45 protein-coding genes (1 of these 45 running past the window's edge) are annotated in these 57671 nt (G+C 60.6%); 17 read left to right on the top strand and 28 right to left on the bottom strand.

Annotation, left to right across the window (positions count from 1 at the left end; all coding sequences use genetic code 11):
- The 4 genes from RN01_RS34970 to RN01_RS31570 form a co-directional block, all read left to right on the top strand.
- The coding region (locus tag RN01_RS34970) for a YadA-like family protein (RefSeq protein ID WP_039016853.1) at positions 1 to 2946 on the top strand (2946 nt) is incomplete at its 5' end.
- 100 nt (positions 2947 to 3046) lie between these two features.
- On the top strand, positions 3047 to 3373 hold the full coding sequence (locus RN01_RS31560; RefSeq protein ID WP_017511287.1) for a hypothetical protein: 327 nt from the start codon (positions 3047 to 3049) through the stop codon (positions 3371 to 3373).
- 539 nt (positions 3374 to 3912) lie between these two features.
- Positions 3913 to 7215 (top strand): transporter substrate-binding domain-containing protein, encoded by a 3303-nt coding sequence (locus RN01_RS31565; RefSeq protein ID WP_231582335.1) that lies wholly within the window; start codon positions 3913 to 3915, stop codon positions 7213 to 7215.
- Between the two features lie 218 nt (positions 7216 to 7433).
- Positions 7434 to 9122, top strand: a complete 1689-nt coding sequence (locus RN01_RS31570) for a tetratricopeptide repeat protein (protein WP_017511289.1) — start codon at positions 7434 to 7436, stop codon at positions 9120 to 9122.
- Between the two features lie 34 nt (positions 9123 to 9156).
- Here RN01_RS31570 and RN01_RS31575 read toward each other — a convergent pair whose 3' ends face one another.
- Both RN01_RS31575 and RN01_RS31580 read right to left on the bottom strand, forming a co-directional pair.
- The gene (locus RN01_RS31575; protein ID WP_080672860.1) at positions 9157 to 9831 is read right to left on the bottom strand and encodes an Hpt domain-containing protein; all 675 of its coding nucleotides are present in this window, start codon (positions 9829 to 9831) and stop codon (positions 9157 to 9159) included.
- 14 nt (positions 9832 to 9845) lie between these two features.
- Positions 9846 to 10478, bottom strand: a complete 633-nt coding sequence (locus tag RN01_RS31580; RefSeq protein ID WP_017511291.1) for a response regulator transcription factor — start codon at positions 10476 to 10478, stop codon at positions 9846 to 9848.
- Between the two features lie 739 nt (positions 10479 to 11217).
- Here RN01_RS31580 and RN01_RS31585 point away from each other — a divergent pair.
- Entirely contained in the window at positions 11218 to 12009 is a 792-nt protein-coding gene (locus RN01_RS31585; RefSeq protein WP_080672859.1) for a hypothetical protein, read from the top strand.
- 55 nt (positions 12010 to 12064) lie between these two features.
- On the opposite strand, the gene mprA (RN01_RS31590) is transcribed toward RN01_RS31585, so the two are convergent.
- Together mprA (RN01_RS31590) and RN01_RS31595 are read right to left on the bottom strand one after the other, a co-directional pair.
- Entirely contained in the window at positions 12065 to 14047 is a 1983-nt protein-coding gene (mprA, locus tag RN01_RS31590) for an MprA protease, GlyGly-CTERM protein-sorting domain-containing form (RefSeq protein ID WP_160171258.1), read from the bottom strand.
- Between the two features lie 272 nt (positions 14048 to 14319).
- Positions 14320 to 15378 (bottom strand): porin, encoded by a 1059-nt coding sequence (locus tag RN01_RS31595; RefSeq protein ID WP_017511293.1) that lies wholly within the window; start codon positions 15376 to 15378, stop codon positions 14320 to 14322.
- 579 nt (positions 15379 to 15957) lie between these two features.
- Between RN01_RS31595 and RN01_RS31600 the strand changes: the two genes are divergently transcribed.
- The 3 genes from RN01_RS31600 to RN01_RS31610 all read left to right on the top strand — a co-directional run bounded on the left by RN01_RS31600 (position 15958) and on the right by RN01_RS31610 (position 19337).
- Positions 15958 to 16371 (top strand): helix-turn-helix domain-containing protein, encoded by a 414-nt coding sequence (locus tag RN01_RS31600; RefSeq protein WP_231582336.1) that lies wholly within the window; start codon positions 15958 to 15960, stop codon positions 16369 to 16371.
- Positions 16322 to 16798: a hypothetical protein gene (locus tag RN01_RS31605; RefSeq protein ID WP_223277402.1), complete on the top strand. Its 477-nt coding sequence runs from the start codon at positions 16322 to 16324 to the stop codon at positions 16796 to 16798. Before RN01_RS31600 ends, RN01_RS31605 begins: the two co-directional genes overlap by 50 nt.
- A gap of 184 nt (positions 16799 to 16982) precedes the next feature.
- Positions 16983 to 19337 carry an ATP-binding protein gene (locus tag RN01_RS31610; protein WP_024570321.1) on the top strand — a complete coding sequence of 785 codons (2355 nt, stop codon included), beginning with the start codon at positions 16983 to 16985 and terminating at the stop codon, positions 19335 to 19337.
- Here RN01_RS31610 and RN01_RS31615 read toward each other — a convergent pair.
- From RN01_RS31615 to RN01_RS32690, 10 genes are all read right to left on the bottom strand, one after another.
- Positions 19302 to 20408 carry a capsular biosynthesis protein gene (locus tag RN01_RS31615; RefSeq protein WP_223277401.1) on the bottom strand — a complete coding sequence of 369 codons (1107 nt, stop codon included), beginning with the start codon at positions 20406 to 20408 and terminating at the stop codon, positions 19302 to 19304. The two genes, RN01_RS31610 and RN01_RS31615, sit on opposite strands and share 36 nt — an antisense overlap.
- Before the next feature lie 218 nt (positions 20409 to 20626).
- Complete coding sequence (locus RN01_RS31620) at positions 20627 to 21706, bottom strand: beta-3-deoxy-D-manno-oct-2-ulosonic acid transferase (protein ID WP_024570320.1); 1080 nt, start codon at positions 21704 to 21706, stop codon at positions 20627 to 20629.
- The gene (locus RN01_RS31625; protein WP_029700369.1) at positions 21699 to 22889 is read right to left on the bottom strand and encodes a glycosyltransferase family 1 protein; all 1191 of its coding nucleotides are present in this window, start codon (positions 22887 to 22889) and stop codon (positions 21699 to 21701) included. The genes RN01_RS31620 and RN01_RS31625 overlap by 8 nt, the downstream gene beginning before the upstream one ends.
- 30 nt (positions 22890 to 22919) lie before the next feature.
- Positions 22920 to 24110: a polysaccharide biosynthesis/export family protein gene (locus RN01_RS31630; RefSeq protein WP_189443393.1), complete on the bottom strand. Its 1191-nt coding sequence runs from the start codon at positions 24108 to 24110 to the stop codon at positions 22920 to 22922.
- Between the two features lie 118 nt (positions 24111 to 24228).
- Entirely contained in the window at positions 24229 to 25860 is a 1632-nt protein-coding gene (locus RN01_RS31635; protein ID WP_017511575.1) for a glycosyltransferase family 1 protein, read from the bottom strand.
- A gap of 12 nt (positions 25861 to 25872) precedes the next feature.
- Positions 25873 to 26526 (bottom strand): ABC transporter ATP-binding protein, encoded by a 654-nt coding sequence (locus tag RN01_RS31640; protein ID WP_017511574.1) that lies wholly within the window; start codon positions 26524 to 26526, stop codon positions 25873 to 25875.
- A complete protein-coding gene (locus RN01_RS31645) occupies positions 26523 to 27320 on the bottom strand; it encodes an ABC transporter permease (protein WP_017511573.1) in 798 nt (265 codons plus the stop codon). Before RN01_RS31645 ends, RN01_RS31640 begins: the two co-directional genes overlap by 4 nt.
- 4 nt (positions 27321 to 27324) lie before the next feature.
- Positions 27325 to 28473 (bottom strand): capsule polysaccharide export protein, encoded by a 1149-nt coding sequence (locus RN01_RS31650; RefSeq protein WP_029700367.1) that lies wholly within the window; start codon positions 28471 to 28473, stop codon positions 27325 to 27327.
- Between the two features lie 8 nt (positions 28474 to 28481).
- Entirely contained in the window at positions 28482 to 29903 is a 1422-nt protein-coding gene (locus RN01_RS31655; RefSeq protein ID WP_017511571.1) for a mannose-1-phosphate guanylyltransferase/mannose-6-phosphate isomerase, read from the bottom strand.
- 323 nt (positions 29904 to 30226) lie between these two features.
- Positions 30227 to 32530, bottom strand: coding sequence for a hypothetical protein (locus tag RN01_RS32690; RefSeq protein ID WP_128646539.1), 2304 nt, complete (start codon positions 32528 to 32530; stop codon positions 30227 to 30229).
- Positions 32531 to 33252: 722 nt separating this feature from the next.
- Here RN01_RS32690 and RN01_RS31665 point away from each other — a divergent pair.
- Both RN01_RS31665 and RN01_RS31670 read left to right on the top strand, forming a co-directional pair.
- Positions 33253 to 35451, top strand: a complete 2199-nt coding sequence (locus RN01_RS31665) for a CDP-glycerol glycerophosphotransferase family protein (protein WP_017511569.1) — start codon at positions 33253 to 33255, stop codon at positions 35449 to 35451.
- Positions 35452 to 35475: 24 nt separating this feature from the next.
- A complete protein-coding gene (locus RN01_RS31670; RefSeq protein WP_017511568.1) occupies positions 35476 to 35883 on the top strand; it encodes an adenylyltransferase/cytidyltransferase family protein in 408 nt (135 codons plus the stop codon).
- 209 nt (positions 35884 to 36092) lie between these two features.
- Here RN01_RS31670 and RN01_RS32695 read toward each other — a convergent pair whose 3' ends face one another.
- Positions 36093 to 37025 (bottom strand): DUF1796 family putative cysteine peptidase, encoded by a 933-nt coding sequence (locus RN01_RS32695; protein ID WP_017511567.1) that lies wholly within the window; start codon positions 37023 to 37025, stop codon positions 36093 to 36095.
- A gap of 332 nt (positions 37026 to 37357) precedes the next feature.
- On the opposite strand from RN01_RS32695, the gene RN01_RS31680 reads away from it, so the two are divergent.
- The 3 genes from RN01_RS31680 (at position 37358) to RN01_RS31690 (ending at position 39546) form a co-directional block, all read left to right on the top strand.
- Positions 37358 to 37702: a hypothetical protein gene (locus RN01_RS31680; RefSeq protein ID WP_133428605.1), complete on the top strand. Its 345-nt coding sequence runs from the start codon at positions 37358 to 37360 to the stop codon at positions 37700 to 37702.
- Between the two features lie 829 nt (positions 37703 to 38531).
- Complete coding sequence (locus RN01_RS31685) at positions 38532 to 39101, top strand: hypothetical protein (protein ID WP_017511565.1); 570 nt, start codon at positions 38532 to 38534, stop codon at positions 39099 to 39101.
- 157 nt (positions 39102 to 39258) lie between these two features.
- The gene (locus tag RN01_RS31690) at positions 39259 to 39546 is read left to right on the top strand and encodes a hypothetical protein (protein ID WP_024570316.1); all 288 of its coding nucleotides are present in this window, start codon (positions 39259 to 39261) and stop codon (positions 39544 to 39546) included.
- A 278-nt stretch (positions 39547 to 39824) separates the two neighbouring features.
- Here the strand turns inward: RN01_RS31690 and RN01_RS31695 are convergent, their stop codons facing one another.
- The 9 genes from RN01_RS31695 to RN01_RS31735 form a co-directional block, all read right to left on the bottom strand.
- A complete protein-coding gene (locus RN01_RS31695) occupies positions 39825 to 40304 on the bottom strand; it encodes a hypothetical protein (protein ID WP_017515026.1) in 480 nt (159 codons plus the stop codon).
- A 41-nt stretch (positions 40305 to 40345) separates the two neighbouring features.
- On the bottom strand, positions 40346 to 42025 hold the full coding sequence (gene mprA / locus RN01_RS31700; protein ID WP_017515027.1) for an MprA protease, GlyGly-CTERM protein-sorting domain-containing form: 1680 nt from the start codon (positions 42023 to 42025) through the stop codon (positions 40346 to 40348).
- Positions 42026 to 42358: 333 nt separating this feature from the next.
- Positions 42359 to 43396, bottom strand: coding sequence for a tripartite tricarboxylate transporter substrate binding protein (locus tag RN01_RS31705; RefSeq protein ID WP_051385308.1), 1038 nt, complete (start codon positions 43394 to 43396; stop codon positions 42359 to 42361).
- A 119-nt stretch (positions 43397 to 43515) separates the two neighbouring features.
- Positions 43516 to 44427 (bottom strand): CoA ester lyase, encoded by a 912-nt coding sequence (locus RN01_RS31710; protein WP_017515341.1) that lies wholly within the window; start codon positions 44425 to 44427, stop codon positions 43516 to 43518.
- 43 nt (positions 44428 to 44470) lie between these two features.
- A complete protein-coding gene (locus tag RN01_RS31715) occupies positions 44471 to 45712 on the bottom strand; it encodes a CaiB/BaiF CoA-transferase family protein (protein ID WP_017515342.1) in 1242 nt (413 codons plus the stop codon).
- Positions 45709 to 46194, bottom strand: coding sequence for a MaoC family dehydratase (locus tag RN01_RS31720; RefSeq protein WP_024570314.1), 486 nt, complete (start codon positions 46192 to 46194; stop codon positions 45709 to 45711). Before RN01_RS31720 ends, RN01_RS31715 begins: the two co-directional genes overlap by 4 nt.
- Positions 46191 to 47429 carry an acyl-CoA dehydrogenase family protein gene (locus RN01_RS31725; protein WP_051385307.1) on the bottom strand — a complete coding sequence of 413 codons (1239 nt, stop codon included), beginning with the start codon at positions 47427 to 47429 and terminating at the stop codon, positions 46191 to 46193. The genes RN01_RS31720 and RN01_RS31725 overlap by 4 nt, the downstream gene beginning before the upstream one ends.
- A gap of 2 nt (positions 47430 to 47431) precedes the next feature.
- Positions 47432 to 47968 carry a MaoC family dehydratase gene (locus RN01_RS31730; RefSeq protein ID WP_017514587.1) on the bottom strand — a complete coding sequence of 179 codons (537 nt, stop codon included), beginning with the start codon at positions 47966 to 47968 and terminating at the stop codon, positions 47432 to 47434.
- Positions 47965 to 49341, bottom strand: coding sequence for an MmgE/PrpD family protein (locus RN01_RS31735; protein WP_223277400.1), 1377 nt, complete (start codon positions 49339 to 49341; stop codon positions 47965 to 47967). Before RN01_RS31735 ends, RN01_RS31730 begins: the two co-directional genes overlap by 4 nt.
- 243 nt (positions 49342 to 49584) lie before the next feature.
- Here RN01_RS31735 and RN01_RS31740 point away from each other — a divergent pair, with 243 nt between their 5' ends.
- Positions 49585 to 50487: a CoA ester lyase gene (locus tag RN01_RS31740; protein WP_197067592.1), complete on the top strand. Its 903-nt coding sequence runs from the start codon at positions 49585 to 49587 to the stop codon at positions 50485 to 50487.
- Between the two features lie 28 nt (positions 50488 to 50515).
- On the opposite strand, the gene RN01_RS31745 is transcribed toward RN01_RS31740, so the two are convergent.
- Entirely contained in the window at positions 50516 to 51253 is a 738-nt protein-coding gene (locus tag RN01_RS31745) for an IclR family transcriptional regulator (RefSeq protein ID WP_024570310.1), read from the bottom strand.
- Between the two features lie 188 nt (positions 51254 to 51441).
- On the bottom strand, positions 51442 to 53145 hold the full coding sequence (locus RN01_RS31750) for an AMP-binding protein (protein WP_017514897.1): 1704 nt from the start codon (positions 53143 to 53145) through the stop codon (positions 51442 to 51444).
- Positions 53146 to 54353: 1208 nt separating this feature from the next.
- Between RN01_RS31750 and fur the strand changes: the two genes are divergently transcribed.
- Entirely contained in the window at positions 54354 to 54827 is a 474-nt protein-coding gene (gene fur / locus RN01_RS31755; protein WP_017514899.1) for a ferric iron uptake transcriptional regulator, read from the top strand.
- A gap of 120 nt (positions 54828 to 54947) precedes the next feature.
- A complete protein-coding gene (locus RN01_RS31760) occupies positions 54948 to 55304 on the top strand; it encodes a hypothetical protein (RefSeq protein ID WP_017510604.1) in 357 nt (118 codons plus the stop codon).
- Between the two features lie 13 nt (positions 55305 to 55317).
- Here the strand turns inward: RN01_RS31760 and RN01_RS31765 are convergent, their stop codons facing one another.
- A complete protein-coding gene (locus RN01_RS31765; protein ID WP_024570309.1) occupies positions 55318 to 56229 on the bottom strand; it encodes a DMT family transporter in 912 nt (303 codons plus the stop codon).
- A 536-nt stretch (positions 56230 to 56765) separates the two neighbouring features.
- Between RN01_RS31765 and RN01_RS31770 the strand changes: the two genes are divergently transcribed.
- Complete coding sequence (locus RN01_RS31770; protein ID WP_008643977.1) at positions 56766 to 57101, top strand: PadR family transcriptional regulator; 336 nt, start codon at positions 56766 to 56768, stop codon at positions 57099 to 57101.
- Positions 57102 to 57281: 180 nt separating this feature from the next.
- Here RN01_RS31770 and RN01_RS31775 read toward each other — a convergent pair whose 3' ends face one another.
- On the bottom strand, positions 57282 to 57671 hold the end of the coding sequence (locus RN01_RS31775; RefSeq protein ID WP_029700357.1) for an EAL domain-containing protein. 1356 nt of this gene lie beyond the right edge of the window; only the last 390 of its 1746 coding nucleotides appear in the window; its start codon lies beyond the right edge, outside the window; its stop codon occupies positions 57282 to 57284.

A 57671-nucleotide genomic window follows, 5' to 3' on the forward strand; every position in this document is an offset into this window, starting at 1 on the left:
GCCGCCGCACTGGGATACGGATCGTCAGCCGCCGCGGGCTATAGCACTGCGCTGGGCCCGTATGCAACGACAACCGGCAACGATTCGGTTGCCGTCGGTGTGCAATCGAAGGCCTCGAACTTGGAAGCAACGGCCATTGGTCCCTATGCGACGACTTCCGGTGAGCAAGGTATTGCCGCCGGTTACAACGCCAAAGCCAGCGCTTTCAAATCCGCTGCGTTCGGCGCCGGTGCTTCCGCAACGGCTACCAACAGCGTCGCGCTCGGTGCGAGCAGCACCACGACGGCCGATCTGACCAAGCCTGCATACAATCCAAACGCCGCCACCGTCGCTGGTATGGCCCCGGTGGGCGAAGTGTCGGTCGGTTCGGCAGGCGCCGAACGTCGCGTGACCAACGTGGCCGCTGGCTCGGGTGATACCGATGCGGTCAACGTGTCGCAACTGAAGGCAGTGGATGGCAAGGTGAACAACCTTGACGACCGCGCCGTGAAGTACGACGTGGATCCGACGACGGGTGCGGTGAACTACAACAGCGCGACGCTGGGCGGTGACACGTACAACACGACGACCAAGCAGGGCGGCACGGTGATCCACAACGTAGCAGCCGGCACAAGCGGCGGCGACGCGGTGAACGTGGACCAGCTGAACCAGCAAGGTAGCGAACTGACTGCGAAGGGTCTGAACTTCGCGGGCAACAGTGGCGCGGCGGTTCACACGAACCTGGGCGACACGCTGATGATCGCTGGCGCAGCCACGACTGCCGGTACCTACTCGGGCAACAACCTGAAGACGGTGACCGATCCGGCTACGGGCGCGGTTCAGCTGCAGATGGCGGATGCACCGAAGTTCGGCACCGTGACGATCAACGAAGGTGGCTCGGGCAAGATCACGGGCGTGACGGCTGGCACGGATGCCACCGACGCGGTGAACGTGAGCCAGCTGACGCAGGTTGCGGATTCGTCAGTGAAGTACGACGTGGATCCGACGACGGGTACGGTGAACTACAACAGCGTGACGCTGGGTGGGGATACCTATAACTCGACGACGAAGACGGGTGGCACGGTGATCCACAACGTGGCAGCCGGCACCAGCGGCGGCGACGCGGTGAACGTCGATCAGCTCAACGCCTCGAAGACGCACTACTACAGCGTGAACGACAACGGCGTGCAGGGTGGCAACTACGCCAACGACGGCGCAACGGGTGTGAACGCGCTGGCCGCTGGTGTGGGCGCCAAGGCGACGGCCGATGGCGGCGTGGCGCTGGGCTCCGGCTCGGTGGCAAGCACGGCAGCAGGTGTGGCCGGGTTCGTGCCGCAGAGCGCAAGCACGGCGCAGGGCGCGGCGATCGCTGCGACGACCAGCACGCTAGGCGCGGTGTCGGTGGGCGATGCGGCCAACGGCCAGTTCCGCCAGATCACGGGTGTGGCAGCCGGTACGGCCGACAGCGACGCGGTGAACGTGGCACAGCTCAAGGGCGTGGACCAGAAGGTCGACAACCTGGACAACAACGCCGTGAAGTACGACGACAGCACCCACAACAGCGTGACGCTGGGTGGTGACACGTACAACACGACGACGAGGCAGGGCGGCACGGTGATCCACAACGTGGCAGCCGGCACCAGCGGCGGCGACGCGGTGAACGTCGATCAGTTGAACACGACGGTGGATGCATCGAAGACGCACTACTACAGCGTGAACGACGGTGGTGTGCAAGGTGCCAACTACGCCAACGACGGCGCAACGGGACTGAACTCGCTTGCCGCGGGCATAGGCGCATCCGCGTCGGTTGCCGGTGGCGTGGCGCTGGGCTCTGGCTCGCTGGCAAGCACCGCAGGCGGTATCGCGGGCTGGGTGCCGGTCGGTGCGGATACCACGCTGGCTAACGCGGTGATGAACACGATGGGTACGACGGGTGTCTTCGCGGTCGGTAACCCGGCAGCCGGCGTCTATCGCCAGATCACGGGTGTAGCAGCCGGTACTACGGCCAGCGACGCGGTCAACGTGGCGCAGTTGCAGGCGGCCATCAGCTCGGTCAATACGTCGACAACGCCGACCACCGATGACCGTGCCGTGAAGTACGACGGCGCGTCCGGCTCGCCGAAGGATCACGTGACACTGGAAGGCACCACGTCGACCGACGGCGGCCAGACCGGTGGCACCACGATCAGCAACGTGCACCAGGGCGATGTGTCGGCCAACAGCACGGATGCGGTCAACGGCGCGCAGTTGTACCAGACCAATACCCGTGTCGATAACCTCGAGACCACGGTCAACAACTGGGGCGACACAATCAGCAAGACGGAGGCCAACACGCGCTACTTCCAGGCCGATGGCACCAACACGGATGCTGACAAGGCGTACGTGAAGGCAGGCACGACGGGTGTGGCATCGGGCGCCAACGCGAGCGTCACCGGCAATAACGGTGTGGCGATGGGTAACACGGCGTCGGCATCGGGCAACAACTCGACGGCCATCGGTGCGAACTCGACGGCAACCCACGACAACAGCGTGGCGCTGGGCGCGGGATCGACCACTGATCGTGCAAACTCGGTGTCCGTGGGCTCCGCTGGCAACGAGCGTCAGATCACAAACGTGGCGGCGGGTACCGCTGGCACCGATGCGGTCAACGTGAACCAGTTGAACACCGGTGTTTCCCAGGCCAACCAGTACACCGACATGCGCATCAACAACGTCGAGAACTCGATGAATGTCGTGTCCCGCAAGGCGTACGCAGGTGTCGCGGCGGCAACCGCGCTGACCATGATCCCGGACGTGGACAAGGACAAGACGCTTGCGCTTGGCGTTGGTGGCGGATCGTACCAGGGGCAGCATGCCGTGGCGATCGGCGCAACGGCCCGCGTCACCGAGAACGTCAAGGTGCGCGCTGGCGTGGGCATGAGCGCTGGTGGCACCACGGTAGGTGTCGGTGGCTCGATGCAGTGGTAATCACCACCGCCCTTTACACGTAAGAAATGAGATCTCCCGCTTCCAGCCCAGTGGCGCTAAGCCTGGCTGGAGCGGGACCCAGTACTCAAGGAGTTGAATCATGAAACACTTTCACATCATCACATTGAAGGCCGCAGTCCTCGGCGCACTGATCGCAACGCTGGGCGCCTGCGCTACGCAGAGCGGCCCGACGTACACCCTGAATGCCGTGCAGCGGTCGGACATCACCGGCCAGGCCTATGAGGTGAGTTGCACCGGGCTGCTCGAAAGCTCGAAAACCTGCATGAAGGTAGCAAACGACATCTGCAAGGACGCACCGGTAGTGCCGGTTGGCTCGGTTGACGGGTACCGGTCTGGATCGCCGACCAACGACCCTCGCAAGCTGACGTTCACTTGTGGCACGCCAGCCGCTTCCAAAGCGCAGTAACCGGATCTCGAAAGTCCTCACACCAGTCCTCCAGATATATCGAGGCATAGAGGCATCGCCCCGGAGCGCATTGCGACGCAATCCGATGCTGGTCTCCGGGAACCGACGATTCGAACTTCGCTGCGAGCGCGCCTGACTCTCGTCACGGCGCGCTGCAAGTCACTCCCAGGGCCGGACGGCCACATCCACTCTCGCACAGGCTGTTCTCCGACAGCCATGACGCGGCAGCGTTGCGGGAGACGCTGTGCGTCTTTTTTGTGCATTCAGAAGTTTCCGCATTGATTTGCGGACATGTCCGTCACCGGCGTAGCAATGGCGTTCCTAGACTTCGGTCGTCAGCATCCCAATACATTGGGGCCACATGCCGATCGACGCCAGGCGTACCCAGTCGCCAATCCCAGAAGCCTCAAGCACGCCCGGCGTTGTTATCGAGAAGCACCATGTCAAACCCGAATTCCCCTTCACCGGCTGTACGCCAGGCCGTCTCTGTGAAGACGGCGTACCCCCTTTGGCAAAAGATGTGGCGGGTGATCGGCGCGATGCTCGCACTCGTCTTCCTGGCACTTGGCACCGCCCATCCCGCGCAGGCGGAACTCCGCCGTGATCTGGCCATGCCATCTCACCCGTTGACATTGAAGACAAGCATCCGGGTCAATGGCGCGTCTTCACCCGCACCCGTGTCATCGCCACTCCAGAAGCCGAAAGACCCGATGCTGCTGCGCATCGGCGTGATGGCAAACGGATTGCCACCGTTCGATCTCGTTGGTATTGATGGCAACTACGAGGGCATCTCCGCCGACTATCTCGCGATGATCGCCAGCACGCTGCATGCAAAGGTCGAAGTCCGCGCGTACACCACCCGAGATGCCGCGCTCTACGACCTTTCCCACAATGCCATTGACGTGGTCGCAACCGATCCGGGCCAGACGGGACCGGCACAAGGCGCCATCGGATTCACGCCGAACCAGATCATCGAGATCGCAACCCGCAGTACGGCGCACAAGCTGGTTGGGAATCAGACGCTTGGATATGTGAATGGCCAGCTGGATCCTCAAGCCATCCTGGCAGCCTACCCTGGGCGCAAACTGCAGTCCTATGCCACCCTGCTGGACGCACTGACGCAGCTGTCGCTTGGCGCAGACGTCGTGCTGTTGTCAAACGCCACGGCTGCCAGCTATATCACCGCGCAGTATGGCATCCCGAACCTGGTCGCGGTGAACGTCTCGCGACTCTCCGTCGGCGACCTGTCGTTCCTCGTCCGGGACTCAGCGCTGCGCGCGCGGTTCGACGCGGCAATCCACGCAATTCCAAAGCCCACGCGTCTGGCGATCTCGACCCACTGGGTGCCCACGACATTGATGCCGCACTTCGACAAGGCCCTGAACCTCACCGCGGAAGAAAGCGCATGGATCGCCACGCATCCCGTGGTTCGATACCGCGCTACCAATGACCGGGTTCCGTTCGTGTTTTCCGACGAGCATGGCGAATCGGTGGGACTCAGCGTGCAGGTACTCGACAAGATCGAAGAGCGCACGGGGCTGCGATTCGAGCCTGTCCGCGCCGATGGCAATAGCGACCCCGACCACGCAACCACACCCACGATTCAGCCAATCGTGCCAGTTGATGGTCCCTCCGTGCGTACCGACGGCCTGACCATCACAGAGCCCTACTTCCAGGGGTACTGGGCCATCGTGGCGCACGTTCGGCAACACGGGATCAACAACATCCTGGATCTTGCCGGCAAGCGCGTTGCCGTCGTGTTGCCCAACCCTATCATTGACCGGCTTCGCGCAACCGTGCCGCTCCAGGTTGTCAAGGCCGGGTCATATCGTGACGCCTACCGCATGGTTGCCACGGGCATCGCCGATGCGACGCTTGGCAACATGATGACCGCCAACTACCTGATACGCGAGTCCTATCCCGAAGCACTTCGGATTGTCGCGCCCATCAGTGGCTCGCCACTCAATGTTGGCATTGGCGTTCCCGCCGATGAGCCGATGTTGCTGGCCATTCTGAACAAGGCGTTGCTCAGCCTGTCGCGGGAGGACATCAACGCCTTGCGTCTGCGCTGGTCCGAGCCCCGCAGCATTGCAGGTAGTGCGGAGACCTTGCCCTCCTGGGCGTGGTTCAGCCTGAGCGCGGGCCTGGTGTTGCTGGCGATATCGCTGCTGTGGTCGCAATCACTGCGACAGCAGATCCAGCGCCGCCGCCGCATGGAAACCGTCCTCCAAGAGCAGCTTGCCTTTCAGACTTCCATCCTCGACGCCATTCCGCAGCCGATCTATCTGCGCGATGCCGACCTCAGGCTCATGACCTGCAATGCGGCATTCGAGCGTGCCCTCGGCTGTGGCCGCAAGCAGATGCGTGGGCGCACGATTGACCAGATGCCGCTGAAGCTTGGCGACATCCCGTTGAGCATGCAGACCTATCGCAAGGTCCTGGCGACTGGCGAGGCGGCCACGCTCGACCGATCCCTCATGATCGAGGGCAAGGAACGCATCGTGCTGAACTGGGTGGAACCACTTCGCAATGCCACGGGCGGCGTGGTGGGCATCATCGGCGGATGGATCGACATGACCGAACGCCAGCAAATGGTCACCGAACTGGCTTCCGCCAAGGACCGCGCCGAGGCCGCCAATCGTGCAAAGAGCGCATTTCTGGCATCCATCAGTCACGAGATCCGCACACCGATGAACGCCATCCTGGGTATGCTGGAACTCACGCTTCAGGACAAGCGCCTGCCTGACGACGACCGCCTTCAGGTGGAAACCGCGCAGGAGTCCGCAAAATCGCTGGTCGGGCTGATCGATGACATCCTCGACGCGTCGAAGATGGAAGCCGGCAAGTTCGTGCTGTCGCCTCAGCCAGCGCCACTGCGCCAGCTCATCGGCGACGTCACGAGCCTCTTCGGGCTGGCAGCGTCGCGCAAGGGCGTCCAGCTTGAAGCCATCGTCGATGATGCCGTGGCCCCTTGCCACATGGTTGACCCGCTTCGTTTCAAGCAAGTCCTCAATAACCTCGTGTCGAACGCGGTGCGCTTCACCGACCGCGGCTCGGTGGTGATCCGGCTCGGCGCCACCAATCTCACGGCGGATCGTCAAAGCCTGACGTTCTCGGTCAGCGATACCGGCACCGGGATTCCTGAAGATGGATTGAAGAAACTATTCCAGCCATTCACGCAGATCGGCGACACCAAGCGTTCCGCCGGAGGTACGGGATTGGGTCTGTCCATTTGCCAACGGCTGGTGACCAAGATGCACGGCACGATCGGCATCACCAGCGAGGTAGGCAAAGGCACGACGGTCACCGCGACGATCGAGTTGCCAATCGCCGCCGAAGTCGCGCCGGTCCTGCAATCGGATCAGAGACATCAGCCCGCCTCCAAGCCCGGCAAGGCACTGCGCGTCCTCATCGTCGATGATCATGCGCCAAACCGCATCCTGCTGCAGCGGCAGCTGGAGAAACTCGGCCATCGCCCGTTCAGCGCAAGTGACGGATGCGAGGCGCTTGAAAAGCTGGCGGACGCTACCTTCGATTTGATCATCTGCGACTACTCCATGCCCAACATGGATGGCCCCACGCTGACGCGAACGATCCGTTCGAGTAATTTGCCATATCGCATGCTGCCAATCCTGGGCTATACGGCCAGCGCTCAACCGGAGATTCGTGCGCACGCAATCGAATGCGGCATGGATGCCGTGATGATCAAGCCTGTCGACATGGCCACACTGGAGACAACGCTGGCGGCAACCATCAACCGCCGTGGGCACCCAGGGCTGCCTGGGTTGCCAGGGCTCGCGCTTGCGCTTGCGCCTTGCGGCAAATCGGTACTCGCGGCATGATTCCAGCTACCATTCGCGCGCCCCGGTCATCGGAAATGACACCCAGCTTGCTGGCTATCACCGAACGAGTCACTTCTCAGTCAATGGCATCCACGGCACAGGAAGCGCCCCGTCCCGGGCACGACGCCCTGGGTCAGGTTCACACATGGCTTCGCGAAGGGGCGCTGCTACAGGCCGCGCATTGGATACGAGACTGGCTAAAAAGAACGCCGGATTCCATGGATGCGATCGTTGCGCAGGCCGCGCTGCACGTGGAACTCGGCGACACGGCAAGCGCAAGAACCGCCCTTGAACAGGTACTTGCCACGCTCCCGGATCATTCGCGGGCGCTGGCTGGCATGGCTCATCTGGCCCTGTGCGCCGGAGATGCGAAGTCGGCCGTGGACTGGTTTCAGCAAACCGGCCCGGAAGCACTTGATGAAGCTGAATTGTCCGATTGGTGCGAGGCACTCGCGGCAACGGGCGACCTGACGCGCGGTGCGGACATTGCCAGGCATCTTTGCGAACGCGCACCCAAAGCCGCGACGTCCTGGTTTCAACTCGGGCTCACCCTGCATCACAGCGGCTTCCACGAGCAGGCACTGGATGCCTATGCCAAAGCACATGCGCTAGACCCTGACCTCGACAATCTCTGCAACAACATCGGCGCCGCATATTTGCAATCAGGCCGGACCGAAGAAGCCATGGCACCGATCGGTCGGGCCATCGAACTGAAGCCTTCCAATCCCCTGGCGTGGATCAACCTGTCGGATGCCTTGCTGAAACTGCGTCGCCCGGATGACGCCGCGTTGGCGGCCCGGCGCGCCTGCGCCCTGGCCCCAACGATGCCGCTCGCCTTGCAAGCGCAGTCAAATGCGCTCAAGGAGCTTGGCCAATGGGCAGATGCGCTGGCCCTGATGGAGAAGGCAGCGATGCAGGCGCCAGTTTCGGGCGGCATCATCTGGAATCTCGCCATGCTGCAAATGCTGCACGGCGACTATCGCAATGGCCTGATCAATTTCGAACACCGCTGGGCTTCGCCAGAACTGGAGGGAACATTCCCGGATCTGAAGGCACCGATCTGGCGTGGCGAATCCCTCGCTGGCAAGACGCTGTTTCTGTGGGGCGAACAGGGCTTCGGTGACGCGATGCAGTTTGTCCGCTTCGTTCCCGGGATTGCGGAGCTGGTCAGACAGCAAGGTGGACAGTTGCACTACTGCTGCTTCTCGAAGCTTCATACCTTGTTCTCGCGCAGTCTTGCGGACGTGATCCCGGAGGTCATCCCGCATGACACTCCCAGTCTGCCCCGCTTCGACTATCACCTGCCGCTTTGTAGCGCGCCTCTAAGACTTGGCACCGAGCTGGATACGTTGCCCGCCGATGTGCCATATCTGCGTGCGGACGCTGCCGCCGCAAGCGCGTGGGCGCAACGCCTGTCGGCGTCTGGCAAGCTCAACGTCGGCGTGGTCTGGAGCGGCAGCCGTGGCCACCAGCGCAATCCGCTTCGCGCGGTGCCTGTCGCTGAGCTGGCCGGTGCGCTCCGCGACCTTCCCGGCATCGAGTTCCACAGCATGCAGATCGATGGGGTGGCGGAACTGGCAAGCGTCCCCGATTTCGATATCCGTGATCACACCGCGGAACTGCGTAGCTACGACGACACCGCCGCACTGATTTCCAGTCTTGATCTCGTGATAACAGTGTGCACGTCCGTCGCGCACCTTGCGGGCGCCCTCGGCAAACCGACCTGGGTGATGCTCGACGTGAACGCTTCCTGGCAATGGCTGCTGGGTCGATCGGACAGCCCGTGGTATCCAACCACCAGACTCTATCGGCAGGTGACGTATCGCGACTGGCAACCTGTCCTGGAACAGGTGCGTGCCGATCTGCTAGGTCTGGCTGGCGGCATTCCGGCGGCGGACGCCAACTGAGTCGCTGCCCCGCCAGCTTGGCCGCGTGGTACGGCTAGTCCGGTACAGCGGCCAGCGCCGCAAGAAGGCGTTGAATCGCCTGTGTCAGCAATGGCACCAAGGCAGTGACCGTATCACCGTCTTGCCGGATCGAAGCGGTTTCAATGGCCTGGCAGACCGCCACCGTAGCTTGGCAATCCAGCATCCGGGCGGTTCCCTTGATCCGGTGCGCCATGGCCCGCGCCTGATCCCAATCGAGAGCATGGCAAGCGGCCGAAAGTGCCGCGAGGTCCTCGGTATTGGTGAGGACAAGGCTTTGCACCAACTCCATACGAATATCGGCGTCGCCCCCGGTCAGGGCATCGAGTGCTGGCCACAGGCGTTCTCCATCGGCCGCCGAGAATGGCACGAAGCCAAGACCAGCAAACGTTTCCGCAATCACCACCGTGCCTGCGTGGAGGGGAAGCACCGCATCGATAGACGGGGGCAACTGCGCCGGAATATTGCCGGTATCACACATCAGCAGTCGCAAACAGGGAGGTGAATGAACGGACAGGCAAGCCTGCGATGCCGCTGATAGCGGCCACCGAACGACGACGACGTCCGCGGCATCCGTGGATGCCGCAGCGCTTGCCGCTTCTGTGAATAGCCCCAGTGACGTCAGCCTTGCAGCGAGTTCATCGCGCTCCGCGCCACTCCATTCCTCACCTGAGATGATCACCCGTGACATAACGACACCTCATCTCAAGGTGCAATATTGCAGCGCCGCGCAAAATCGATCAGCTCCAGCAACGTCGTGACGTGTAACTTTTCCATGATGCGCGTCTTGTGGCTACTCACGGTCTTGTTACTGATGAAGAGCGAGTCTCCAATGGCCTTGTTCGACATTCCCTTGCTCAGCATCTGCATGATCTGAATCTCCTTGTCAGTCAGTTGCTGCAGCAGTTCGCTATCTTCGCGGGCCTTGCCGGGCACGGCACCGGATTCAACCACCTCGGCGGGAAAGAGCGTATAGCCTGCCAGGACAGATTCCACACAGCGCATGATGTCCGTCATGTCCTGCATCTTGCTGACGAAGCCCTTTGCGCCCACCTGCATGGCGCGAGGAGCAAAGGTCATCGGATCCTGCCCCGAAATCACAAGCACCCGGATACCGGGCTGGATGGCCTTTAGGCGAGGGATCACCTCAAGCCCATTGATCTTCGGAATATCGAGATCGAGGATAACCAGATCGGGCTTGCACTGCCGCACAACGTCGATCGCCGCCTGGCCATTGTCGGCTTCCAGCACGGATGAAACGCCGAGCACTTGCGATAGCTGCGTCTTGATAACGAGTCGGACTGCTGGGTGATCGTCGACAATGAGGACGGTAATCATCTTTGACTTCTCCATACCTGTAAGGTGGTTCGATGACTGATTGAACCACGGGAAAATTCGTAGCTTCCCTATGGATTATTGTCATTGCCATACGCTATGGCCGCATCGAGAAGATTCCGCAATTGCACTAGGATAACTCCGAGTTTTCGATTCATGTGCATTGCTGCAGCGCAGCATATCGCATCCGCGCGCCTCGAAAGGCGGAATGATGCCCAGCGCGATGGGCCGCCGGACTTAATCGTACGACACCAATAGAAAGATGCAGGCAACAAGAACGACGAGACTGATTGCGGCGATGAAACAGGAAGCGATGAAAACCATGGCGACGTGCAGTGATATGGCGCCATGATTCAATAAGCACCAATTCTCTGTCGAGACGATATGGCTCGCCGAACGAGCCGATCACTCTTGAAATCCTGCCTGAATTCTCTGCATCGAGAATTCGTCCCTGCGCAAGATAGGCGCCCTCCACAACCCGTGCCGCAACGCCGTCACATGTGCCGGAGCGATCATATCCCTCGCGCTCCAGATTAACGGCAGCTTACTCACGACAATGGCGCACCCGCCGCTTGTGCCGAGCAGTTTTCATTTAGGAATATTCCACTCTTATTTTCCGATGTTTCCTTGCCCAGTCGATCATGGCAAGCGTCGATACTTGCCCTGCACTCACATGTCCGGCGACAGGTGCGTGATCTGGCATTTGCATTTGAATCAACGGGCAACGAAGGGGGAAAGACGCATGGCCACTGGAATCAAGCAGCTTCATTCCACTCCAGGCAACCCAACGACGCCCAGCCTAGGTACAGGCACAGGCACCCAGGGCACAGCGCGGATGATCCGCCCGAGCAACGTGAACTACGATCTCGAGGAGCTTTCCGCCGCGCTGCACTATAACGACGAATGGCTTGGGCGTGCGAAGGTGGCAATCGAGGTTCTGGACCAATCAAATGCCCATACCGCCTATGCAAGAGTGATCTTCTTCGACAAGGAACGCGCCGCACTTTGCTTCCACCTTGCGGCGGATATTTTCCGGTGCGCACAATTGACGCGCGTCGTACACCGCGCACTAGGCGCCAGCTTCGAGCGGGTGGTGCCGCCGTCGCTGCTGATCGATGTGGGCCCAATTGCCCATCCCGACGCTGCGCTTGCCGGGTCACCAACAGTGCTGGCCGATCTGACCGCTTCCGTGTCAATGCTCGCCAACTCCACAACCGAAGCGAGCTGGCGACAGGCAGCGGTTTGTGCCTATGTAGTGGCGTTCAGGCTTGCCCGTAAACTCATCACCGCGATCTGCCCGCCAACGCCCAATGTATTGGACAGTCCATTGGACACTGCCATCTGGCAGTTACGGATGCACCGGTCGCCGGAAGCCCGGGCACTAGCCGAAGCGCTGGCTTCCATGCAGGTCACCTACAGCACAGCAGCCTTTGACTTCGACGCCCCGTTTCCACAAGACCAAGCCTTGCTCCAGAGCGAGGCCATGAAAGCATTTCAGGCGGATCTTGACGCATTCCAGGCGACCGCTGCCTAACGCACCCCCGACTTACTCCTTGCCTGACATTATCCGGACCGGTTCCAGAGCCACGCTATGCGCTTCGGCTGTTCCTTAGTCCATAGCCCAGGCCGCCAGCGAACAACAGCAGCAATGCCAAGACTGGGGAGATCGCACCGCCGCCGCCTGAACCTCCGGCCTGGGAGGCCATGCCACCCGTGCCCCCACCCGCCGGCGGCGGAGAGGCACCAGAATCGCTCCCACCTGGCGAGCCGTTACTGGTTTCACTGCTGCCCGGCGACGCGGATGCAGGGGCGGTCGCGGCAACAGTCACCGTATCGGTCGCCACACTGCCTGCGTCATTGCGGATCGTCGCGACAAAGCTGTATGTGCCGGCAGTTGGCAATACTGCTGTCGCGCCGCTGCTGTCCGAAGTCACTGGCGTGATCGACACTGCCGGGCCCGCCGTTTGCGACCACTGGATAGTGGCCCCGCTCACTTTGAAGCCTGGTGCTCCCTTCGCGTAAAGGGTAAGTGTTGCTCCGGGTTGCACAGTGTCGGCACTTGCCGCGACATGCACGACTGGCTGCCCAGACAACAGCGCCAGCGCAGAATCCGCATCGAGCATGCCTGCTCCGCACGTGCCTGGACGGCTCTGGCACCAGGATCCAGCAGGAAACGGGCGTGCCGATTGCGTAAGCAATGATGCGATGTCGTCCGGCGTCAACGAAGCATTCTCCGACAGCAGCATTGCGGCAACGCCGGTCACATGAGGTGCCGCAATGCTGGTCCCGGTTTTGAGCCCATATCCCGATCCGGTTGGTGTGGTCGTGCCCAGATTCACTGTCGACAATACGCTCAACTGACTGCCCGTCATCAGCACGCCCCTCCCCCCGCCCGGCGCGCTCAGCATTGTTCCGGTACCGACGTTGGCATAGTCCGCGCTGTCGCCCTCTGGCGTGTGCGCGGTTACCCCAATGACCCCAGAGCAATTCGCGGGAGCACCCGCGCCCATGGCCGCATCATTTCCCGTTGCCGCCACGATCACCACGCCGCGCGCGCGAACATCGTTGACTGCCTGCTGCAACGCCGGACCGCATGGGCTGTAACCACCCAGGCTCAGGTTGATGACCTTCGCTGGCTCAGCATTCAGTGGCACGCCGGGGACTGCGATACCCGCTGCCCAGCGCATTGCGTCAATGAGATCCGAAGTCACGCCACCGCATCGGCCCAGCACCCGCGCATTCGAAATCCTGGCAAACGGCGTAATACCTGCGATGCCCAAGCCATTGCCGCGCGTGGCGGCGATGATGCCGCTCACATAGGTGCCATGCCAACTGCTTGGAACCGCAGGACCACAAAGATCGGGGTAGTTTGTCGCATCGTCCACCGTGACCCAGTCTCCCGGATCGGAGGGGTCGGCATCCCGGTCAGCAATGCCATCGTTCTTCACGAAGCCGGCCGGCAGGAATTTTCCGGTTTTTGCATCGGCTGTCGTCGTCAATGTCTCAGCAGTCAGGAAGTCGTAGCCCGCGGCAAGACGAGAGGTATCCAGATCCTCGTGAGCAGTAATACCGGTGTCGACGACAGCCACCGTCACACTGCCACCGGTTGGCATGCGCTGCCACGCAGCGAAGACATCCGCCCCGCCGCGCGACGAGGTAGCTGGTGACAGGTTCCATTGCTGCGACAGGTAGGTATCGTTGGCTGGCACGCCAGCCAAGTGAATGCGGTAGTCGACGTCGACATAATCGAACGCACCCGTGGCCCTGAGCCGCTGTGCCACTGCGGCGGCGTCACTTGCCGTCAGCGGCGTGCTCAACCGAAGTATGCGCGCGCCTCCGCTCATGACCCGTTTGGATGTCAACGGTTGCAGCGCCGCTGCCGACCACTGCTGGACGCGTCGCATCTCATCCCCGCCGCCGTTAATGGCCGCGGCTGATCTGATCGCGCCGGACTCCTTGACGATCAACTGCACAACTGGCGCCGATGGCACCTCGGACGGGTTCCGTTTCTGCGCATGGGCATGTGAGACGGCGCCGAACATGACGGCAACCAAAGGAAGCGTCGTCGCCAACGACCACCGCGTCCGCGCGACCCACGCTCGCGGCGGTCCGAACTCGGATTCAGGGGCTGCGGTTGGCATAGGGAAATTTCCGAATTAGGATTTTTCCGAATCCTAATGCAGACATGTCCGAATGCGTGCCGCAATATCACAATTTATTACTATGGAGCCTATTCACGGGCATCCATGCAAAAAGGCCACGGCATATGCCGTGGCCTTTCCGATCTGGTAGATGCGGAGTACCTATCCAGGCACTCCACGATCTTCAGGACACAATCACGTCATCAGAACTTGTGACGGATGCCGACAACGGCGCCGAACTGGTTCTGGCCATTGATCGGCTGATCGGCATTGCTCACGCCAACTACCGACACGATGCCCCGGTCGCTATCCTTCTTGTTAATGGCATAGGCCATGTTCAGATAGAGATCGGTACGCTTGGACAACGCGTAATCAGCCGAAGCCACCAGCGTCCAAGGATCAGCCGAAGTCTGGTGGAAGGCCTGATAGTAAACCGCGCCGGTCAACGACAGAGCCGGTGTCACCTGATAGCCCAGGCCCGTCCACCACAGATTCGAACGTACGTGGTTGTCGGCCATCGTCTGGTTTGCCCAACGCCAGCCACCGAACACCTTGGCCGGACCAAACATATAGGTGCCAGCAATCGTTGCACGCTGGATCTTCGCACCCGTGTCGGCAATACCAGGCATCCAACCCAAGCGTACCTGATCATACACAGCGCCAACCGACAGCGGGCCAGTAGCGTAGTTCAGGCCGGCCGAGTACTCAGCGCCGCGGCTGGTTTGGCCAGGGACTTCTTGGCCGTTGTAGCGGAAGCTATACAGTGCGGAAGCCGTGACGCCTCCAAACGTACCGACATACTTGATCGCATTGTCGGCACGGCTTGCAAACGCACCGTCCTGTCCGATGATCGAGTAACGCGTCGCAATGGCCATCGGATCATAGTTCAGACCGAAGTCATACAGCAGCGTCTGTTGGCGACCCAGCGTCAGGGTGCCGATGCCATCCTTCTGCAAGCCGACGAATGCCTGACGATTGAACATGCGGCTCGAGTCGGCGCCACTGCCGGTGTCGATGTTGATACCACTTTCCAGCGTGAAGATGCCTTTCAGGCCGCCACCCAGATCTTCGGTGCCACGCAGGCCCCAACGCGATCCTGAGAGGTTGCCTGACGACATGCGAACCGTGCTGTTGTCGCCACCAGCATGGGTCAGGTATTCGATACCGACATCCGCTACGCCGTACATCGTCACGCTCGATTGTGCAAAGGCACCTGTCGACGCCAAGGCAACGACCGCAGCGGTGAGCATCTTGATTTTCATACTGAATTCCTCTTCCGTGGATTAACGTCACAAGGTGAACATGCAACGATGCGAATTATCTTTGGATCACCATCGACAAGAAATAGCTAAAAGACCGGTTCGACACTTGCTCGTCTTTCCATTGACTTCAATTTTCTCCTTCTAAAACAATCATCTACGATCATAAAAAAGACAGGCTGCGAGATTTCCTGTAGCTTTATAAGAAGCTTCCCGGCATATTTGGGAAATTAGCGTTATGTGCGCGAGACCATGGCAAACCGATAGTGTTGTGAACTGAGTACGGTTTCTGCTCAGAAATGAAATTCCCAGCGACTGCAGTTCACCCCGCTTGAACGGTTTCGCCACCCGTCGCATGATTTCTGTACGCACGCGTGCGCTTATCCACGCCTTCGATGCTTGTTGCGTTGAAATCAGAATTTTCCGACGACGAATCGGCCTTCTTCCTAGATCAGCGTTCGCTTTGGTCGTTAGACTTAATCTGCGCTTAACGATCAGTTCGCTTTTGGGATAACCATCCAATCCGAAACTCCGCACGAGCTGATCAAGCTGATAGGTGCTTCGTAAAAAATGGGCTGCTCCATGGAACGCGACGCCTGCGATGATTCGAAGTCTTCGCCGCATCCACCGCCCTCGTCGTCGATAGCAATGGATACGTCGAATTTCCTCCAGATCATTGATGATCATCGTGGTCATCCAGTCTTCGTCGTCATCCCCTACGCCAGCTATGCGGTCCAGTTGGGAGTCGACCGGAATCTTGTGCCCGACGTGGTATCTCGAAAGGTGCTCGTGGATGGCATCACACCGGTTCGCGCGTGGCGCGAGTATTTTGGCCACACACAGAAGGTGGTTGCGGCACGCCTAGGAATAAGCCAGCAGGGCTACGCCCAACTCGAGAACAACGAAGCGTTGCGCAGATCGTCGATCGAGAAGCTGGCGACAGCGCTTGGCATCGCGCCTGATCAGATTGCCAGTCTGGATCGCCTTGGCGCATGACCCGCTCACGACGCATTCCTTCTCAACCTCGCCGCATCACCGCGCCTCAACCGGAATTTCCATGACTTCGCGATTAGAAAAGCTCGAACATCGAATTGCCGCCCTTGAATCCGAGATTGATCGGTTGAGTCGGACTCAGAAAACCGGACCTAACTCAGACGATCTGGAGCTCGTCATCGGCTTTGTCCAGGGCCTAAGCTGGATGCTTGAAACCCATGTCCGCGTGCAGGCGGAGTATGACCAGAATGTGATCAACGAATTCGCTGCAGTACTCCTGTATGAGTCCGAGCGATTGCACCCCCATGTTCCGCATCGCGACAGCATTGCGATGACATTGCGCCTGATGGCCCATAGCCTGACAGATTCGAGATCGGATTCCGGCGCGTTCCTACGGAGCATGCCTGCGCCTGGTCAATCACATCACTGAGTTGCGGTCCGCTCTGACCGTGTCAGAAGACAGAGGCACATGGCATGCCGATCAACTCGCGACCATGTTGCATATCTATCACTTCTGTAATTCTTGATTTTCAACTAGCATCATGAAGTGCCGCCTCCAATCGTCGGGGACGGTGGTTGTCCTATTGACACTGCCTGGGACTTCGTGACGCACCATGCTCCATCTTTCGGCGGCCTATTTCGTTACTCCGCTTGCCCTACTCGCTGCAATGATGCTCGTAGTGGCACGTTGCTGGCGCAACGCCAGACAGGCAAGCGCCGAGGTGGCAGAACTCAAGTCAGAGCAAGCCATTTTCCAGTCGTTGCTGGACTCCTCGCCCAATCCGGTACTAGTGGTGAGCCACGAGCACCGCATCCTCAAGGTCAGCGAACCTTACGCCAAGCTGTGCGACGTCAGTACCGAAGATCTCGTCGGGAAGCCATTGGTCCACAGTCACACGACAAGCCGCTTTCGCGATCTGGGTGGTCTACTGGAACTCACCCTGCTCAGAATGGACGGCAATGAACGCTCCGATCTCATCACTCTCGGTATTCCGGAGGAAACCGTACGCACATTCAGGGTGAACGCCAAACAATGCAGATCGGAAGATGGCGTGTTCTCCGGTATCGCGATAGTGCTGACGGATATCAGCGAACAGGTGGCAGCGCAGCATCGCGTCGATCAGACTTCCGCAGCCATGGATGACATCACTGAGGCGCTATCGGTGACATTCTTCCAGCTCTGCCGCGAATCGAACGGCCATATCTGGCTTCCCTGGGTGAAGGGGATGCAGAACACCACGCTGAGCTGGTCGGCCGAGAGAATGATGCGCGACGGCGGTGGCATCCTTCCGAATCTCGACGCCTCTGAAAAGACACTATTCATTGGGGTAGTAGACCAATCCATCGCGACTCAGCAGCCGATGGATGTTACCGTGCACCTCACCCCGGATAACCGGTGGGTACACATCGCCAGTGGCAATCCAAGAGTTGGCCCCAATGGCGCAACACTCTGGTATGCCTATGCGATGGACGTAACCGAGATGCAGCGCTACAACACGCTGCTGGCTACGGCCAGTCGTGAAGCCGAAGCGGCGACGGAAGCCAAGTCCCGTTTTCTGGCCGCTATGAGTCATGAAATTCGCACGCCGCTGGCCACGGTCATTGCCTCGCTGGACCTGCTGCGCGAGAGCGAACTGTCCACCCACCAGCGGGAAGAACTGGATCTGGCCGATCATTCGGCCAAGCTTCTCCTGGAGATTCTCGGCGATATCCTCGACTTTTCCAGGATCGAAGCAGGGGAGATGAAGCTTGAACAGGCGCCGATTGACCTGCGACTGATCATCGAGGATGTTCTGCGCATCCAGGCGCGCCAGATCGAAAAGAAGGGCGTGATACTCGACTTCTACGCGGAAGCGGGGCTGGCCGCGACGTTGCTTGGCGATGCAGTGCGGCTCAGGCAGATCGTGCTCAATCTCGTAGGCAATGCTACAAAATTCACGCTTCAAGGCAGCATCGTCGTTCGAGCATTGTTAATAGCGGACGATCCCGAAACACAGACGATTCAACTGGAAGTCAGCGACACTGGTATCGGAATCCCTGCGGAGAAACAAGCCGCTCTCTTCAAGGCATTTTCTCAGGCTGATGTCTCCACAACGCGCCGATTTGGCGGCAGTGGTCTGGGGCTGTCGATTTGCTCCAGGCTCGTTCAGGCCATGGGTGGGACCATCGTCTTGACTAGTACGCCAGGTGTCGGCAGCACGTTCCGCGTGGAATTGACGCTGCCCGTCGTCGAGCGCAGCACGCGAATGGTGGAGTTTGCGGAAAAACACATCGCGATTGATGTGTCGCGTGCGGATGACGCAGCAGTGTTTCGTGAGCACGCTGTTGCCCTCGGTATGCAGCTTGCACCCCTTGATTGCCTGAATCCTTCCGATATTGCGGTGATCGATGAAGACGCCAGTTCAGACAAAGTGCCTGCGGGCGTGCTGACCATCCCTTACGGGAGAAAGCACGGCAATCTGTCTGGCCCACCCATCTGGTGGAGCGAGTTTCGAACGGCATGTTTTGATGCGGTTCTCCGCGACCTGCATCGGTTTCCCGCAAATGGTCAAGATGCCACGGCAACACCACCGATCTCGGATTCGCTGGCGGGTCTGACATCTCTACCGATTCTCGTCGCGGAAGATCACACACCATTTCAGATCGTTATTCGCAGGCAGATTGAGAAGCTTGGTCTGGCATGTGACGTCGTATCCGACGGAAAGGAAGCGCTGGCTGCGATTCGCAACAAACAATATGGCATGATCCTGACCGACTGCCACATGCCATATATGGACGGCTACGAACTCACCAGCGCGATTCGGGCATCCGAGGCTCAAGGTCAACGGCTCCCGATTATCGCGCTGAGCGCGGATGCTTCGGATGAGCAAAGACTCCGCGGCCGTGCCACGGGCATGGACGACTTTCTGCTCAAGCCTCTCAAACTCCCGGAGCTACGCGCGTGCATCCAGCGGTGGGTGCTTCGCTGATTCCCGCTTCGTTGCTTCCTGCTTCTTCGCGCCCACCGTCCCGGTTGACTGCGACGGCGCGACGGCCGCGCGCCGTCGCATCACATCCATGGTCCGCATACGCTTCCACTCGAAGACGCCATTTCGGAAGAAGTCGCCATTGAGCTGCGTGTGTCGGATCAGATAGTTTCGATAGCGGCGGTACAGATCCTTGTCCATGCGGAAATCAAGGGCATCACTCCAGAACGAGTCCAGACCGCCCTGATAGCTCATGCCGGGCAGCGCGTACGAGGCATCACCAAGTACGGCAACAGGCAATCCATGGTTCATCGCCGAAAGTCCAACCGTACTGTTGATCAACACCACGCCGCTGGCGTGGTCCAGCAGCGTAGGCAAATGCTGGTCATGAATGTAGTGCAGACGACCCTGCACACCATAGCGCTCAGCTAGCGCGCGAATCAGGACGGAGTAATCGCTATACCCGCGATCCATCGGGTGATGCTTGAGTACCAGGTAATGGTCCGTAGGCGCATGGCGGGCAAATGACGCCACGACACGCTCAACAAAGTGCGACACCGAATCAAAATCAGAATGCACACGCACCTGGAAGTCGGTACCGACCTGCAACGGTACAAGATAGAACCGACCCGCTTCCACTCCACAAAGGAAGTCCCCATAGCGACGTTCGCGCATCCGGTAACGCAGCTTGCGCACCGGGCTTCGAAGCCACGGCAGCAGCTCGCTCACACCCAAAGGACGATGATGGCGATAGTGTCGATAGAACGGCCGCATCAGAATGGATGCCGTGTAGTAGAACGTAGCCCAACACGCGGCATACCAGAACGTATTGCCGACAGGCTTCTCGACCGGAAGCTCCATATCCGGCAGCGCATTGTAGAAGGCGGGATCGCGAGGCGCGGGCGAATGATTGTTGACGCCGGAGCGCTCCAGGGTTACGAAGTCCGGCCTGACATAGCCTTCCTCGAACACCCATACCTCGGCGCCGCGCTCACGCGCTATGGCCTGCACGGGTCTGTGAATCTCGCGGCAGTCTCCAAACAGGAAAACTGTGTCGATCTGCAGTTCGGACATCAGCCGTGACAGCGCCGATGGCCACGCCTCCATCGTGCCCCGATAGCGAATGGCACCTCTCGCATAGAAGAACTGATCGCCACCATTGAAGTTCACCTTGTGCACGCTGGCAGCGCCCGCCTGAAGTAACGCGCGCGCCAGGCGTCGGAAGAACGGACCCATCGGTCCTTGCAGCAGGAGCACACGTGCGCCTGCGAATTTTTGCCAGCCACCCGGAATCATCGCCGCCCCAACAACGCACGCAGCGAGAGCCTCAGCATCGCACGCTGCGCTATCCGCAGCAGACGCTTGGGCGAGCTTTCAGCATGACGCTGGTCGCGCCGCGCTATCAGCATGTCCAGCGCGTCCTCGGCCTGCATCGCCCTCCCCGTACCCGGATCGACGTAGCGCGGATACAGAATCAGGGCACCCGCCACCAGTTGATCAAGGCTCAGCATTCGCGTTCGCCTGGGGTGCGGCAGCGCATCCTGCGTCAGGCCCCAACCTGCGTAGAAAGGCTGACCATAGGTGAACACCCGACGCCCGCGCAGCAAGGCTTCGAAGCCCGACAGCGAAGTCAGCACGTGCACTTCGTCAACCTGCTCCAGCAGTCGGTCCATGGAGACACCAGTCACGACCTCGTCACACCAGCGTCGTGTACACGATGACGCATCGCTTCCCTTTGCGCGCAGCCCTGCCACGACATCCGGATGAGGCTTGTAGATGATGTAGGCTTCAGGGCAGCGCCGCCGGACCGTCTGCAACAACGCAAGATTGCTGCATATCCCTGGTGCCCCATATCGAAGGGCTGCGTCGCTCTCCACCTGCCCCACCACCAGGACTACCCGCATATAGCCGATTGGGCGTGCCCAATGGCTACTGCCGACGTTGTACTTCGTAATGCCGGCATCGACGATTCTCGCCGTCAAACGCGCCGCGCGTGCCTGCAGCGCCTCGTCGAAGACTGTCTCCTGGAGTATGCATTCCAGGTCGGACGGACGGCTTGCGTCGTAATAGAGCCCTTGCGTATCAACGGCCAGCGACAGCGGCTGGGTCAAATCCGCGCCGAGCCCTACCGAACGCAGGAATCCGTCTTCGATGCGGAGCACGCGTCGCCCCCCGAAAACACCCGGGTCCGCCACGCCGTTGCCCCAGACCGCAACGGTTGCAGTAGCAGGTGCCATGCATACATCCCGGATCGAGTGCAGCACGGCATCTCCAAGGAACCGCTTGACGATGCTGCACTTTCTGCGGGAAAGCCCGACTGCATAGACGACGTTAGCGCCGCCACCAGCCGCGTTCACAGTCGCACTAGCCATGCGTGACTCCGGTGAGCTGTTCCAGAAGACGATCGATCTTGGAAAAATGCTGATCCCAACTGGGGGGTGAAAACTCGCCGGCTCGCACCAGCTGCGCTGCCCTGCGCCCGCTCTCGTCCGTTGCGAAATCGGAAACTGCCTCAAGCCACCCGAGAGCATCAAGCGGATCAACATAAAGCGGTACATCACCGGCAATCTCCCGGAACACCGCGATATCGCTCGCGATTACCGGGGTGCCGATCGCCAGGGCTTCGACGAGAGGAAGGCCGAAGCCCTCGGTGAACGACGGAAACAACAACGCGCGCGCATGACGCAGCCACGTCGCCATCCCCGCATCGTCGCAATCCGGGATCTCGATAATCAACGGACGCAGCACAGGGTTACGCTCGATCAGACTTTCCACGTGCGCGACGTCCCATCCGCGCTGGCCAACGATGACCAGTCGTGGCAATGGGCCACGCACGGAAGACCATCGCTCTGCTAGACGGCGCCATACCTGGAGAATCAACGCATGGTTCTTGCGTGGTTCGATGGTGCCGAGCATCACAAAATACGGCTCGTCAAGCGGAGGCTGCGCGGCGCCGGTCGGAAGCGCCGCGCCAGCCAGCGGTGCGACAACAGACAGGGGTGTCGGCGTGCCGCGTGTGCAAGCGAACGATTCCAACGCCGCAAGCGTTGCGTTCGAATTGGCGATCAGTGCCGCGCCATGCTTCAACATCGTGGTGATCCGCTTGCCATGCCGGCCATACTCGCCAAGCCGGCAGTACTCTGGATGGGTAATCGGAATAAGGTCGTGCACCATGAAGATGGGCTTCAACCCCTGACTGCGCAGCCAGTTCCCATAGCCTGGCAGTTCCAAGCCACTGTGGCCAACATTCAGGAACAGACTGCCCGGCTGTAACCTCCGTGGCAGACGGCCCGCCAACTCGCGAACGAGACATCGCGATAGACGGGCAACGACGTGATCCGGGCGGGCCAACAGCAAGCCAAACAACACCCTGGAGCCGGCACGCGACACCACTCGACCGATCCCCCATTTGTAGAACACTGCCCTGGCGTCCGGAAAATGACGGATATAGCGCAGGCACACTCGGTCCACACCAGTAGGCAAACGGCCGCGCAATGCGCGCACCACCAGGCGTGTGACGTCGATCGCAATCTCTGCCGAGCCTTCTCGCTGCATGACCATCCTGCTTGCCATGGACTTTGCCCGCTATCGCGTCATGTTGACGATATTCAGAATCGGATAGGCACCAGACAACACGATGTTCAGGAACTTCTGCAGTTCCGCCGTTGGTGCATTCGAGACGTAGAGCACATCCTTGTCCTGCATGGGGAAGCGTTGCGCCGCGAAGAATGTCGCAGGATCCTTCAGGTTCGCGCGGTAAACCACAGGCACCTTGCGTTCCTCCGCGGACGTCGCCGCATCAGCATGGGCGCCCCACAACGCCGGATCCTCGAATCGGAAGATGAAGACGCCCGTTGCGTCCGCCCGGTTGTCCAGCAGCCCATTGGCACGGCCCAGCGCCTGCGCCAAGGTGATGCCACCGGCCTCGAAGTTGATCTCGTCGCTTTTGCCGGAAGCCCCCAACGCCATGAAGCTCAACGGCTGGAACAACACGGTCAGCACGTCTCCGGCCCGCAGCGACACGTTCTGCTTCGGGTCCTGGATCACGGCGTTGAGGGGCATGGCATAGCTCCTGCCACCGCGTGAAAGCTGCAGCGTGGTCTTGTTGACGGGTTGCGCCGGGCCACCGGCCGCAGCCAACGCATCGAGCAACCGCTCGCCCTTCGGCGTCAGCGGCATGCGCGTGCTGCCCTTGACTTCACCGACGACCGTCACCTGCGCTGAAGCGTTTCCGGAAAGCCGCACCATCACCTGCGGTTGATTGGCCTTGCCGCGCAGACGGCTCACGATGTCGCGCTGGACTTCCTCGGTCGTCCTGCCGGCGGCCGCTACATTGCCGGCATATGGAACGACGATGTTGCCGCTGGCGTCCACCATCTGCGTCGGCAGTTCGTTGGCCCGCGTGGGCGCCATGACACTGCTGGTCCCGCCAAGCGCGGTACTCGCATTGATGAACAACATCGCAGGCGGCGCTTCCCAGATGGCCACATCGATCATGTCGCCACGACCAATCCTGTTGGTCATGGATGCGTCAGATGCCAGCGCCCTGGCAAACTGACTGTCGTCATCCTTGCGCCGCAACCGCTGTGCGACCGTGGCGTTGATGTCAACCACTGCCACCTGCACAGGTTCTCCATTGCCGCCATACGTGCCCTCCGCCACGCTGGAGGTGCTCGGCCCCGACGTCGGCAAGTTCCACGTACACCCCGCCGCAAGCAGCGATGCCACGCACACCAGCATTCGCGCTCCGTGCCACTTCTTCTCTCTGACTACCATCTGAATCTCTTTCACTACGATCGCGCTTCGAGTCGGAGGTAGAAGACGATGCCGTCAAGACTCCCCGGTACCGACTCCCACCGCGAGGCGACGTTAGAACTACGGGGGTGTCACTGCCCTATGCAGGGTTGTCGAGATCACGCAGAACCAGCGGCTTCGCACTGGCTTCCGCTGATCCGCCAAACACCTTGGCGCCCTTGTGCTGCGCAACCCATTCTAGGAACTGGTTCCAGCGAGGCAGGATCTTTTCGGGTTGATAGCGGGAGCCGACCTGCTGTCCGCGCTCTCGCAGTTGTCGCTGTACCGCCTCCGCATCGTCCGAGTAGACGACCTTCTTGAGCGCCTTGACGAGGCTGGCTGTCGAGTACGGGTCGAAGTACTCCGCGGCATCGTCGTAGACCTCACGATGCACGGGGATATCGGACGCAAGCACCACACCGTCACTTGACATCGATTCCACGCCTGAGAAATCGAAGCCTTCGCCGAGGCTCGGACATACCGTTGCGATGGCGTTCCTGTACAGCACCCGCAGATCAGGAGCTGGCACGGCGTTCAACATGAATAGATCGCCCTGCTCGATCCACGGCCGGAAGCCCTTGAGCATCGTTGCGTAATCCCATCCGAGGCCGCCTACCACGATCAGCTTGAGGTCGGGGTCGATATCCGCCTTGATCACCTCCCAGGCCGCCAGAAGTCGGCCGTGGTTCTTGCGTGGCTCGACCGTGGAGACCACCAGCAAATACCGGAAAGGACGCTTGCCGAGGACACGCCGATAGAACCCCTCCATCTCTCGAAGGCTCAGGAAGTCTGGCTGGACGCTGACGCCCTTGCCCTTGTCCCCTTCATGCAGGCGGGCACGAACGATGCCCGGCACGCGCTCCGGATTCGCGTCTTCCTTGAAGTAGTGGTGCGAAACCATGTTGTGAATGGTGACGGCGCGCTCGGCGGCTTCAGGAAACAAGCGAAGCAGGTCCTGCCGCGTCGCTTCAGATACACAGGCAAAGTAGGCGCCGGACCTGACATTGCTCATGAGCGCATAGAAGTGCGTAGCCTGATGAATCGATTTGTCCGGTATCGTATGCGGCATGAACACCGGAATCGCATCGTGGTAACGCACGACAAACGCGGTGTCGCGCTGAATGCGTGCCGGGTACGGCGTTTGTCCGATGAAGACGTCAACACCCGGGGTGCTCAACACCGGATAGCGGGGCCGAGCCAGGAAGTTCAACGTCGCCAGGCCGGTCATGTGCATGACGTGCCATGGCGTATGGCAAATTCGTTGATTGGCGTTCGACACCAGTGCGTAGTCGCTGGCCGGAAGCGTCTTCGAGAACAACGTCCGCCAGATGAAATCCTCGAAGTACTTCGACCGGAAATTCGACAGCCGGACCTTCCCGAAGCCAAACACCGTCGACAACGTCAGCTGGGTCGACATCATCCGTCGCTGCATATAGTCCATCGCTCTGTCGAGGATGGTGTTGTATGGTCGCTCCGCCACCGAGATGACAACACGGGAGTAACGATTGATCTTGCGCTCCTCCCGCAGTGCTTTCTCGGAGAACAGCAGCCCACGGTCCGACGTGCCCTTGGCGAGAACGCGGTGGGACGTCTGGATCATGCCCTCGACTTCGAAGTTATCCAGCATGCGCAGGCCGCGGAACAGCAGACGGGTTTCCTGCGGAATGCCGGCGAAGCCTTCGAGCGCCGGACGCATTTCGAGCAGGACTTTGGTTTTCTTGACTTGCTTCACGATATTTCCAATCTATTGCATTGAGGCGTCGTGCAGCTGATATGCCTGCTCGACGTCGTCGAATTCGTGGATGACACCGTCACTGAGCACACACGCCCGGTCACAGTGCTGTCTGATGCGGCTTGCCTCATGCGACACGATGATCATTGCCCGATCCTTCCGACGCTCGAAGAGTTCGTGCTCGCACTTGGCGTGGAAGCGGGAGTCACCCACCGCAATGATCTCGTCGATCAGGAAGCAGTCGAACTCGATCGCCATCGACATGGCGAAGGCCAGCCGCGCCCGCATTCCAGACGAGTAGGTCTTTACTGGCTCGCGCAGGAACTTCCCCAATTCCGAGAACTCCTCCACAAATGGCGTCGCCTTGCGGTGATCGGCGCCATAAACGCGACACACGAAGCGCAAGTTGTCCAAACCTGTCAGGCTGCCCTGAAATGCCCCGGCGAACGCCAGAGGCCATGACACGGCCATCCCTCGATGAATCGAGCCAGCGTCCGGAAGTTCAGCGCCGCTGATGATGCGGATCAGCGTGGATTTCCCCGCGCCATTCCGCCCGAGAATGCCGACCTTCTCTCCGGGACGAATATGCAGATTCACCCCACGGAGTACCTGGTGTCGACCATGACGGGTGGTATAGGACTTCGTCACATCGCGTAGGGAAATCATTCGCCTTCCACCCTTCTGCTGACATCGGCGACCATGGCCAGACCCAGAAGGGTCAGAATCAGATTCGCCTTGATCAGATAGAAGACATCGAAGTGCACTTCAACCGCCCCTCCGAAGTACCCGCCACGGATCATCTCGTTCAGGTTGACGGTGGGCAGGTATTCCGCGTACTTCTGCCATTTGAGGGGCAGCCAACTGACCATGTAGCCCGCACCAGAGAACGGAAAGTAGAGATACGTGATCGGATGCCAGATTCGATCCATCAGCTCCGAACGCTCCGAAAGCGCACCGACCACCAGACCGAGCCCCAGCGCATACCAGGCAAGGAGCATCCACCCCGCCAGCATCTGGCCAAGATCGGCAGGGAACTTCATCAAGCCGAGGAAGATCGCTCCCGACGCGATCAGCAGAAAGGAAGCGGTGGCGCCGACGATCTCCAGCAGCAAGCGCGCGAAGAAGAAGTCCAGCACCCGGACATTGCGATGGAACAACAGAGCCTTGTTCGGCTCCACGGCGTCGGCACAGCGGCCCACGCCGTTCCGCCACAACAACACACCGGCATAGCCGGTAATGGCGAACGGCACGATGGGCACTCCCGATCCGTGCGTGGCATGTATCGCAGTCCAGAGCGCCGCGATGCCAGTCGTGAACAACATCGGCTCAACAAAGAGCCACAGGAATCCGATGTTGTGTCGCCCATAGCGCGTGATGATCTCGCGCAGTACCAAAGCCCAGATGACGCGTGCCTGGATACGCAATGACGCCGCCAGAGATGAGGTCTGGTATGTCGTCATGGCCTCAGTCCCTGTGCTCGCGCACACCCGCGATCAACAAACTCAGCAATGCCCAACCGATCAGGCTGAAGACCAACGTTGTCAGCACCGCACGCAGCCGCTTTGGCTCGATGGCGCTATCCGGCAAGTTTGGCTGCACCACGCGCTCCAGATAGAGCTGCTTGCGTTGCGCCTCTTCGCGCGCCTGCGCGAGCGTGGCCATCGCCGCGACCAGGTGCTTGTCCGCGTAGTCTCGCTCGAGGGCAAGACGCTCGTACTCAACACTCTTCGATGCCAGCGACGCGCTATTGCCGGTCAACCCGGAGGTAATCGCGTCTATATCCGACTGCAGGCTGCGAATTCTCGCTTCCGTCGTCGGTATCTGCGGATTCTGCGGAGCAAATGCGCGAAGCTGGGACAGTTGCGTCTTCTCCGCGATCAGTGCTTCCTGAAGCTTGCCAATCTGCTCCATCTGCAGTGTCGCCTGATTCACTGGGTCCAGCACCGCATGCCTGTTGCGATAGGCGGCGAGATTGAGCGTCGCCTGCTTCGCCTTGCCCTCGGCATCATCGACTTCGCTCTGTGCCGACCGGATCAGGTCCGCGCGGCCGCGCTCATTCAGTTCGTTGACACGCTTCTCGGCGGCTTCGAGCAACTGCTCGGCAATGGCTTGCGCATCCTTGGCAGTAAACCCCTTCGTTGTCACGGTCGAGATGGATGACACCGAGTCGAACTCAATGCTGACCACCTTTTCGTAGTAGCGGTAGAACGCCTCGAAGCTTCCGTCCATACCAAACGGGTCAAACCGGCTCAGGATGTCGATGTCCGACTTCCGCATTGCAGCGCGCAGACCCAGTCGATTGTCGATCTGATGCAGCGCATCTCGCGACAGCATGAAGTCATTGACGGCGTAGGCGTCATCCGCCGCCTTTGCAAATGCCGAGATCCCAGTCGTCTGGAGCAGCGCGCCGATACCGCTCGAGCTCTGACGCTGCGGACTCCGCACGATGAAGCTGGCCTCCGACACATATACGTCGGAAGCAAGAATCCCGAAGTACAGAAGCGAAATAACCGTTGGCAGAACGACCACAGCCAGAAACAGGCGATGCTTGCGCATCCACCCGGCGCCGCCGAGAAGTCGCGCGTTCTGTGCCGATGCGACGGCGCGAGTCATGACATTCATCAGCAGCGCCCGTAGACATCCTCGAAGCGCACGATGTCATCCTCTCCGAGATACTCGCCCACCTGCACTTCGATCATCACCAGGTTGAGGATGCCGGGGTTCTCCAGCCGATGTTGATGCCCCGCCGGTATGTACGTAGATTCGTTCTTCTGGACCAGCATAGTCCGCTCACCGTTGGTGACGTTCGCGGTCCCGCTAACAACGATCCAGTGTTCGCTGCGATGATGGTGCATCTGCAGGCTCAGGCTCGCGCCGGGCTTGACCTCGATACGCTTGATCTGAAAGCCAGACCCCCCCTCCAGTACTGTGTAGGTTCCCCATGGGCGATGCACAGTGCGATGCTGCTTGTACAGATCGCTGCCTTGCTTGCGCAGGCTGTTGTACAGATGCTTGACGGACTGCGCCTCGTCGCGGCTGGCCACCAGTACCGCATCCGGCGTATCCACCACGATCAGGTTGTCGACGCCAAGCATGCCGACCAGGCGATCTGTGCTCTGCACATAGCAGTTGTGGGACCCATGCAGCATGGCGTTGCCGTCGATACGATTGCCACGATCGTCCGGTTCGACCAGATTGCCGAGCGCAACCCACGAACCGATGTCGCTCCATCCGATGTCGCATGGCACGACTGCCACATGCTCGGACTTTTCCATCACTGCGTAGTCGATGGAGTCTTCCGGCACTTGCAAGAAGCAGGTCTCGGTCAAGGAAACTTTGGTGCCGGTCTTGATCAACTGGGTGTCCGCGCTGTTCAGACACGCACGTACCGCGCTGATCAAGCCCGGGCAATGACGATCCATCTCCGCAAGGATCGAGCCCGCGCGGAAACAGAACATGCCAGAGTTCCACAGGAAGCGGCCGGACTCGAGATACGTAACCGCCTGCGCCTTGGCAGGCTTCTCGACGAATCGACGCACGATATTTCCATCGTGTTCGATGTACCCGAACCCGGTCTCCGGAGTATCCGGACGAATGCCAAACGTCACCAGGTTGCCAGCTTCCGCAAGGACAACGGCTTCTTCGACGGCATCGTGTAACGCAGGCAAATCATCGACCAGATGATCCGCCGGCAACACCAGCATCACGCTGTCCTCGCCGTGAACAATACGAACATGCTCCGCTGCCGCGGCAATGGCCGCGGCCGTATTGCGCCCAACTGGCTCCAGCAGATACGAAACGCGAGTGCCATGTTGATTGACGCGCGAGATCTCCTCGTCCGTGCGCGCAAAGAACTCTCGATTAGTGGCAATCAACACTTCCGTCACTTCAGGAAGGTGGGCGCCGCGCAAGAAGGCCTTCTGCAGCAGACTCTCGCCGTCAGGCAGGCGAATGAACGGCTTGGGCGAAGCCTCGCGAGAGACAGGCCAAAGGCGGGAGCCAGCGCCACCGCATAGCAAGACAGGGATCAATGCAGACTTCATGGACTTGGGTACTCGATTCGCTATCGGGGGACGACGGGCCTAACATGCGGCGCTCCCACTAAGCTTGTGGAGCGCGAAGCGATAGTAGGAGTCGAGCGAATCTGTGAGCGCCCGAAATTTCCCAATTTCATTCGCCAATAGTCCGAATTGGGCGGCGCCCTTCGCGTGTCGAAGAATTAGTCAAAGAAGGTGAAGTTTCCCGTATAGCTGATTTGCTTCATCAGCTCCGACCTACGACGTTCTTCCAGGAGTCTGGGAAATTTCCCGCTCGTGGCGGGCAAGAGAATGACACTGCGGAGATGGACGCCGTTACCTACCCAATGTCAGTTTGCTGCGCCCTTGATCACTGCGAAGTTGATGACGGGCGTTTCACTCAGGCTGGCGCCACTATGGTTGTGCAGGCAGAAACGAGCGGTCCCCGAGCCCACCGCGTCTACGTCCAGCGAATACGCGCCAGCTGTTGCGCCGCTGGCGATGCTTCGACTAATGGTGTCGTACGCGCTGATCACACTGTTGTTCAACATAAAGCAGGCACTCGCAGACGCCGCAAGCTGCGCGCTGTTCATCGTGATCTGACCTGCAACCGTATTCAGCGTAACGCCAGTGGTTTTGCTGATAGCTTGCGTCGCAACGCCTCCGGCACCCTCCATGTAGCCAACCCCGCCAGTTGCCCCCGAAGACAGTATCGGGCCGGTAGCGGCAACACTCGTGGCATGGGCTTTCGCCGCATAGAGATTGGACCAGCGCTGCGTTGATGCACCTAGGGAATAGAGGTTGTCGCCGGCTGGGACCAAGTTCCCGTTGCCATCTATCCTCATGCGAGCGGCGAAAGAGATCCCATTGTCCGAGGCAAAGCGAACCTCCGTTGGAATATGCGTGCCAGACGGCGTTCCCGTCGCGTACGCAGCAATCTGTGCAGAGGATCGAAATGCCGTGCCGTCCGAGCCCTCAAAGCTCAGGCCACCAAGCATGTCATTCGCCTGCACGGCACCGTGGGTACCAACACTGGACGACCTCGAATGGGACAGCGATAGCCACGAGGATGCCGTGACATCTTTCCACGTCTGCAACGTGAGATTGCTTCCCACGATCGACATATCCGGCGTACGGGAGACAGCAGATGCTTGCACGTGCTTGGAGCCGATTGAGAGCGATGAAAACGCTGCGGCATTAGGGACATCTCTTCCAATCGCCGCTGGTGAGCCCCATGTTGCCCCGAGCAGGTGGGAGGCATCATCCGTGGTGCCACTATTCGAAAGCCCGCGTACGGTTTCAGGGTACGCAGCAGCATTGACATAACTGTTTCCCAATACCGTTGCCGACCGAAGCGGGGCTCCGGTGGCGATGCTTATCGGGTTGCCCGGGCCGTCGAAGATGGAGCTTGAGACGTTGGTTATCCCGGTAACGCCGTCATTGATCGACACCCCTTTCCTCATACCGCCGTTGTTATCGCGAAAGTAGGAGGCAGTAATGTTCAGCGCTTTGTGCTGGTCCGAAATGACATGGGCATAGTTTCCCCAAAACTGGGCGCCTGATATCGAGATGGATCCAGCGGTTGGCATTGCAGGAATATTGATATACACACCAATGTCCTGACCCGATGCGCCGCCTCCAATCATGCTAACGAGGTCCGCAGTTTGCGTGAGTTTGAATCCCACTTGACCGACACCCAATGAAGGACCGTCAGCAAAGCAGTTCAGTAGATTTACTGTCTCTTTTGCCTGAATATCGAAGCCGACGTCGTAGCCAAAGGCGAAATCATTGATCAGCATTCCTGTATCGAAGTGCCCGGTCACCTTGAACGCTGAGCCCTTGCGACGCGCGCTTTGGCCGGTACTCCATGTGCGATGGGTTGTCAGGAACGGCCAGGCGTGAACGTCGACTATGCGGGCGATATCCGTGGAGTAGTCGACCCATACGCCGTTTGTTGAGTCGATCTGCACACGCTCCATCTTGGTCCGCTCTTTCCGAGACGAATAGAAGGCCTGGGAGAAGCCCCCAATCCAGACATCGTGCACATGGACATCGCTACCGATCGCGGTAATCGCCGTACCCGAGAAGGCGTCAACGGCCTTCATCGCTGTCGTTATGTCACGGAATGGCAGACTGTTTGCGATGGCGCTGTTGAGAACGTAAGCGCCAGACAGTGAGCTACCTTGTGAAATGCTGATAGTGGCGGTGCCCGGCAACAGGATCGCTCCAGGAACGTTGTAGTTACCGGACGCCTGTTCGCCCACGTTGTCAAGAGGTCCCCGCAGGCTGCAGTTTGGCGGGATCGTTATCGACGATGCGAGATAGAGCTTGTTCGAAAAAGCGACGCCTTTTCCAGGGCAAGCGGCGGACAACGCAGCGGCAAGCGCCGGCGAATCATCAGTGACGCCATCGCCGTTTCCGCCAAAGTCCTCAACATTGACGTACTGGCGGAGCTTCGCTTGAACCGTTGTTGCCGTTGCTCCTCTACCGATCTGCGTAAAGCCCACGGAACTTGAACCACCAGGCGACGCCAGATCTGTAGATGTAATTTGAGCACGCGCCGCCGCGGCAGAGAGCGCTAGCCCCAGGGGGCCGACAAGCGCGAGTACTCTCAGCGTGCGCCGAGTAAAAGACCGATAGCGCGGTGTTGACATGGTGGCTCCATATATTCAGACCGTTTCCTGCGCGAATGGCTCATGCGCTAGGCGAGGCTTCACGTATGGACTAGATGCCCATTTCATTCAATGCGATTTCTCTGATTCAAGGGACAGAAGCCTCTCCCTTTTGCTGGCCGTCGGCGTGGACACTGTCCGACCACTGATGGGCCAGAAGCAGACCGCGATTGGATGGCGCCATACCGGCGGTCAGCGCCATCGGCCCGAAGTTCCCCTCATAGGATTCGGAAATGTCGCATTGAAGCCGTTTCGGTACCCCGGCAGACTGTATCCGTAGGTAACGCTCAGGTCTCCAGTTTGATACGGTTGGCTGATTGCAATGCTCTCCAGCGCTATCGCGGTCACCGTTTCTGTCAGTACTGCAGCGGAGTTGGGACGATCTGAGTTCTCGCCAGGGAAACACATGCTCCAACGTCGACCTTCTCAGTTCAATGCGATGCTTCCGTGTGCGCTGGCATGCCGTACTTCAACTGTGCTTCCGACGTCTTGGCTTACTTGCCCGAGATGCGCATCAAGTGACGCACAGGTGCAATCGATCAAAGCACCTCATCGCGAGCGTGGCGGGTATCGCTGCGATTGACGGCAAGAGTCTAGATAGGGTTGCCATGCGGGCACCTGTCTGGTCCACACATCCGCAAACGTTGACGCAATAGCCAAGCGTCGACGATTTGTCAGGCACCCTATAGATACAAGGATCACCAGTGAAGTTCAGCCAGCTTTCGCGTCGCCTTCTCAGGCGCATCTACGCACGCGAGCTTGTGAATAGCGCCTATACCGCGTTGCTTGACCGCCCTGTGGACGCGCAGGCTTCACGCCGGTATGCGGACTTGATCTGCACCGATGCCGGCGGCGAAACTAGCTTTCTCAAGGTGCTCCTGGAGTCTGACGAGTTTCGCCAGCACGCCTATGGCAAAGCCGCGCCGCAACTCGTCGAGTCAATGTATCGCGCGCTGCTCGGCCGCGAGCCTGAAACTGCGGCAGTTGCCCAGTACACGGAACGGCTGACTGGCTCCCACGCATTCGAACAGGTGCTCAGTGGCATCGCACAATCCGACGAACATCGGTCGCGTATCTACGAACAGAACATCGCGCACACGGTGGCGTCCGTGTGCTGGGGCGTGACAGGAAAATCGTTGGACGGCTTCTCTGATCCAGATCGCGCATCCGTTATGTCTGCCGCCGAGCACGGTCTTGACAACCTTGTCGCTCACGTCGTGGCGCTGGCACGTGCGCGTGACGTGAGTTTTGAGTCGTCTCGTGTCGAAATCGTCGAGAGCATCTACACCGGACTGCTCGCCAAATCCCCGACACCAGAGGAAATGCAAAGCGCGCTCGCTTCGCTCCGGACTCCCGCTGACGTTCGCCAACTTGCCGCGCATTGTGGCGACGTCCGTCTGCGACAGGTGGCCAAACCAGCGGAAATACCAAACACGAAACTCGATGGCGACATCCGCCTTGTACGCACGGACAAGTTGGCGGATGCGCAGGTAGTGCAGATGGTCGACGGTTTCTTTGACACCGAATCAAGCTTCGCCTGGAGCAAACGCACCTCTTCGCTTCTTGTGACCGGAAGGGTGACGCTTTACCTGAGCTGCAACTACTTGTTCCCCGGTGAGGTTCGCGAGGTAGCTATCGAGAGCGAAGGAACGACCCATGTCGTCAAGCTCGCGGATGCGTACGCGGCTCATGTAATCACTGTTGGTGGTGATGAACCTGTCTTCGTGAGGTTCCGTGCAAACGGTGCGGTCTCCCCGAAGGAGCGCGGGATATCAAACGATTCTCGGCCTCTCGCGTTCCAGCTGTGGTTGCGCACGCCGCCACTGCCGAAAGTTATCGAGAACTGCAAGCTTTCGGGTAGCGGAACCGGGCGCAAGATCTATTGCGTTTTCAGCTCGAAGAAGGAAGAGGACAGTCTTCGACCGATTCAACTTGAGCTGGTGCGGCAAGAGTTCGACTGCGAATCCATTACAACCTCTCAGCTTGGCAAGCGATTCCATGGCCGGTTGGTAGACGATGGCGTCTTCCTGATTGCATCGGCAGAGACCTACGCGACGATTCGGAATGCGGGGCTGAACGGCCGATTCATCTACGCGGAACATGGCGCTTCACCGCTCAAGGGATACACATACAGTGGCCACTACACACACTACGACCTCGCGCTCTTGCCTGGCCTGTTGTGGACGGAACGACTAAGGAGCCTCTATCCCCAAGCGAAGACTAGCTATGAGGCGATCGGCTATCCAAAGCTCACGGTACCCAGGTTGTCGGCAAGCGAACGCGCCAATGCGTGCGCAAGGCTGGGGGTCGATCCAGAACGACCCGTCGTTCTGTTCGCACCGACCTGGAGTGGTGGCGATCGCGAAAGCGGTCTCTTCAATATTCGGCACCTGAACCCCGACGGCAACATGTTCGCCATACCGCATGACGGTGACGTGCGGTTCGCCAATGAGCTCGCCAACGATGGTTCCCGCATTCACGTGCTGAACGCCGGTGAGTCAATTAGCTACTACTACGCCGTGGCCGACATACTAGTATCCGACGTCTCCTCCACCGCGGTGGAATTCGCATCGCTTGGCAAGCCGGTTGTATGCCTCGCGATGACTCGCATACCCAACTTCGAGACTCGCTACCACGAGAGCCCACGTCGAATCCGCATTCCACATACGGGGCAGTACTGGGATTTCTGCAGCGTCGTGGAACCCGATCTGCTGCAAACGACTGTCGACGCCGTCGCAGCCAAGGTTCAACCCGGCGAGGCCAGCACCCCTTCCGATGCCCTCAACGCGCTGTTGTGTTGCCACGGAGATCAGGCGACACAACGCGCGGTGGGCGCGATCCGCGCCTTTCTTCGTAGTGACGAAAGATGTGTCACGTCTACGTCCTCTTCAGCACCAGGCTAATTCTCCATTGCGAAACTGTAAAAGATGTGCAAAAAGACTGTGATTACTTACGGCACGTTTGACCTTTTTCATATTGGGCATCTGAACTTGCTCAAGCGTCTTCGCGCGCTCGGCGAGCGTCTCGTCGTCGGCGTGTCCACCGATGAGTTCAATGCGCTCAAGGGAAAGAAGACTACCATTGCGTACGATGAGAGAGCCGCAATCGTTGACGCGCTGTCCGTGGTCGATGCCGTATTCCCCGAGAGTTCATGGGACCAGAAGCGTGCGGACATCGTGCGCTTTGGTGCCGATGTCTTCGGTATGGGCGACGACTGGGCCGGACGATTCGATGACCTGCGGGATATTTGTACGGTTGTATATCTGCCACGCACCCCGGATATCTCGACTACCGCAATTCGGGCGCAGTTGCGCGAGCCGGCACTGCCGAATTGACTCCGACAAGGGCGCGCATAACATTGTGAATGGACTCCGTGGGAGTTCAATGATTGACCTCCCACTAGATCAGAAGCGAGCGGCGAGGTGCTGGAGGATCAAGCCGAAGCTCTGGAAGAAAACCGGAGTACGTGTCCCGTCACAAATGGTGATGACTGCGTGAGCCGCAGCCGCTATCCAGCGTTGTGCATTGCATTGACAAAATCACCTCAGAATGCCGACCGGGTGTCGATCGCATACTGGGAAATCAATCTCATGACGATCGCATTGTCCACCGGGTCGTGGAAGCCGATGCCTAGTTCCTCAGAAGCTGGCATGAACTCGTAGAGTTGATGATAACCATTGCTGGACAGCCGCCGAATGCAACGATGTTCAGCCGTGTTGGAAGGCTCGCGAAGTTGAATGTAGATGCCCGCTGCGTTGCTGGTCGCTTGGTCAATTGCCTGTGCCACACTGTAGAAATCTGCCTGCAAATCGTGCTGCGGCCGTGCAATCATCACGAAAAGTTTGCCTCCATTGCCGGCCATAACCGAACGAAAGCGCTCTACGGTCCTGACAGTGTAGTTGTAATCTTCATCCCGAGTTGGATCTCGATGAGCGAACATATCCCGCACACCGTAGGTATCCAGGTACCACTGGTGATTGGCTCCAGGCTCGCCGGATTTTCGGATGCCTGATAGCGAGCGATAGTACTTCCGATCGAGAAGCGTCCCGAAGTCGGTCTTCAGGCAATGCACTACCGAGCGCGGGCTTGAGAACAACCAATCGAAAGGAAAGGAGCTTGGCTTCAGCCCAGCCGATTTGAGGATGGAACTGGCCTGGCAATGTGTGCCCAGAGATATGACGTGTTCAATCTTTTGACCGTTGACGGTCTTTTCACCTTGCGCCAGTCCGACGGACTGCACTCCTCTGGCGAGAACGCGGTTTCGGTACTCATTCGAAGCGGTGAAGCTCCGCAACATGGACCGGATCGCCATCGGCAGTCCGCGTTCCGCTATCAGCTTTTGGTAAGTTGCCATTCCACCCGCATCCGGCTCCCTGCCCAGAATTTCACGGTAGAAGGACTGGATAACCGCCTCGTGACCGCCGTCCTGGGCACGTTCCGGCTCGACGGCAGCGTCACGTTGCGTTTGGGTTTCCAAGTTCGTAATCCTTGCGATCTGGTCGGCACGTGCCTGCCCAGTTCTGATACCAGTACACGATGGTGACGTACGGCACTGACAGTTCCATTTCGAGCATCCGACAGACTCCTTCGCGCCGCATGTCACCGAGGAGCGGACCCTGAATGAAGGGTGAGAGTAGGAGTCTGGCGAGCTGCTGGGCGCATGAAGTTTCCCAACGTCATTCTTCAATTTTCCGAATTGGCGCTCAGCCCGTACAAGCCGAAGAATCGGAGAGAGAAAGTGAAACTTCGCGTAGCGTCAGTTCGCATCGACAGGCAAATTACAGCGATTAATTAATGTTTTGGTCGACCATGTTCAGAATTCTTCAGTCAGTTGCTTTTGTCGCTATCGCCATCGTGGCGTGGAACTTCGCGGAGGGGTATCGCTATGGCGATGCGCGCGTCTACGACTGGAGCCGGCCTGGCATCGAAGCGCAGTTTCCCGACGGTACGACGAAGAGCACCGTCTTTGCCCGACTCGGAAAAGCTTCGACCGAGTCCCAGGAGAACGATGTTGTGCGCTGGGAGTACACCGGCCATTCACTGGGTCTGGCACTACCCTTCAGCCGGACTGTCGTACCGCCGAGCACCAGATCGCTGGTGCTGGTGTTCAACGCGCAAGGCAGACTCACCGAGCGTCTCTATACAAACTTCTGAACCGCCTTTGGCGCTCGAGTACAAACTCGCCCGCATGCGGCCGGAAGTTTCTCGGGCAATATCAGGAAAGCCTGCATCCAGAAACTCGTTATCGCGTAAAGAATGGTGGTTAAGGGACGCCTTCCGCTGGGTGTCTCTCGTGTTCATACTGCTTTGACCCCAGTATTTACACTTCCCCGTATGGCCGCTTCCTCCCGGAGCGGCTTTTCTTTGCCCGATTTTGATCTCCGATCGCGTCACTTTACCCACGGTAATGTTTGGGGGAAATATCGGGAAATTTCGATGAAACCAATCAGAAGCAACGCAAGCCTGAAATCGCGCCCATAGATGATCCTAGCGGCAGAGTCGAGCTTTCCTCTCGCCTCTGATTGGACCGGTCCCATTCACCTTCACGGACCTATCTGGCGGCGCCTGCTCTCCGGAGCAGGCGCTCACCGGAGCACCCGCCGTCCACGTCCTCGACAAGAGCGATCGTCGCGTCCCGCTTTACTCCAGCTTCGCACTCCAGGCACCGTGGCCATCTCTCGCCGCGCCACGCGGTCACGATCTCTCATCCTTCATTCAAAAATTCACGCGCCCGCTGCGAATTACCGCGCACGTTGGCTGCCTTGTGACAAATTGTGATAGTCCGGACGGCATTCGGAAATGCCGGACATACAATTCGGAATATTCCGAGTCGTAGTCATTTTCCGGACCGACTCATGGCTAGAACAACAATCGGCAATTCGTGTCATTTCATGCGCGAATCACCGTAGATTCCTTGGTTCATCGCCGGCTGTATTTGTTGCCATAAGCCAGGCCACCGCTACCCAAAATTCGGAAACCTATCATGCTTAACCGGTCCGTCCAGGTCGAGCGGGTATCGTGCGCCCGTCTGCCCTTCCTTGCCTATGTACTCGCCATTTTCGCAACGCTCACTGCCATGTGCGGCACACGATCCGCGTCCGCTGCGGACACATGCCAGGATCAAACTACGGACGGCTCTGCGGAAGCTGTCTGCAACTTCCAGAAACAGCTATGGCTCAACCCCGGATTCATCTCGCTCCATTTCACAAAGATCGAGGAACGCAATCCGCTGAATCTGGGATTAGGGGCGGAGTGGCGTCTCACTGAGGAAACGGCGCTTATCGCGGGAACGTACGTTAATAGCGTTCGAAAGCAATCCACCTATGGGGGTGTCAGCTGGCAGCCGCTTACGCTTGGTGTCACACAGCTCGGCGCAGCGGTGGGGTTGATACGCGGCTATCCAAAACTCAACGGGGGCAACTGGGTGCCCATGATCCTGCCAACGCTCAGCGTCGCACACGGTAGATTGGGCGCCAATCTCGTTCTTGTTCCGCCGCTGGGAGACAAGAATGTTGGATCGCTCTCCCTGCAGTTGAAATTCAAGGTCTGGTAGCCGGAAGCCCCCTCGCCAGCCTGCCACGGAGATCATTGGGACATATACGTCAGCACATTGTGAATACTCCGGCATCCTTTCCCGATACGCATTTTTACAATGCAAAGACTTTTCCACTGAATGCATCCCGTCATATGCGCTGGATCAGGAGCATGGAATGACTGCGAGAACCGATCAACGCAGCTTGTACGAAAGGGTTTTCCTGTACCTGAGCCGTCGCCCAGGTCAGCGTTTCGCCGCCTATCAGTTGGCGAGGGCGCTCAATGTACGAATCATCATGATTCTGGACGCCATGGATATCCTTTCCGAGCAAGGGCGAGTGGTTGCCGAACCGCTGTCCCCCCAACATCTTGGATACTTCGCCGTACCTGTGCAAGGCAGCCAAGGCCCGGCACTTGAGTACAAGGGACTAAGCGAGGGACAACCCGCGCGATTGGAGAAGTAGATATGCGGCGGTGTCCGCTGGGAGACGACGGACAACACCGTGAGGATCGAACCTCACGGTGTTGCTGAACGCGGCATGGCCCCCCAAAAAAAGACGCCCACCTTCAAGGTGGGCGTTGCGGGAAAGAGATCGTTGGGGTCAATTCAACAGATCTTCCATCGGATCGGGTAATCAGATGGTGATTCGGAGTATCGCCGTTTGCAGGTAGGCTCTCAATCAGACTCGTCCGATTGACGATATTGAATACTCCGAATTCTCCGCGCGGTTGTTGGCATAGCTCAGCGAACTCTTGACGCGGTCCGCCGCTGTTCCGCCGAAAGCTGCATGCATGCGCTCCAGTACCGGTCGAAGTTGGCAGACTCTGCGATGCCATCATCGACATAACTCAAAGCATGTTTGATATCCGCGATGCTGTCCGCTTGCTGCCAAGGTCTTTCCGTATCCGCAGCCTGCAAACTGATAAAACGTGTTCGAGTTTTCTTGCCAGAGTTGGCCACCGCTAGTACCCACCCACAGACTGCCAGTGCCTCGTCGTGAGCGCCCACACCGCTTGGCGCGAACGCCGTCACGACTCCGGAGAAGCTCGCGGAGCCAGGGTAGCTGAGCCTGGATCGCACATTGGCCTGAGCACGGAGAATGGCACCCGTTTCGATGGCGGATCGCTCCACAATCGAGTCGATGATCATGGAGGCCGAGAAGGCGGGCACTGGAGCGCCCAGTAGCGTAAGCGTGAAAATGGCCTTCTTCACAGGATTCATGATCGATCCTGTAGGCCAAGGCCGGGGCCCGCGCCGGTCCACTACCGCGCCTTGCACGAGCCCTTTGCCTGGCGAACAGTCCGGCGACGCCCAGCAAATCCCGCCACTCCGATCACAAGCAGTGCCACCGCGCTCCACGGGGCGAATGCACCGCCACCTCCACCTCCACCGCTTCCGCTGTTGTCACCGTTACCACTTCCGGATGACGGCGGCGGAGTCGGCGTCGACGGTGGTACCGGCGTTACTGGCGCGCTGGCTGCCGCCAGGGCTCCATCAGCATCAAGCAAGCCTGCGCCACAAGTACCGGCATTGTTGCCGGTGGTGCAATACGTATTGGTTGGATGTGGGCGGGCCGTTGACTTCAGCATGGTAGTAATCTGGGCGGGCGTTAGCGATGGATTGACGGCGAGCATCATCGACACCACACCCGAAACCATGGGCGCAGCGAAGCTCGTGCCTTGAGATCCCAAAGTCACGTAGGTGGTGGGTCCGGCCGCACCGCTATTGCTCAGCGTGAAAATGTACGACTGGCCACTCGCCGCCATGCAAGTAGTCACTCCGCCAGACACACTGACCCTTGAGTTCCCGCAGCCTCCTCCCGGCGCACTGATCGCCACTTCCGGGCCCACATTGGCATAGCTTGCGTTCTCCCCATCATTGGCATGTGCCGTCACCGCGATCACGCCAGCGCAATCCGCCGGCGCCGCGACCGCTCCTGCCGAATTGCCCGTTGCCGCCACCACGACCACGCCAGCGGCATTCAGGTCGTTCACCGTCTGCTGCTCGATGCTTGAGCAGGTACCACCGCCGAGGCTGATGTTGATCACGCGCGCCGGTGTGGGATTCGGCGGCACGTTCGGCACGCTCAGGCCGCCGGCCCAGCGCATGCCGTCTATGGTGTCCGATAGCAGTGCACCGCAGCGACCGGATACCCGCACCGGCTGGATACGCGCATTCCAGTCGACGCCAGCAATGTCCTGCCCATTGTTCGTCATCGCGCCCAGCACACTGGCGACGCGCGTACCGTGCCATGTACTGTTGGAGGGGCCGCTATCGTCACCGCAACTTGTCCCGCTCGGGACATAGTCACCCGGATCTGTCGGGTCCGCATCGCGGCCGTCGCCGTCCTGAGACACACTGGTCGAAGTAATGAAGTCATATCCGGCGACGATGCGACCGACCAGATCTGGATGAGGCAGGTATCCCGAGTCCACTACCGCGACGACGATGCTGGCACTGCCGCGTGAGCGGTCCCAGGCACGAAGCAGGTTGGCGCCGCCCAGCGAGTTGGTCGGCGGGCCCATATAGGGGGATTGATAGCTGAGATCGGGGTCGTTCGGCGTCGTGTCATGCAAGCGCAGCCATCGATCCGGCACGGCATCGGCCACACGCGGGTCGTTGCGTAGACGCATCGCAATTGCCTCGGGTGCTTCACCGTGAGCGTCCTTGACACTCAAGAGTTGCAGCGTGCCGCTCATCGGCCGCTTGACGGACAGACTCAGCCCGATGTTCGACTCGACGCGACGAATGCGCGCGGTGTCAGCCTCTGCATCGACTGCGACGCCATCACGCCATCGCACGATGTAGCTGCCGGTGTAGACGGGAGTGCTTGCGCCGGCTGCGGCCACTGGGGCTGCGACATTCGACAGCAAGACGCCCAAGGCGGTCACAAGTATTGGCAAGACCGACCGGGAGCGGACCTTCGGCAAGATGAGCGGCATCGTGATTCGTGATTCCTGAGGGGGCGCCACGTCAATGCGCTACGCGGACATGGCGCGGCTCACGGCAGGCGACGGTATCGCGCCAGCTTACATAGCCGCCCCGGCGCCTCCTACCGGACCTTTCGGAATCAGGGCGTGGACATTTCCGGCGATGTTGCCGTAGAAAGAAGACCGCCCAGCGAACACTGGGCGGAGAAGGGGAGTTGCGGCGCCAATTGGGGAACTGGCGAGACCGCGTCGTGAACATATCAGACCGGAAATGTCTGGCCGATTTCAACGAGATTACATTTTCGTCAATCGTAAGGGGAACGCTTGCCGCGGACTCACCAAACATCACTCCATCTTCAATCCCACCGCCTTCGTGACGGACTGATAGGTCGGCCAGGAAGCGGCGATAAACTGCCGCAGCGCATCACCGGTCAGGGGCGTGTCCTGGCTGCCGAGTTGTTCCCGCACGTTCTTGACCGCCTCCGATTCCGTCGTCGATTGCCGCACGAGCATCGCGAGCCGGTCGACCACGTCCTTGGGCAATCCGGTAGGGCCTAGCAGCATGTTGCACTCCGCCAGGTTCGCGAAGATCGGATCGTTAATACCTTCGTCCACCCAGGTCGGCACGCCCGGCAGCTTCGAGGAGCGCGGGCCCGAGATGATCAGCAGCGGCTTGAGGCCACCTGCGGCCAGGCCGCCCGACATGCCCAGCAATGATCCCGCGCCGATATCGATGTGGCCAGCCAGCAGGTCACCGATCATGGCGCCTGTGCCCTTGTAGTTGATGATGTCGAGTTGCGCGCCGGTCAGCTTCTTCAGCTGGGTCACCATCAACTGCCATCCCGAGCCGATGCCATAGTTGCCCACGCTGACAGGCCGCTTCTTCGCCAGTGCGATCAACTCCTTGAACGAGTTCGCCGGCAATCCTTTCGTGGCGACCATCACCCCCACGCCAGTGCTGATGGATGCCACGGGTGTGAGGTCGCGCGATGGGTCGATCGGCGGCTTCTTCAGCAGCACAGGTGCCTGCGCCAGTTGGCTGTGCAGGGTGCACAGCAGCGTGTAGCCGTCTGGCTTGGATCGCGCCACGGCTTCGGCAGCGATCATGCCGATGCCGCCAGGCTTGTTCTCCACGACAACCGGCACATTCAGCCTGGATGAAAAAAACTCCGCGAACGCACGCGACGTACTGTCGTTGGAGGAACCCGGCGCTTGCGCGGCGATGATGCGAATTGGGCGCGAGGGCCAGTTGTCCGCGAACGCGCGATTCGGCGATAGCCATGGCAGTGCCGCGGAGGCAGCGGCGGCGCCCAGCAACCGGCGTCGCCGCTCATCGACGACGTCCGTGTGCAGGTCACTGCCTGCACGAGATGGAGTGTGCATGAATAGTCTCCCTGAAACTTCAGCAACTTCAGGTGGGCGCCGGTAGCGATCGATTGACGACACGCCGGCGCTCCTGTCGGCCACGGCGATCTGCCACGGCCAGGCGGGGATGCGGGCGGCTACATGCCGATCAGGTCCGCGCGTTGCACGAGGTTCCTGACAATGCGAACCGAAGCGATGTCGATCATCTTGCCTTCGTACTGAACCGCGCCCAGTCCCTGCGCCAGGGCCTCGTCGTAGGCACGCATCATGTCGCGAGCACGCGCGACGTCGTCGGCGATCGGGGAGAACACCTCTTGCGCAAGCGCCACCTGCGAAGGATGGATCGCCCACTTGCCCACCATGCCAAGGGTCATGGCCCGGCGCGCTTCCTCCCGATACGTTTCGGGGCTGCGGAAATCCGCAAACGGGCCGTCGACGGCGTCCAGCTTGTTCGCCCGCGCGGCGATGGTCAGCCGCTGGCGCTGGTAGTGCCAGATATCGCCGGGATAGCCGCCGCTGCCACCGATATCGCGCATGGACACACCCTGGCTGGCAGAGTAGTCGCCCATGCCGAAGATCAGGCACTCCAGCCGGGGCGTGGAAGCCGCGATGGCCTCCACGTTCATCATCGCTTCCACCTCTTCGATCAGCACATCGATGCCGATACGGTGCGGCAGCCCAAGTTTCTTTTCCATCATCGACAGCAGCTTGTCGACGAACTGCACATCGGCGGCGGACATCGCCTTGGGCAGCATGATCACATCGAGATTGCGGCCGGCGCCTTCCACAACTTCGATGATGTCCTCGTAGGCGTACTCGGTGGTCAGGTCGTTGACCCGCACACAACGCGTGGTACGGCCCCAGTCGAGACCATTGAGCGCATCGATGATCTTGCGCCGGGCCGGACGCTTTTCGCTCGGCGCCACCGCGTCCTCCAGGTCGAGAAAAACAAAGTCCACGCCCATTGCGGCGGCCTTCGTCATCATCTTCTCGCTCGAGCCTGGCACGGATAGCTGGCAGCGGCGGAGTCGCTTGGTTCGTTCCTGCATGATGAGTGTCTCCTGCTAGTGGTAATAGTTTTGTCTTGCGTACCTACTGCACCACGCCGCCCGCGCGCAGCGTGGCGATCTCTCCGGTATCGAAGCCGAGGTCGGCGAGCGTGAAGTCGGTGTGCTCTCCGATCATGGGCGCGCGACGCCGCACGCCGCCCGGCGTCTTGCTCATGCGAACCGGACTGCCGGCGATGGTCAGCCCACGTGCCGCGCCTGGCTGTTCGACCTCGACCAACATCTCTCGGGTGCGGAAGTGCGAGTCGTCGAAGATGTCCGCGGCATCGAAGACCGGGCCGAACGGCACATCCCCTCCGAGCAATTCCGCGAGTGCATGCTTGGTATGAAGTCGGGTCCAGTCGCCGACAGCCTGCTCCACCTCCTGCCGGTGCGACACGCGCAGTTCGTTGCTGGAGAACCGGGGATCGTCGGCCCATGCGGGATTACCCATCCGCTCCACCAGGAGCTTCCAGAAACGATCATTCGGGACGCCCAGGCTCACATAGCCGTCGCTGGCGGGAAAGATCCCGAACGGACAGAGCAATGGGTGACCATTGCCCTCCGGGCCGGGTGCCTCTCCTGTGACGCTGAACTGGAACACCATGCGTTCGCACACGGCCAGCACCGCGTCGGTCATCGCCACATCGACGAACTGGCCACGCCCGGTGCGCTGGGCGTGCCAGCATGCGGCGGTGATGCCGTAGGCCAGGAACATCGCGGGCACGATGTCGCCAACCCCCGGGCCAACCTTGGTGGGTGGCCCACCACGCTGCGGACCCGTGATGCCCATGATGCCGCCCATCGCCTGCGCCACAGGGTCATAGGCCGGCCATCCGGAATACGCGCTCTCGCCGCTGCGCGGATCGCCGAAGCCACGGAGTGCCGCGTAGACCAGCCTGGGATTCTCCCGGGCCAGGCGCTCGTAGCCCAAACCGAAGCGCTCCATCACGCCGGCGCGGTAGTTCTCGACCAGCACGTCCGCGCTGCGCACCAGGCGCAGCAATGTCTCGCGCCCCGCCGGCTGCTTCAGATCGAGCACCAGCGATTCCTTGTTGCGGTTGATGGAACCGAAGTAGGCGCCGAACCCACCCGATTCCATTTTCACCGCACCGTCGAGGTGTGGACCATTGCGCCGGGTGTTGTCGCCGCCCGGCGGCTCGATCTTGATGACGCGCGCGCCCTGGTCGGCCAGCATCATCGAGCAATATGGACCAGCCAGCATCTGCGTCAGGTCCAGCACAAGCAGGCCGTTGAGTGCTCCAGTCGCGCCGGACTCGCCACTCATTTCTCGCCCCAGTGACTCTTGCGTTTGATCAGCGCCTTTCGCTCGGCCTGCACGCACAGCTTGTCGTCCTGATTGATGCCGTAGTGACGAAAGTGAACGATGCCAGCGTCATCGCGATCGGCAGCCTCCCGTCCGACCACCTCGGTGTAGGCGTACAGCGTGTCGCCGTGGAACACTGGGTGGGACAGGCGGATCTTGTCCAGCGTCAGCTCCCTCAGGCACTGCTCGGCAGTGTCCTGCGCGGCCAGGCCCAGCACCATTGACAGGTTGATCCCGCCGAATACCACGCGCTGCGTGAAGATCCCCCCGGCACGCCGCATGGCGTCCTCGTTGAAATGTCCCTCTGCCGTGTTCATGACCATGTTGGTCAGCATGACGTTGTCCATCTCCGTCACCGTCTTGCCACGGGCATGACGGATCAACATGCCGGGCTCGAAGTGTTCGAAGTAACCATCTGGACTGGTGAGCGCCGCGAGTTTCATGCTGCCTCCTTTCCGTGTCGGACCTGACCGCTATAGGCGCGGCTGGCGATCATGGCTTCCACCTCTGATTTGCCGAGCAGGCTGTTGGCAATGATTCGCTGCTGGATCTCCGAAGTTCCCTCGAATATCTTGGTCAGCCGCGCGTCGCGCCAGTAACGCTCCACAGGGAACAGCTTCGTGTAACCCGCGCCACCGAAGATCTGTAGCGCGGTGGACGTCACGCGCTCGGCCATCTCGGAGGCAAAGTACTTCACCATCGACGCCTCCTTGTCGCAGCGCCGCCCACTGTCGATCTCGTTGCAGACGAAGTAGAGCAACTGCCGCGCGGCTTCGATCTCGGTGGCCATGGTGGCGATCTTGAAGCGGATAGCCTGGTATTCGGCGATGGGCATGCCGAACTGGCGACGCTCCAGGGAATAGGCGATCGCGTCTTCCAACGCCCCTTGCGCCAGCCCGATGGCTCGCGCGGCGGTGTGAGCGCGTGCCCCTTCAAGGCCTTTCGCCATGATGAGGAAAGCCTTGCCTTCCGGCCCCATCAGGTTGCGTTTTGGCACGCGCACGCCATCGAGCGCGAGCTCGAAGGTCTTCCAGCCGAAGTACCCGATCTTCGGGATCGGAGAGCCGGTCATCCCCGGCGGAAAGCTTCCACGCGGCTTCTCGATCATGAAGCACGAGATCCCTTCCCAGCGCTTGTCGGACGCCGGCGGCGCGGAGGTGCGCGCGAAGAGGATCAGGTAGTCAGCGCCGTCGGCGAACGTGCACCAGTACTTGTTGCCCGTCAGAACCCACTCATCGCCTTCCAGTACCGCACGGCACGAGATCGAGGCCAGATCGGAGCCCGTGTCCGGCTCGGACAGCGCGCTGGCATTGAGGAACTCGCCGCGCACCACACGGGGCAGGTACGCTTTCCGCATGTCTTCCGGCATCGATTTCATGATCCACCCGCCCTGCGCCCGTGCGACGATCGATGCCACCGACATCCAGCCGCGCGACAACTGCTCGCAGATCAGGCAGTACTCGAAGATGCCGAGCCCCAGGCCACCGTAGGCCTCCGGAATGGTGATGCCGAAGTACCCCATCTCCGCGAGCTTGTCGCGCAGGGACATTGGAATCTCCGCATCCGGGCCGTCCAGCGCATTGGCCACCGGCAACACTTCCTTCATCGTGAACTCACGCGCCGCATCGCGGATCATGCGACGCTCTTCCGTCATATACCCCAGACCATCTCCCGACATGCTTATCCCCTCATCCTGACCAGATTGGATCGTTTGAACTCGACGACTGTTTCGCCTTGCTGATTGGTGCCGTGCGTGTGCCATGTCACGATGCCGTAGCCGGGCCGGTTGCTGGCGGGCCGGCGTGACACGACCTCCGAACTGGCGTAGAGCGTCTCGCCGGGATAGACCGGCTTGAGGTACGCCAACTCATCCACACCCAGAAATGGGCCACCGCCTTCGGACAAGTCTTCCACCGAGAGGCCGAAGACCGTGTTGAACACCAACAGCGGATTGAGCGGCACGCCCGCGTAGCCGTTGGCCTGCGCCACTGCGTCATTGGTGTACTGCGGGTTGTAGTGCAACGTCAGCACCGAAAACATGGTGTTGTCCGCTGCCGTGACGGTGCGGCCCCAGTGGTGCGTAAAGCGCAGGCCTGGCTCGAAGTCCTCGTAGCGGTTACCGCGGACGCGTAGCTGGGCGTCCTGCTTCAGGCGTGCGACAACCGGGTCGACGGGATTTTCAGTCGCGGGGCCGGATTTTGATTGGGTGGAGGTCATTGGATCGCCTCGAACAAGGGTTCAACGGAAGGGAGCCGGTCCAGCGACTCGATCGCGGACACCAGCTTTGCGAATTTCGCCGCGCCCACGCGCGGCACGACGATGGCGCGCGCCTTGTCGACCAGGAGTTGCCACTGCAATGCGAGATCGGTGGCCGGCACCGCGACGTTGGCTTGCGCGCGAATCGTGCGGCCGTCGCGCGTCATGATCTGCACGGTGGCGGTATTACGATCGGGGCCCTGAACCACCTCCAGCGCGATCCGCTTCCGCGCCTTGACGTAACGCGGCGCGCACGCGGTTTCGGGTGAATACAACGCGAGCGAAGCGGTGGGCGCACCATCCATGGCCAGCGCCGCGAGATGCTGGATCGCAAACTTGATCTCCAGGCCGGACTGCGGATTGGCGATGTCGCACACGCCGCGATGTGGGCCGGCCACGAAGATCGTCATTGCCTCCAGTGCGTCCAGATCGATCTGATGCTCACGGCACGCGGCACGCACGGCCTCGATGGTCGAGTGCGTGAGGTAGCAGGAGGCATGGAACTTGAACAGCGTGCGTTCGATGGCCATGCTCGTCCGCCGTTCGAACGCATCCGGAAACACCGGTGCGGCATGTGACTGCGTGCTACCGAAGCCCTGCGAACATTCAATGCCGTTCGGATTGGCGGTAAAACCACGTGCTGCCAGCCGGGCGGCCATCACGCCGTTCATGGCCGCCTTGCCCGCGTGCAGCGGCTTGGCCATCGTGCCGAACATGCACTTGAGCCCGGCGGCCTGCGTCGCGGCCAATCCCAGCGCGTGCGCCGTGGTGGTCGGGTCCAGTCCACCCAGCCTGGCACACGCTGCAGCCGCGCCTAGCGTGCCGGTGGTGCCGGTGGGATGCAGGCCGAGCTGATACTGTTCCGTGCCCACGATCTCACCAATCCTGCTTTCCACTTCGTGCCCCACCACCAGCGCGCGCAGCAGGTCCTTGCCACTGGCGCGGGTGGCCTGCGCCAGTGCCAGCGCCGCGGGCGCCACGGGTACGGTCGGGTGGCCATGCATCGCCGAAGCAACGTCATCGAAGTCGAGGGCGTGGCCGGCGGAGCCATTGATCAGCGCGGCCTGCGCCACCTCCGCGCGGCGCGAACTGCCCAGCAGCGCGCAAGGCAGTGCGGCCGGGCTGGCGTACTCGGCCGTGAGCATTTCCACGAGCGGCTCACTGGCAGCGGCGATGGTGACCGCGACCCAGTCGAGCATGGCATGTCGTGCCCACTCGAAAGCTGGCTCGCCGATCTCCGTATCGTCGACCGTGCTGATCCAGGTGGCCATTGCCTGGGTAAAGCCAGTGCCAGTGCCAGCGGCGGCTTTATCGATGGTGTTGTCAGTTTCCACTCGAAGGCGACCCGTGGTGGCGGGCGCTGGGTTGTTGTCGATGGGCTTGAGTATTGGCAAATGGCCGCAGGCGTTGCATCACATATGTGATGGTTCTGGATTGCGCCGATCCATCACATACGTGATGAGCCACGACGATTTCGCAGCGGAAACTTGCATCAGCGTTCGATTGCGATCGCAAGCCTCGGTACGGCATCCGTGTCATCCTTGATGCCTGCGTCATCCCTCATCACCCACTACCCCATGACCATGAACACCACTACGCCTCGCCGCTCCGTGCTCTACGTGCCCGCGAGCAATCCACGCGCCATCGAAAAAGTCCGCAACCTGCCCTGCGATGTCATCGTGTTCGACCTGGAGGACGCCGTGGCGCCCGCCATGAAGGCCCAGGCCCGCAAGAATCTGATCGCCGCGTTCGCGGCGCAGCCATTTGCAGCGCACGAAACCGTGATACGGGTGAATGCCTTGGGAACGGCCGAGTTCGACGCGGATCTTCGCGCGGCCGCCACGTGCCGCGCGGATGCCGTCTTGTTGCCAAAGGTGGATACCGGTGCCGATCTGGCGGCATTCGCCGCCGCGGTCGGCAAGCTTGTGGACGGCCCCGCGCCCCGGCTGTGGGCCATGATGGAGACCGCCTGCGCCATCCATCATGTCGACGACATTCTGCGTGCCGGCAAGGACAGCCGGGTCTCGCTCGCGTGCCTGGTCGTCGGTACCAACGACATCGCAAAGGAAACCGGCGTCTATCCCGGCGACGACCGCATGTATCTGGTGCCCTGGCTGATGTCCATCGTGCTCGCCGCCAAGCGATATGGCATCGAGGTGCTGGATGGTGTGTGGAACGACTTCGGCGACCGCGCGGGCTTCGACAACGAGGTGCTGCAGTCAGTGCGGATGGGTTTCGACGGCAAGACGCTGATCCACCCTTCGCAAGTCGAGCCCGCCAACCGGGCGTTCACGCCGTCAGACACCGCGATTGCCGATGCGCGCGCGATCGTGGCCGCCTTCGCGCGTCCCGAACACGAAGCGGCGGGTGTCATCAATCTGGATGGACGCATGGTCGAGCGCCTGCATCTGGAGCAAGCGACGCGACTACTGACAAAGCTGGATGCGATTCAGACACGCAGTCAGCAGTTGCCCGGCTAACTGGTTGATTCTTCCCCGACAGCGGCGCTCAGCAGTCCTGCGCCACCGCGAGCACGGCGGCCAGCAGCTTCTTGCGCCGTGCGTGCAGCCGCGCCACCGGGCCGCCGGTGCCGATACCGAGCCACTGTCCACGTATCGGCGTCGCCACAAGCGTGGCGATTACGCCGGCCCCCGGCGAGGCAAGACTGGCCGATTCGTAGTACCCCTGCCGACGTGCCTGCTCGATGGCACGCATGATCTCGGCGGGCCGCACGGCTGACTCGCCAGCAGGAACCTCGGCATTGAATCGGCGCAGCATCCGTCCGATCTGATCGTCTTCCATCCGGCTCATCAGCATGATGCCGATGGCGGTGCGATGCATCGGCCGGATGGTGCCGGACGACACCGACAGGCGCAGCCCCTGGCTGGATTCGATGACGGACAGGTACTGCAGCATGTTGCCGCTCTGTCGCCCCAGCAGCACCGTCTCGCCGGTCTCGCTCGATAGACGCCGCATCGCTTCGTGGACGGAGGCGCCGGCGCCCTGCTTTCGCGTGGTCCAGCCGCACATGAATGCCACCCGGACGGAGGGGCAGTAGCTGCGCATCTGCGCGTCGAACTCCATATAGCCGCGCGCCACCATCGTTCGCAGCAGCATGGAAACACTGGACTGGGGGACGCCAAGGCGCTCGGCAATCTCGCCAACACGCAGCGGCCGGCGCACGCGTTCGAACAACTCCAGCAGGTCGAACACACGATCCGCGGATTTGACCGTCCTGTTATCCATATGAGCGCCCCTGATATCAGCGAGGAGTCAAGTTTAAGCCTGGATCAGGGGTGACGGAACCGGGAAAACCAGACCGCGTCAGCTGTCTGCTGCCAGTGCGGAATCGGGAGCGCGGCTAGCGGAGCGCGGTTCCTGATCCGCCCTCCGCAGGTCTTGCCACGCCATCAGTCAGCATCAGGCAACATCCGTCAACGTAGGTCGGGGAAATCTTCCTCCCAGTATTCACCGGGCATCCTCGACGACTGATCCTCGCGCTCCATCTCGCGGCGGCGGAGGTCAACGCGCCGGATCTTTCCGGAGATCGTCTTGGGTAGCTCGCTGAACTGCAGCCTGCGAATCCGCTTGTACGGGGCAAGCTTCTCTCTCGAAAAGCGGAATACCGCCCTGGCCAGTTCGGGGCCAGCCTCGTAGCCCTGGCGAACCGTGACATAGGCCTTCGGCACATACAGCTTTACCGGGTCCGGGCTCGGCACAACGGCGGCCTCGCCAATGGCCTCGTGTTCGATCAGGACGCTCTCCAGCTCGAATGGACTCAGCCGGTAGTCCGATGCTTTGAAGACATCGTCCGCGCGACCCACGTAGACAAGGTACCCGTCGTCCCGGCGCATCGCGATATCGGACGTGTGATAGAAGCCATTGCGCATGGCTTCCGCAGTCGCCTTCTCGTTGTTCGAGTAGCCCGCCATCAATCCAAGCGGGCGGCTGGCTAGCGAGAGGACAATCTCGCCCTCGTTTGCGGGATGATCATCCGGATCCACCAGATCGACACGGTATCCGGGAAGCGGCCTGCCCATCGAGCCGGGCACGACGGGCTGACCCGGCGGATTGCCGATTTGGCAGGTTGTCTCGGTCTGCCCGAATCCGTCGCGAATGGTGATGCCCCACGCGCTCTGCACCCGCTCGATGATTTCCGGGTTGAGCGGTTCTCCTGCCCCGACGATCTCGCGCAGCTTTACCGCATACGAAGCCAACGGCTCCTGCACAAGCATTCGCCATACCGTGGGCGGGGCGCAGAGCGTAGTGATGTTGCGTTGCACGAGCACGTCCAGCGCATCCCTCGGAACGAAGCGGGCGAAGTTGTAGATGAATACGCACGCCTGGGCATTCCACGGCGCGAAGAAGCAGCTCCATGCGTGCTTGGCCCATCCCGGGGAACTGATGTTCCAGTGAATGTCCCCGGGCTGCAGCCCAATCCAGTACATCGTCGACAAGTGGCCAACGGGATAGCTCTGATGCGTGTGTTCGACCAGCTTTGGTTTCGATGTCGTGCCCGACGTGAAATACAGGAGCAGCAGATCCGTCGCGCGAGTCACCCCGTCCGGGACGAAGGTTGGCGACGCCTGATACGCGTCACCAATGTGATGCCACCCTGCGACGCGCTCGCCCACCGCGATACGGGTGACACTCGCGTCAACGCCTTCGAATTTTCCCAGCTCCGCACCGTCGACCACGACGAACCGCGCCTCGCCGAGTTGCACGCGATCGCGAACATCGTCGGGAGATAGCTGGGTCGTGGCAGGCAACACAACGGCACCGAGCTTCATCGCCGCCAGCATGACGTCCCACAACTCGACCCGATTGGGCAGCATCAGGAGGAGTCGGTCGCCGCGCGAGACACCCAAGCCGCGCAGGTAGTTGGCCATGCGAGAGGAGCGCTCCGACATCTCCCTGAAAGACAATGGCGCGCCTGCATCATCGGGGCTGTCCACAATCCAGAGTGCGGGGTTGTCGTTTCCCCGAGCCATGACGTCGAAGTAGTCGAGCGCCCAGTTGAAATCGCCGAGTTGCGGCCAGGCAAATTCCCCGTATGCGCGATCGTAGTCCGCGCGATGTCGCAGCAGAAAATCCCGTGCGGCGACGAATGCCGCGGCTCCTGAAGCCCCGTCTTTCATCCTTGTCTCCTGGTTGGCGCGATAGAGCGCTCTCGAATGGACAACGAATTACCAATACCTTGAACGGTGCGCGGCATTCGAGCCAACACCCAACTGTACTCCGCCGTCAGGCGTGAGCGGCTGGCAGGAAGTCGCGCTGCAACAACGTTGAAGTATAGGTTCGGGGGTTGGCGCTGGCAGCCGGGGAATACCAGCGTGTCAGGCAGGAATGAACTAGCCAGTGCTGGCTGGCTTCGGCCTCCGACTGCGGTCGCGTCGATGAACTTGGCCCGGGATGCGGCCCAGGGATACGTTCCGTGCAGTGCTGTGGGTCGGCAACGGGACGTCGGCGGCTCTAGAGGAGCCAGCGCAACGGCTCGACGACCACGTGGAACAACTGCGCGAGCACGGAAGTTACCTCGGTGTTCGAGACCTTTGCATAGGCAAAGATAATGACACTGGCGGATATGAGAGCGGCGCAAGCCGATTTGAGATTGTCACCCACAGCGCATCCTACGAATGTCGGGACGACGGCGCACTGCACTTTGCCGCCCCACCGTCAACGCGGATTCGATGGCGGCATGGCAAGCATGCAGAGCTGGCGCTTGCCCAGAGGCCCGGCAAGTATTGCCATTACTACGCTCGTTCGAAGGGCAAGATCTGTGCGCTAGCAGCCAGAAGACTGGATCATGTTCGGTCCGAACTTCTTCGGGCAATCAGGAACGGCACGGCCAGCGGAAATGCCGCAGTGGCGCGAGTGTCGACGACACCCGCTGCTCGATACCTGCCCTACATATCGGACCGCAAGCCCCGATCGAAAAAATATCTTGTAATGAGATCGATTCCCATTTACTATTCGATCACTGTCTGACGCGCGGCAAGTCGCCGGAACCGGACGGTACAAGTTTTCAGAGCGTCGTCTCCGGCCGAAACCAGGCTCGCGACGCCCGACACCGACTTTTGTGGGGACCGCTCCGAAACACGGAGCGTTTGGTAGTAGCCAGTTGCAGGAAGATCGGGAAAACAACCAGACCCCGTTTTCCCGATCGCGTCATCCAGCAACAAGCCAGGCCACCTTTTTATTCCGCGCGCCGTCCAGGCACGGCGCGCCGCCCGGGACGATGCGACACGCGCCGGACCGGGCGTCTTCCGCCTGACCTCTTCTTTCCCGTTCCATTCCAGGCCCTCGCCTGGTTCCATTGCACCGCCCGCCCGCGGGTGAGATCCGCATGATGACCTCCAACGTGAATGCCGATGTAGTCCCACTCAAGCGCGCTGGCCTGAGGGCCACGTCTCCGCGCATGCACGTGCTTGAGGTATTTCGCGCAAGCGAACGCCGCCACCTGAGCGCGGAAGACGTCTATCGGACCATGCTTGAACTGGGCATCGATGCCGGGCTGTCGACGGTCTATCGGGTGCTCAACCAGCTCGTGCAGGCGGACATCCTGTTACGCCACAGCTTTGAATCCGATCATTCTGTCTTCGAACTCAACGAGGGCGGTCATCACGACCATCTGATCTGCCTGGAATGCGGCCGCGTCGAGGAGTTTCGTGACGAGGCAATCGAGCAGCGCCAGAAGCAGGTGGCGGCGCGCAATGATTTCGTGCTGCGCGAGCACATGCTGGTGCTGTATGGGCTCTGCCCCGATTGCCAGCGGTCACGCATTGGGGCGGTGGAAGCAGGCGTCGACGCGGCGCGCTGACGCCCCGGATGTTGCTTACAGAATAGCCAGCTTCCGTTACAAACACGCGCGAATGGTAATACGCCACATGGGTAGAGTGGAGGCGTAGCAACTCACCCCTTCTGGTGAAGGCTGAAGACCATGAACAACAAGCGCCCTCTCTACTTTTCGATTTTCCTCGCTGGCGCAGCCGCGCTCGCTGCCTCCGCCTCCGCAATGGCTCGCGTCGATATCGGCGTCAGTCTCGGCGTGCCTGCGCCGGTGGTAGTCGCTCCCGCACCCGTCATTGTGGCTCCCGCGCCCGTGGTGGTGGCGCCCCCACCGCCCGCCTACATAGCGCCGCCCCCTCCGGTGGTCTACCGCCCGGGCCCACCGGTCTATGTGGCGCCGGCAGTCGTCGTCGGCTGGCACGGGGATCGTTATTGGGACGGCCGCCGCTGGTATGACCGCCGCGAGTACCACGCGTGGCACCATCACGACGACTACTACCGCCGCTGATCCAGCGTGACGATCACGACCGGGCCGGCGCCGGCGCCACTGCCGGCGCGGCCGGTCGCAACACCAGCCAGACCGCCACGCCAATCAGCGCCATCCCTGCGGCGTGAGCCCACGACAGCGATTCCCCAAGGAACATCCAGCCCCAAACGATGCCGAACGGCGGGATCAGGAAGGTCACGGTCAGCGATCTGACCGGACCCAGGTCGGCAATCAGCCGGAAGTACAGCACGTAGGCGATCGCGGTACAGAACATCCCGACCGCGAGCATCGCCGCCCAGACGCCGGGCCCCGCAGCCGGCAGCGTGTTCTCTCGCCACAGCGCGACCGCGCTGAAAGGCAGCAGGAACAACGTTGCGCCCACCAGGCTGCCGGCAGCGACCAGGCGACTGTCCAGACCGCCACGAGCAGTGATCCACCGGCGCGTCAGGAAGCCCGCCAGTCCGTAGCATGACGTTGCCACCAGGCAAGCCAGCGCGCCGAGCAACACCTCGTGCGAGAACACCACAGGCCCCGTCCGCGTCAGCACGCCGACACCCGCCAGCCCCATCAGGACACCGGCAGCCTTGGCACGCGTCAGCTTTTCGGCAAAGAACAGCGAGCCGATCAGCACTCCCATCAGCGGTGTCATCGCGTTAAAGATCGCCGAGTACCCGGCTGGCAGCCACAGCGCGGCGATGGCATACATCACGAAAGGAATGCCCGAGTTGATGATGCCGAGGATGATCACGGCACGCCACTTGCCCTGCATGTCCCATTTGAGCCCGAGCATCGGAAGGCAGGCGGCAAGCGTCACGGCACCGATCAGCACCCGGAAGAATGCCGTCGGCAGCGGCCCGAGCACCGGGGCACCGATACGGATGAATAAGAAGCTGGCGCCCCAGATGGCCGACAGCAGTAGAAGACGGAACAGGTCAGCGGGTTTCATTGGGTTATGAAATGCAATGATCAAACCGAAAAACATCAGACCGTTGCCGATATGCGACAGAATCGGCACATTGGTCGATGCCGTGCGCAGCAACGGCGCCACGGGAAGGTATTAAAGCGCTGAAACTGGCAAGCAGCACGCTGGATTCGGACATTCCCCTGCTCGACGAGGAGACGCCTTTGCTGCGCCGCAAAATCATCGAAATCGCATCTTAAAGCGTAGAAGTACAGCGATTGTTGCGCTTCCGCCGCATGTTGCTTTCGATTGCCTTTCGTAATCACCCCTCAAATGTAGGGGGCACTACCACAGGGCGTGACATCGCGTATTCGATTCCTTTAAAATCTGTACTGCGCCAGAGTTAATTGACCCCTCCGACGCATTCCCGACAAGCCGCCAGGCAATCCTGGCGGCTTCTTTTTTTGTCGCGACGAAAAGTTGTATCGTATGTCACAGCAGGGCCACATACAGCAACTGGCGTATGGTGCACGTTGTGTTCCCGCGTCAACCATCCTCCCCCTTACAGCGTTGCCAGCGACATGAAACGACAGTTCCTCGGCTTGCTCGCCCGCGTCTACGTCATGCAATTCGCCATGGAGGTGCCCGCCACCGTTGCGATGCTTGCGGAAATGCTCATGGATTACGGATTCCAGGTAGACATCGGCTCCGTACGACCTCTGCTGCGTGCGCTGCAGATGGAGGGTTATCTCGAAAGCGTCCTGCGCGACGGTATCGGGCGGGTTTACCTGCTCACCGAACTGGGGCGTGAAGAGTTGGCCACCAGCCGCACACGGATCGACGAGTTGTATCGGCGACTCCACAATCCCGTCGCCGAGACCGTCGCCATGGCACCGGCGACCGTTTCCCACACCTGATTCCTGATTCCCAAGCCACGCTTGAATGACGAAACCGGCACGCCGCGCCAGCGGCCTGCCGGTTTGTTTGTTTGGGTGGGATCGAACGTCTCAGCCACGGCGTATCCACCCGATGCGTGCGTGACGTTGCGTACCCGTTTCTGCGGACGCCCGCGGCGTGCCAGACGTCATGCCGCCATGTCAGGCCGCAAGCACGTCCGCATTGGCCAGACTGCTATCGCCACGCAGGATCTGACGCAGCGTATCCAGTCCAACCGGCTGGCTGAACAGGTAACCCTGCACGGCATCGCATCCCTCGGCGCGCAGGAAATCGAACTGTGCTTTTGTCTCCACACCCTCGGCCACCACCTGCAGATGCAACTGGCGCCCGAGCGCGACGATGGCCGCGGCCACCGCCCGGTCGTGTCCCGGCACGGCGAGATCATCGACGAACGACTTGTCGATCTTGAGCTTGCTGATTGGCAGGCGGGTCAGATACCCGAGCCCCGAGTAGCCCGTACCGAAGTCGTCGATCGAAATCCCCACGCCCAGCTGGCGCACCTGCCGGAGCGTCTCGACGGTGGTCTCGCT

Origin of the sequence: Cupriavidus sp. SHE, assembly GCF_000812445.1 — a bacterium.
Classification (GTDB): domain Bacteria; phylum Pseudomonadota; class Gammaproteobacteria; order Burkholderiales; family Burkholderiaceae; genus Cupriavidus; species Cupriavidus metallidurans.

What these genes read in the sequence shown, in the direction of transcription:
- RN01_RS31650 (WP_029700367.1), bottom strand. Translation starts at nt 28,473, where the DNA reads ATGACTCGCGCCGTCGCATCGGCACAGAACGCGCGACTTCTCGGCGGC.
- mprA (WP_017515027.1), bottom strand. Translation starts at nt 42,025, where the DNA reads ATGCCGCTCATCTTGCCGAAGGTCCGCTCCCGGTCGGTCTTGCCAATA.
- RN01_RS31770 (WP_008643977.1), top strand. Translation starts at nt 56,766, where the DNA reads ATGAAACGACAGTTCCTCGGCTTGCTCGCCCGCGTCTACGTCATGCAA.
- RN01_RS31740 (WP_197067592.1), top strand. Translation starts at nt 49,585, where the DNA reads ATGACCATGAACACCACTACGCCTCGCCGCTCCGTGCTCTACGTGCCC.
- RN01_RS31745 (WP_024570310.1), bottom strand. Translation starts at nt 51,253, where the DNA reads ATGGATAACAGGACGGTCAAATCCGCGGATCGTGTGTTCGACCTGCTG.
- RN01_RS31595 (WP_017511293.1), bottom strand. Translation starts at nt 15,378, where the DNA reads ATGAAAATCAAGATGCTCACCGCTGCGGTCGTTGCCTTGGCGTCGACA.
- RN01_RS31695 (WP_017515026.1), bottom strand. Translation starts at nt 40,304, where the DNA reads ATGAATCCTGTGAAGAAGGCCATTTTCACGCTTACGCTACTGGGCGCT.
- RN01_RS31625 (WP_029700369.1), bottom strand. Translation starts at nt 22,889, where the DNA reads ATGCAGCGAGAAGGCTCGGCAGAGATTGCGATCGACGTCACACGCCTG.
- RN01_RS31725 (WP_051385307.1), bottom strand. Translation starts at nt 47,429, where the DNA reads ATGTCGGGAGATGGTCTGGGGTATATGACGGAAGAGCGTCGCATGATC.
- RN01_RS31715 (WP_017515342.1), bottom strand. Translation starts at nt 45,712, where the DNA reads ATGAGTGGCGAGTCCGGCGCGACTGGAGCACTCAACGGCCTGCTTGTG.
- RN01_RS31680 (WP_133428605.1), top strand. Translation starts at nt 37,358, where the DNA reads ATGTTCAGAATTCTTCAGTCAGTTGCTTTTGTCGCTATCGCCATCGTG.
- RN01_RS31645 (WP_017511573.1), bottom strand. Translation starts at nt 27,320, where the DNA reads ATGACGACATACCAGACCTCATCTCTGGCGGCGTCATTGCGTATCCAG.
- RN01_RS32690 (WP_128646539.1), bottom strand. Translation starts at nt 32,530, where the DNA reads ATGTCAACACCGCGCTATCGGTCTTTTACTCGGCGCACGCTGAGAGTA.
- RN01_RS31655 (WP_017511571.1), bottom strand. Translation starts at nt 29,903, where the DNA reads ATGAAGTCTGCATTGATCCCTGTCTTGCTATGCGGTGGCGCTGGCTCC.
- RN01_RS31670 (WP_017511568.1), top strand. Translation starts at nt 35,476, where the DNA reads ATGTGCAAAAAGACTGTGATTACTTACGGCACGTTTGACCTTTTTCAT.
- RN01_RS31620 (WP_024570320.1), bottom strand. Translation starts at nt 21,706, where the DNA reads ATGGCTAGTGCGACTGTGAACGCGGCTGGTGGCGGCGCTAACGTCGTC.
- RN01_RS31570 (WP_017511289.1), top strand. Translation starts at nt 7,434, where the DNA reads ATGGATGCGATCGTTGCGCAGGCCGCGCTGCACGTGGAACTCGGCGAC.
- RN01_RS31750 (WP_017514897.1), bottom strand. Translation starts at nt 53,145, where the DNA reads ATGAAAGACGGGGCTTCAGGAGCCGCGGCATTCGTCGCCGCACGGGAT.
- RN01_RS31760 (WP_017510604.1), top strand. Translation starts at nt 54,948, where the DNA reads ATGAACAACAAGCGCCCTCTCTACTTTTCGATTTTCCTCGCTGGCGCA.
- RN01_RS31730 (WP_017514587.1), bottom strand. Translation starts at nt 47,968, where the DNA reads ATGACCTCCACCCAATCAAAATCCGGCCCCGCGACTGAAAATCCCGTC.
- RN01_RS31710 (WP_017515341.1), bottom strand. Translation starts at nt 44,427, where the DNA reads ATGCAGGAACGAACCAAGCGACTCCGCCGCTGCCAGCTATCCGTGCCA.
- RN01_RS31575 (WP_080672860.1), bottom strand. Translation starts at nt 9,831, where the DNA reads ATGTCACGGGTGATCATCTCAGGTGAGGAATGGAGTGGCGCGGAGCGC.
- RN01_RS31640 (WP_017511574.1), bottom strand. Translation starts at nt 26,526, where the DNA reads ATGATTTCCCTACGCGATGTGACGAAGTCCTATACCACCCGTCATGGT.
- RN01_RS31705 (WP_051385308.1), bottom strand. Translation starts at nt 43,396, where the DNA reads ATGCACACTCCATCTCGTGCAGGCAGTGACCTGCACACGGACGTCGTC.
- RN01_RS31765 (WP_024570309.1), bottom strand. Translation starts at nt 56,229, where the DNA reads ATGAAACCCGCTGACCTGTTCCGTCTTCTACTGCTGTCGGCCATCTGG.
- RN01_RS31610 (WP_024570321.1), top strand. Translation starts at nt 16,983, where the DNA reads ATGCTCCATCTTTCGGCGGCCTATTTCGTTACTCCGCTTGCCCTACTC.
- fur (WP_017514899.1), top strand. Translation starts at nt 54,354, where the DNA reads ATGATGACCTCCAACGTGAATGCCGATGTAGTCCCACTCAAGCGCGCT.
- RN01_RS31565 (WP_231582335.1), top strand. Translation starts at nt 3,913, where the DNA reads ATGCTCGCACTCGTCTTCCTGGCACTTGGCACCGCCCATCCCGCGCAG.
- RN01_RS31600 (WP_231582336.1), top strand. Translation starts at nt 15,958, where the DNA reads ATGGAACGCGACGCCTGCGATGATTCGAAGTCTTCGCCGCATCCACCG.
- RN01_RS31720 (WP_024570314.1), bottom strand. Translation starts at nt 46,194, where the DNA reads ATGAAACTCGCGGCGCTCACCAGTCCAGATGGTTACTTCGAACACTTC.
- RN01_RS31690 (WP_024570316.1), top strand. Translation starts at nt 39,259, where the DNA reads ATGACTGCGAGAACCGATCAACGCAGCTTGTACGAAAGGGTTTTCCTG.
- RN01_RS31560 (WP_017511287.1), top strand. Translation starts at nt 3,047, where the DNA reads ATGAAACACTTTCACATCATCACATTGAAGGCCGCAGTCCTCGGCGCA.
- RN01_RS31580 (WP_017511291.1), bottom strand. Translation starts at nt 10,478, where the DNA reads ATGATTACCGTCCTCATTGTCGACGATCACCCAGCAGTCCGACTCGTT.
- RN01_RS31685 (WP_017511565.1), top strand. Translation starts at nt 38,532, where the DNA reads ATGCTTAACCGGTCCGTCCAGGTCGAGCGGGTATCGTGCGCCCGTCTG.
- RN01_RS31630 (WP_189443393.1), bottom strand. Translation starts at nt 24,110, where the DNA reads ATGGTAGTCAGAGAGAAGAAGTGGCACGGAGCGCGAATGCTGGTGTGC.
- RN01_RS31585 (WP_080672859.1), top strand. Translation starts at nt 11,218, where the DNA reads ATGGCCACTGGAATCAAGCAGCTTCATTCCACTCCAGGCAACCCAACG.
- RN01_RS31615 (WP_223277401.1), bottom strand. Translation starts at nt 20,408, where the DNA reads ATGTCCGAACTGCAGATCGACACAGTTTTCCTGTTTGGAGACTGCCGC.